Consider the following 57671-nt stretch of genomic DNA (forward strand, 5'->3'; position numbering starts at 1 on the left):
CTGACCCTAAAGTGCCAGGTGTTCTTTACATAAATCCTGGCGCAGCGGGAAAACATGGTTTTCATAAAGAAAGAACTTTGATCAGGTTCTCTCTTGATGCGGGTAAAATCAAGGATTTAGAAGTAGTAAAGCTGGGAGCTCGTGCTGCGCTGAAATAACATCTATCTATTGTCCTTTACATTCTCTAAGCGCTTTGCTGAGTTCTATTATTTGTCTTTCACACTCATTGGCTTCCATACGGGCAATTTGTTGGCTTCGACTTTCTTCTGCCTTCATTTGAACGAAACGTTTTTCGGCCTCTTCGGTAGCTTGACGGTAAGAATCAGTGGATCTTTTAAGTTTTACGATTTGGTTGGCATAATAAAAAGCTAGACCACTAAATAGTAAACAAAAGCCAGATAGAATCAATATGATTATCCTGTTATTCATGGTGGGGGTTGAAATAGGTTTATTAAAGGCTTACAACGAATTCTGTTTGCTAAGGTTAATCTCTCATGCAAACAATCTTTAAGTGCTAGATCGAATAACTAGACTATGGGCAAAGCTTATTTTCCTTGACACTCTATTAGAAGTTGAGCTTTTTTTTCAGCTTCCATTTTAGCTAACCTTGCCTCGGCAGCAGCTTCTTCAGCCAGTAATTTAGCCTTCTCTGCCAACTTCTTATGCTTAATGGAATTCATATAGATTCCTTCCGACTGTGCTTTTAAGATTTCTGTCTCCTTAGCAAGTGAGATTGATTTGAATGCAAAGTATGCGTTCCCAGCGATCAGTATTCCAATAGCTATGTTCTTATACATTGTTAATATTATTTACAGTTTTCAAAGCCTCCTCGGCCTCTCTTTGAGATTTAATAGCTTTCGCTGCCAATTCAACTGCTTTCATTTCAGCTTCTTCTGCAGCATTTCTATGCTCTTCTGCCATTTTTGCATCATTCTCTGCTTTTAATTTAAATATTTGAGTTTCTAAATTATTTACAGCAGCTTCTTTAGCCTTGATATAGGCATAAAAGCCGAAGAACAAATTACCGAAGAGTAATACTGCTATGATAATATTCTTTTTCATAAGTTGGTTGGTTTCATTGTTATCATAGTGTAAGATAATTACTCATTGACTTGAATAGTGTAAGATGCATAATGCGTATTACCTGGAGTCAATTTTATATTTCCAGCTTTGTTTTTGAAGTGCCCATCTGCACTTTCGAAATCAGGAAGCCCATTCCAAGGTTCAATACACACAAAATCTCCATTAGGTTTAGCCCATACTGCTAGAAATGGAAAATCATCATAATTGATAGAGATACTTGCTTTATTGGTCTTGGATTTGATTTTTACATCTGTAGATTTTAGCTCTGTGAAGATCTTAGCATCATCCTCAAATAGCTCATGAGCTAGGGGTAGCTGTTTCGCTTTTTTTATTAATGGTTTTTCTTTCTCTCCGAGCAGTCCTGATGGTTTTAGATCAAAGACTGTTGCTTCTTCCTCGTATTCGAATTCTAAATAATAGTCATCATAGTTTTCACCTTTTTTCCAAGGTATGTTGAAAGCTGGATGTGCTCCTACTGAAAAAAGCATTGGTTCTCTATTGAGATTAACTATCTCATGAAAGATCTGAAGTTTATTCTCAAAGAGAAAGAAGCTTATTTTGAAGTCAAACTTGTAGGGATATAACTCGATTGATTCCTCATCACTCGACAGTAAGAAAGAAAGTCTTGTTTTAGTTTTATTAATCAGTTTAACTTTTGAATTATTTCTTACCAGACCGTGTCTGGGAATTTTATAAGACTCTTTATCGATTTTAGTTTTTCCTTCTTTTAGGTTTCCTATGATAGGAAATAATACGGGGGCAGAACTTCCCCAGATATCGGGATTTGCCTGCCAGATATATTCGATGTTGGTGGATTTCGACTTGATGCTACAAAGCTCAGCGCCTTTTTCCTGTACCGCCACCGAGAATAATTCATTCTCAATATGATACTTCACTGCATACTTTTTAAACTACGGAATAATGTGCAAAGTAAACAATAAGACTAATACCTACAGTAACTAGTGATGTCTAAAAACTGATAGAAATTGAAACTGAGTAGATTAACTAACTTCTCGTAATCGGAGAAGCGCAATACTTATGAACAAGATTCAGCAGTTCGTTTGGATTGAAGGGTTTGGACAGAAAGTCATTCATGCCTGCTTCTAATATTTTATCTTGAACATTATCAAAAGTATCTGCTGATACGGCAATAATTGGAATGTTATTGATGTCAGGGCTATCTAATGATCGAATAGTCTCGGTGACTTCATAGCCATCCATTTCGGGCATCTGTAAGTCCATAAGAATCAGATCATAGTTGTCATTGAAAATGGCATTGAGAGCTAGCTTTCCTGACTCCACAGTTTCACAATTCATTCCCCATTTATTGACAAATTTTTTGGCCATCATCAAATTGATAGTGTTGTCATCGACGATAAGAACATTTCTATTCTTGATACTTAATATTTTTTCAGACTGATCTTCCTCCATACTGTATATACCTCCCGTAGCTTCTTCTAGTAACATGGTAAAACTAAACTTGGAACCTTCTCCTGGTTTGCTTTCTACCACTATATAACTATCAAATAGAGCTATGAGTTTCTTAGTGATCGCTAACCCTAGTCCTGTCCCTCCATACTTTCTAGTGGTATTGGCATGAGCTTGAGTGAAGCTTTCAAAGATTAACTCTTGCTTCTCTTTTGATATTCCTATTCCCGTATCCTGAACTAAAAACTCAACCTTGACTTTGCTTCCTGTCTTTTTAATCATATTGATCAAAAGCTTGACTTCTCCTTTTGGAGTGAACTTGATCGCGTTACTGATTAGGTTATTTAGAATTTGAGTCAGTCTGGCGGGGTCGCTCTTTAGGGTAGAAGGAATATTTTGGTCAATCAATATGTTGAATTGGATCCCATTTTCGGCAGCATGAGTTTCATATGTACTCCCAATGCTTTTGGTCAATTCTCGAAGGTCGAAAGGTATATGCTCAAGCTTAATGTTACCTGATTCTACTTTGCTATAGTCAAGTATGTCATTGATTAATACTAAAAGATTTTCAGCTGAAAACTTCAGAGTCTTGAGGTTGTCCATCTGAGATTTCTTGGGGTTTTCGCTCAGTAAAAGATGCACTATACCTATTACTGCATTCATTGGGGTGCGGATCTCGTGACTCATTACTGATAAGAAATCCGACTTGACTCTTGCGGCTTCATTAGCCTTGGCGATTGCTCGTTTGAGATCTTTGTTTTTGCTTTTGATTTTTTGTGTTCGATTGTCAATGATCTTCTCCAGCTCTTCTTTTTGCCATTGAGCTAGACTCTCATTTAACTTCAATTGATTGATTTGCCTATCGAGAGCTTTCTTCTTTTCCCCCTCGATAATCTTCTTCTTTTTATTCAGCCCAATTGAAAAGATGATAATTTCTACTACAAAGCCAAGTTGCATTATTTCAGCTGTGGAGTTTTCTGGGTCCCAAGTGAGGAGTTCAAATATCCCTAACAATACTACTAATGTAGTCCCACCTATATAGTACTTAGCCATAGCATGCTTGGCTTGGGATATTTGATATAAGAACCACAGTACATAAGCGAAATTACCCGCAGTAATGATCTGAATTACGATAGTAGTGGACTCGAAATTTTGAATAAAAAATAGCGAAACCACACACAGTACTATGACTATACTGTTCACTATGAGTATGTTCCTAATATTTCTTTCAATTGTGGGTAGTTTTTTCTTTAGGTCCAGAAGACTGATGACTAATAACCAATAGCCACTAAATGTCACCAAGGGCATAGGTATAAAGTAGATGGTCAGCTGGGGGATAGATTTTAGGATGAACTCCCGTAGCATTCCGGTGAAGTAGAGAAAGATCAGCGATACGGTAAATAGGTAAATACTATAGAATAAGTACTCACGAATATTGGAGGCTCCGTATTGGAATATAGAGTAGAATATCATCAACCATAGGAATATCTGAAATGTGATATCTACGGCATAGTGCCCAAACATATGATTGGCCCAGTTGTTTCCAGAGTATAACTGTAACTTAAATTCTGGAGAATTATGAATACCTTCTTCTATTCTGATGTAGACATCGATCTTTGACTTAGCACTGAGCATCATGGGTATATAATAGCTACCAACTTCGATCTCTTTTTCTGAGGAGGTATATAGATAACCACTTTTAGAATGATGGATTACTTCATTGTTACTTACATAGAAGGCGTCGATATAGTCATTTTTACCTACATAGAGGAAGTAGGACATTACTCGAGGCAGGTTGTTTTCAAAGGTCAACTTGGCCCAGTAGATGTGGTCTGGCTTTAGTTTTTGCCCATCATATGCTTCCCAGTGAATTTCGGGAGCAGATAAGGCATCTTTTATATGAATAGAATAAGATGAATCTGTCAGGATTTCAATGTAAGCGTTGAGATTGGACTTGTCGGATAGTGCTTTTTCTGGGTTGACCGTCGCTGCCGAAAGTTGAAAACTACCCAGCAGTGCAAGAATCCCCATGAAAACAATGTGTCTATGACTTCCGATCATACATTAAAATAATCAATTACTGTACAATTTAAAGAATTCGGCAAAGGGCAAAAAGTAACCATCCTTTAATCTTGGTTGATCATTCGAATAGCATGGCGGATTGTCATAAATTGCAGCGACATTCATTGTATAATCTTAGGGGATAGAGTCAACTTGTAATATCCATACTTAAAAGAGTTTGTCTGATGATCTCCTTATAACCTTGGCTAGCGATGAAGCAAATCTTTGCTTATCTACAGAAGTATTGGAAGGCTCATTATCATTTGGGTTTCTATCTGACAACTGCCATTTTCTTGGCTGTTAGTATCTATTTCAATTACAAGTACAACTTTGAAAACGGATACATCGATTCATTTTATAGACAGTGGACTAAGCTACCTCTGATGTCTATTACTACTATGCTGCCTTTTCTGGTGATCTGTGGCTTCATGTATGTTTTTAACATCAATCGTACTTGGGTTAAATCAAAGGAGTTTTGGATACTATTTTTATTAGCATTTGTTCTCATTGGATTCCAACGATCCTTCTTTCTACACTACTATTTGATAGACGATCTACCACACGCAGATAGGCTATATGGCAGAAAGATTCTGTGGTATTTGAGGCCTTACCTGACCACATTGATTCCTATATTAATATTCTACAATATGTATGAAAAGAAGCGTGATGAGGACAATGCGTGGTATGGTCTGAAAGTAAAGGATACGGACTTTACTCCATACTTCATATTAGTGGGTGTTGTATTTATCGGTGTCGGGCTAGGGTCATTTATTGGGGATCTTACTAGCTACTATCCTCGATTCAATAAATCTGGTGCGATAGGTTTTGCTAATGCTCACAACCTTCCTAAGTGGATGACTATTGCATTCTATGAATTGCTATATGGAGCTAATTTTCTCAATGTCGAGTTTTTCTTTCGAGGATTTCTAGTGATTGGGTTTATGAGGGTCTTAGGTGGTCATGCGGTAATGGCTATGGTCGGGTCGTATGTGTTTTTGCATTTTGGCAAGCCTATGACTGAGTGTATATCATCAGCTTTTGGTGGCTACATTATTGGCGTTTTTGCCTATTACTCCAAGCGTATATGGGGTGGAGTTGTCTTACATATAGCCTTAGCATGGAGCATGGAATTATTTGCTTGGCTGCAAAAGATATTTGGAAGTTAAAGCTGGACTGAGATAAAACACTTTGGCTGTACGTCATTTAACCGCAGGGCAATAACTCATTGAGTTTAATTCCCAGCACTTTGGGTTGTGCTAAAATAACCTCTTACTTAAATCAAGGAACTTAACTTGTCTCATCTAATCCATTTAATTTTGTGCTATGGACGGGAAGATCAAGAGCTTAACTAAAAAGCTGAGAAGGGAAACGTGGAATGCTATGGAGGAATATGGCATGATTGGGCATGGTGACAAGATCATGGCATGTCTATCTGGTGGCAAGGATAGCTATACTATGCTGGATATGCTGCTGCATTTCAGAGACCAGTCTGATATTGATTTTCAAGTCATCGCTGTGAATCTCGACCAAAAACAACCCGGATTTCCTGAACATATTTTGCCAGAGTACTTGTCTACTCTAGAGGTAGAGTACCATATCATAGAAAAGGATACTTACAGTATCGTCAAGGAAAAAACTCCTGAGGGTAAGACTACTTGTAGTCTTTGCTCCAGACTTCGAAGAGGTACATTGTATGAATGGGCTAAGAAACTTGGCGCCAATAAATTGGCTCTTGGTCATCACAGAGATGATATTATAGAGACATTTTTAATGAATATGTTTTTCAGTGGCAAGCTAGAAGCGATGCCTCCTAAATATGTCACTGATGATGAAGAACTGGTTGTGTTGAGGCCTTTGGCTTTTTGCAAGGAACAGGATATAGCTACCTATGCTGATCATCGACAGTTTCCTATTATTCCTTGTAACCTATGTGGGTCGCAGCCCAATATGCAACGGCAATTGACTAAGCAGATGCTAAGAACCTGGGAAGAAAAGTATCCTGACCGGTCTTCTATTATTTTTAATAGCCTCAAGAATGTGTCTCCAACGCATTTGCTGGATAGCAAACTCAATGATTTCAAATCCTTGACTAGTATTTTACCTGATACGATAAGATGATTTGTGCAGGCTATTGAGCTAGCTATGCAATCCGTGGAGATAGGTATGCTGTCTTGGTAGACATCTGTGCATAGATTCAAGCATTGTGTGCAGTCTATAGAGTGGTGCATGTATAGCATCTATCAATGTGTGCAATCGATTCAGGTATCTGTGCAGATATTTGAGCATTGTGTGCAGATAGTCAAGGTACTTGTGCAGTGTATTGAGACCTATATGAATGACTTTCAGTGTAACATGCAATGTTTTAAGAGGCTTTTGCAATGCAAAGTGAAGGAGTGCTTTTGAACTTCTACAAATACTCTATAATGCTTTATGGTGCCGAGTTACTAAGCACGACCCAAGTAATCTTGAGTCGTACTTACTATTAATTGATAAACTTATGAATCGCTTCGTCTGCATTGATTTGGTATTGTTCATTACCCAAGTCTGAGAATATTTGTCTCTGCTCTACCAATGGCCCCGTCAGAACATTCTCTTTACTGGCGTAGAAATTGCCGCTTTTATATTCAGTATTTCCTATTCCGTCTACGAATCTCTGAGCGCCTTTGGTCAGACTATGCGACAAGCCCATCAATGGCATCAAAATTGGCATACCTACATATTTGAACATGATCTTTTGGAAAAGCGGGAGGTCGTCAAAGCCTTGTGTGCCTCTCGTACCTCCCGGACTCATTGACACGAACCTAATTTCTGGATTTTTTCTAGCCATTGATGACATCCATAATGTCCCACCATATTTCACTACTCCATATACTTGCATTGGGTCAAAATCTTTTCCAAAGAATGATCCATCAAATACAGTTGCAAATTCTTCCGCTGAGGATGTTTTAAGGTCTGGTCTTTGCATTCCAGTTTTCTTGACACCTCTTGCGGCTTCTGAACTAGCAAAGAGCGCTACTTTCTTTAGTTTCTTAACGGCTAATAGTTCATCTACTAATACCACATGCCCCAGTAGATTAGTCGCAGTAATATTCGTAACACCGTCTTTGGTTAGTTGTCTTGGTTTCTTTCCACCAGTACCTCCAGCATTCATTATCAATGCATCCACAGGTTCATTGAGCTGATTGACTGCCTGTTTTACAGATTCAGGGTTAGAAACATCCATGATGACAATCTCAAAAATTTGTCTTCCTGTTTTTTCTTCTAATTCCTTCTTAGCTATTTCAGCTTTGGAAATATTTCTACAGGCTAGGTAGATTTTTTCTGTTTCTGGTTTTAACGCAAGTAATCTGGCGGTTTCCTTACCAATGCCTGCATTTGCACCTGTAATCAATATTGTCTTGTTCATGTCTTTAAGTTTTATACCGTGGTTTGTATTTATTTTTTAGATCTGGTGAAAAGTATCACTCCTATTAGTCCAAGTACTAACTCTAGTCCTGTTGCTTTCAATAATCCATCTACTGGCATTCCGTCGAGCGCAATACTTGTCAATCGACCGATACCTATAGAGACAAAGAGTAATGCTGAAATGATACTAGATGTGTAAGTGAGCTTTTGGTTGAAGGCTCCTATAATCGTAATAAGAGCTATACCTAGGATAAGTGCTCCTGTCCCTCGAACATCATTGATCACACTGATATTACCAGCTATATCAATACCTGCACTTGCTTTCATATCCACCGGAATGGCCAAAGTAGCTCCTCCAATGACTGTCAATAATATTCCTGAAACGATCAGGTACGTTTTTAAGGCTTTAGATTTTTGCATGACTTTATTCTTTTATTGTTTGTAGAACAAAGTACGCGAGGTGGAAAGGGTTTAATTGAACAGATTAGCCCAAAGACTTCTCATTTTAGTTCAACCGATATTCACTTGGTGATTTCCCATAGATAGAGGAGAAATTTCTATTGAATGTAGCCAAAGAATCGAAGCCTACTTGGTAGGCAATATCAGATATTCGTTGATCACCAGCCTTGAGAAGGGACGCTGCCTTCTCTACTTTTTTCTTGGCTACATATTTCTTTGGGCTTTCGCCAAACACCTCATTGAATTTGCGCTTGAAAGAAGATAGACTAAGGTGACAAAGTGTTGCCAATTCCTCCAATGAAAGATTAGCATATAGATTATGCTGAATGATTGATTTGAATTCGACTTCGGTTGGTTTAAATAAAGCTGCTAAAAAATCGAGCTGAGAAGGTGCTTGTACCGACTTGGATATGAGTTGGACGAACTCTTTCAATTTAGTTTTGATGATGCCTTCATCTGCCAATTCTGGATTGTCCAATAATATGCTAATACTTTGTTTGTAATTTTCCAGTAGCAGGTCTATCTGAACCTGTTTTAGATTAAATGGTACTGTGTGATTTGATTCTGATACTTCGAATTCGAAAAGGTCCTCGATCAAAGAAGGGTATAAAAATATACCTATGGACTCTATCCCTTCGTTACACACATCCTTATTATCTGATGGCTCAAAAAAGTAGTTGAGACACTTGGCAAGCATTCCTACATCTTTATTGAGTTTGAGATAGTCTTCTTGAGACCGAACACCTACCTCACCTTTATTCACGAACATGAAACAAGCTTCATCCTCCACGTACTGCTTAAGCGTGCGATCAAAAGACGGCATCGAGAGTCTAATGAAGACTATTTTGTCTTTGTATTTTATGACTTGTTCTTTGAATTCCATTCGCCTTAAACAGTAAGGTAGTTTCTCTCCAAAACTACAAAACTAAATTTTGGTTGAAATACACATTACAACTCATTTCTATGATACTTCCTTACGCCAGCCTGAATAGTATATTTCCGCTAATACGAATTTTTCATACCCATAGATAGGGGAAAATAAATCCAATGGACTTTGGTCCTGTGAATAAAACTTCGAATTGCTCCTCAGTATAAAAATGAAATCAATGATTCTTACGCATTGTATTAGCTTTATGCACCAATACAACCTAAGCAGGATGATCGTAGTCTTCTACAAAAAATTAAATGAATATGATATTAGATCGGTTTAAAAATAAATTCGAAGAATCTGTACAGAAGGCATTGATGTCATTAGACTTAGATACCATTGATGATATTTTGGATTCAAGAGACTCTGATGTTTTTTCTAACCCTTGGACAAAGGCCTGGGAAAATGTAGAGGATAAAAATCTTGATATAGATAGTGATAGGGAACGACTCTTTAAGATGATATATGATAAAACTGAATCATCTGATCTTGCAGCATATGTGACTGAAGATTTTGAGTTAATTGCTAAGCATATCGACGAAGAAGAAAACAATTGGGTTAATACTGTCTGTAAAGCATACTTTAGTTTTGTAATTCCTCATGGCGAACTATCAGGTGAAGCTACAAAACTGACCGAGTTAATTGTAAGGTGATTTCCTTGGGTCAGCTAAAAGTATAATTCCGAAGATACTCCGTACCCTTTGGGGAACTTCAATAAGTTAATAATTAATATAACATGTTAGATAAGTAATGAGTAAACGAGACAGCATATATGATCAGGCATCTGAGTACCTTGAAAATGGAAGCTTACCTACTGATGACCCAGAGTTTATTACTAGGTTTTTTGGTGCAAAACTAGTTGGAGCTATGGATTCCAATTTGGAAAATGCTTTCAAAACGTTGGATGGAGAGGATAATGTAAACCATGACTTGAAGACCCAATTATCTACACTAGACCATGACCAAAAAGCTGCAGTAAAAGAATTGCTTGAAGAAAATGCTAAAGGGTTCTTTTACTCGATGATGCTAAAGCTAAGAGACTTTAACTATCCTGTCGAAGTCAACTTCTTAGATCCTGATTCGAATAAAAAATTGTGTGGGTTAGAAGATGAACAAGAGTTTCATTTTCACTATCATGACTGGATCGAAGAGTTTAGTGACTACGTCGAGGAGTCTTAATGAAATTTCGATTTGTAGTTGTCTTAAACCTCTATAAGACTAAATGAGGTAAGCTGATACTAAATTTCTATCTCATTGATTTTCATCCATTGATCTACAGTATGAATCCAATACTTTAAAAATTCCTCACTCAAAAAGTGATTGGAGAAGTCATCAAATCGCTGAACATGAATTCCTGAATAGTGAAGCCAAATGGCCAATCCACCATACGGGACAAGACGTTTTTCTTCGTCTGTTACCTTTATGATTGATTCATAGCCTTCATAGAACCTTGCCTTTTTCTTATCAAAAGACTCTTTGATGGGTTCATTCCTGTAGATAAGCATAAGACAATACGCGATATCCAAAAATTGCCAGCCATTGCCACAATTGTCAAAATCAAAAAATGCTATATGCTTATCATCTTTGATTTTCATATTCTCGTACCAGAGATCTAGATGCACTACACCTTGTCTCAGATCATCGCGCTTAGCATTGTTAAATTCTTCTGAAATAATGTTTTTAGCTCGACCGAAATATTTCATTTCGTAAGAAGACGTTCCGAACTTGCTCTTTGCGAGTTTATACGCCCATGTGGACAATGTGGTATCAGTATAGTTCTGTCGCTGAATCGATTTGTTTATCGTCACCTTGTGCATTTTGGATATTTCTACACCTAAGTGATAACAATGATCTGCAGTAGGTTTTCTGATGGTTTCGCCTTCCACATAGGAAAACAAAACCACATAACGTTCGCCTTCTGGCGCCTCTATTTTTTGAATGTACTGGCCTTCGGAGTTTTCTATTGGGTATGCCACCGTCAGTCTGTTCTTCTTCAGGTAGTCCAATAACGCCAGCTCCTCTTCTATTTCATCTTCAGTTCGCCAGTCCTTGAAATATACTCTAATTACAAACTTCTCCCCTGATATTGTTGTCAGTAGATAATGATGGTTGACTCCTGTTTTGAGTATCGTACAAGATTTAGATTGATATCCGTACTTAATTTCGCAGAATTGAGACAAATAGTCTGGGGATATTATTGTACTCAATACGGGTACCATAGACATGACAAAGTAGTAATTGTAAAAGCGAATCTACTCTATGAAAAACAGTCAACAAATTAAATCCAATACATGATAATTTTGAAGAAAATAAAAACGACCCAATTGACTTCGGGCCGTTTTATATCGAGAAAATGTTTTTCTGATCTTATTATGATAATGACATAGGTACGTCCATCAGAAGTACCCGTGCATCTTCTGAAGCTTTCACTTCAATGGATTCCGCATCCCAGATTCCCATACCATCTCTTTTGGATAGTTGCTCGCCTGCGATCTCTACTTCCCCTTCTAACACGAACGCATATACTCCATTACCACTTTTCTTAATTTGGTACTTATCAGCCGTTCCATTTTCAAACTTACCTAAGCTAAACCATGCATCTTGATGTACCCATACACCATCATCATCGGCATTTGGTGACAATACTTGATAGAACTGGTTTTGTTTCTCTATCTCTCGTATGGAGATTTGATCATATCTAGGTTCTACATTTTTCTTATTTGGGAAGACCCAAATCTGAAGAAACTTTACATCCCGGTCTTTGCTCTTGTTGTATTCGCTATGAAATATTCCAGTTCCAGCACTCATTACCTGTACATCTCCTTCCTTGATGATCGTTGTATTTCCCATGCTGTCTTTGTGCTCTAGGTCACCTTCCAATGGAATAGATATGATCTCCATGTTATCATGTGGGTGTTTCCCAAATCCCATCCCCGGATCGACTTTATCGTCGTTAAGTACTCTCAATACTCCGAAATTCATCCGCTCTGGATTGTGATAGTTAGCGAAACTAAATGAGTGATGAGAATCCAACCATCCGTGGTTAGCATGTCCTCTTGTATTGGCTTTGTGTATTACCTTGTTCATCTTCTTTATCTCTTTGTTGGGTAAATGATTGAAACCTACTTGATCGATGAGTCTATTGTAAGTTGATTCTTTGCCATTGAGTAAGCTTGGTACCGTAGCTCCTGCTGCTGTAGCGATTAAACTCTTCTTGATAAAATCTTTTCGTCGCATAGGTGTCTTTGTTTGATTACAATACAATAAACGGTAACCTCTATTGCAAGGTGATTGTGAAAATCCGTGGATGAATTATGATTTTCCGACATGGGTTATCAGGTTAGGAAATGTAGAAGTAAATCTATTATCCAATGGGCTATTGCACTACGAATAAAGTCTTCCTGGAGAAGGGAGGATCTATTTGTAAAAGTTAGAGCGTCAAAGATTCTAGTACCTTAATCTCCAAAAGCTCTCGTTTAATAATGGGGCAACACTCAACCGAGACGGTGTTCGGTTTGCTATTAGGATTTTCTTCAGGATATAGACCTGATATAGTGTGGGGCGTTTGAAAAGGGACAGAGAAATGACATTATGCCACACCTAAGTCTGATTGTAGAAGCTGCCCATTCAAAGAAGACTGCGTAGGTAAAGGGATATAAAAGCGATTTAATGTAGTCGAATAGTGAACAAACCAGAGTAAAAAGTAGGAAAGAAAAGTATTACAAACGTCAAGGTAATCAACATTCGAACCAGCAATAGGCGTATTGGCTAGATATTTAGTTTGTCTGAAGTCAGGTGATTTATTATAACAAAAGCCTCTCTATTGAGAAGCTTTAACTGTAAAATATTTTCCTTTTACCTATAATGTAATGACGGAAAGTGTGTAGGGAGCATCGGGACTTTTATTAACCATATTCGGAACGTCAAAAGTAGCGTCAAAATTGAGAACAATAATCTCGTTACCTCTAATAACTACTTCGCTAGGGGCATCAAGTAAACCATCATCCCCATTGGTGTTCCCATTTTTAACTAACAAGTCTAAATCTCCATTCATATCAATGCTGTATACCGCATTGGCAAATAAATCTGTAATGTACAATTTATTAGTTCTAGCATCCCATTTCATACCATCCGTTGCAACCATTCCTTTTGCAAAAGGTGTGGTTATTACATTATTGTTTGTATCTACGGTTGTTTTTAATACGGTTCCTTCTTCCATTATACCTGTGTAGATATTGCCTTCTCCATCAATTGCTAATCCGTTAGCACCAAATTTTAAACTTCCGTTAGAAATAAAAGTCTCAAATAAATGAGGGTTCTCATCTCCTAAAGAAGTACTTATTTTTACTGGGTTTTTAGCATTAAGTTCAGAAATATTTACCTTGTAAATACCGCTAACATGTTTACCATCTTCAGTTTCGCCTAAAACAGTATCAGAGATGTATAAATCATTCCCTTTCCAAACTAAAGCGTTAGGAAAGGACATTCCAACAGCCACAACATCTATACTAGTAGCTTTTCCTTCTTCAACATTAATTCTTAATATCCTAGATTGCCCATTAAACCATAATTGCATGTCTGCTAAGTAGGCATTACCATCTGGTCCAAAAGCAAGACCAAAAGGAGCAATTTTCCCACTTGTTTTTTCCATATCCTCTGGTTTAAAAGTATACCAAGTAGTTAATTGATTGTTTTGGTCTACTTTTCCAATAGTTGGAGTCGCAGGAGTTTTCATATCACCAGATTTAATCAAAGCATCATTATGAAAATTTGGTGAGGTAAAATAAATATTTCCTTCGCTGTCAATATCACCACTTGCAGGAGAATTGAATGTTTCTGGTAAATTCAAAAATAATTTTGACTCTAAAACAACAGGCTTTTTTGCTGTTACTTCCTTTACTTCAGATTTTTTTTGATTCTCTGATTTTACTTTATCACAGGAATAAGTAAATACAAGGGATACTATTAATGCTAAATATATAGATACTCTTTTCATCTTTTCTTTTTTAAAACTTGATTAAATCTGGTGTTAAAATCTATCTAGCAAACCCACCAAAAGGTTTTAATAATTTAGGAGCTAAAGCAGCATGTCTACTCGTTAATTCCTCAGGCAAATTACCTAAATGTACCATACGTGTTCCTGGGGCAGCTTCTAACCAACGTTCTGCAAAATTATCCCAGTTTGTAATGTGAATATGAGCTGATTCTATGTTTGCAAAGCGTTCATAAACTAATACATCTCCATCATCAGACACAAAATATTGATAGTTTAAAGTACCACCCTCTTTTCTAGTCTCTGCGACTATTTCTTCAACAATAACTTTAAAATCTTCTCTTCTTCCTTCTTTAATTTTTGCTTCTACTATCCACCCAATATTCTCAAATGGTAAGTTGCTGTCTTGTATATTCATTTTTAATGATCTTAATACTTTAGTTCAATCTGTTATGCTAAATCGTCTTTTGCTTCAATAAGAAAATGATGACTTACAGAACCTTCGGTACGCGCTTTTAAATGGGGAAGATATTCTGGGTCTTTCATAAAGTTTAAAGCGTGTTCTTTAGAAGGCCATTCTAAAATAATTCTCAATGCTGTTGGTTGGTCATCGCCTTCAATTTGCTCATGACTTGCCGTTCTAGCTAAGTATTTACCGCCATGCTTAGCAACTATTTTTCCTGATTCTGCCACATAAGCATTTACCCATGTGTCTGTTGATGGATTTACGTCCAATACTGAATAGTACATAACTCTTAAATATGTTTTTATTTGTTAATAATTTGATATCACAAACATATCGTAAGCATGTACCTGAGATTGAGTAAAAATTTAAGCTCTTTAGGTAAAAAATATAGTTAAGGGTGATTTCTTGTGATTTGAGCTTTATAATCACCAATTGAAATGCCTTTGTAGGTCAAAAAAGTTTTGTTTAAATGGCTCGCATCTGTAAAACCAAGATCTAATGCAATTTCAGAATAGCTTAAATCAGTATACTTAAGTTTCGTCTCTACTATCTTTAGTTTATAATTAAGGATGTATTTCTTCAAACTCATGGACATATTTTTTTTAAAATACTGACTCACATAATTCTCCGATAAATTAAACACATCTGCTAAATGAGTACTCGTTAATAAGTAAGGCTCATAAATATTTGAGTGAATGAAATTTATTATATCCTGTATTTTAGAATTGCGACTAATGTTTGTTTTTTCATTCAGACCATATTCCATATTACGGGCGATTAGGTGCAAAATTATGGTTAATACATTTTCAATAATTATTATATCGTAGGATTGCTTTTTTTGATATTCTTGAATTAGCATTTTTATTAGAGGGGCGAAATCATCAATTTCGGTTTCTATTTTAAACTTTACAACAGGTAATTGAAAGCTGTTGCTATGAAGAATTCCTTCCATCTTACGAAACCAATCATTTGCTGAGGTAACAGGTATTTTTGATAATGAATTGTTGAAGAAGTTCTTTAAGAATTTAATAGTCGTAACTGTAGTCACACTTTCAGCCTGTACAATATAGACATCATCGGGTATAAATATAAAAACACTTTTAGGTGTATAGGGCACAACCTTCTTGTTAACTCTAATTGTTCCTGTCCCCGAATGAAAATATACAATTTCAAAAAAACGTATACTCGTATATTGGCAAAATTCAAAGTTGCTTGCCTCTTCGTAATGTTGAATAACTATATTTTCAATTATAGTTCGTGGCATTTTTCAAAAATATGGCTAAAGTAATGGTAGGCTACGTACCTCACCACGATAAGTTTTAACACCTCGAATCTAGCCGATCAGTCTAAATTTTCAGTGTTTTCGCACTTAGACTTATCACAAAGTTTGTCTCAACATAATTATGCATACCATATTGGGTGTGCATATATGCATAGGGTGTTGGGTATGCATAATTTAAAAAGGTCAAGTTTAAAATTATGCACAGGGTCTAGGGTGTGCATATATGCAAGGGGTATGAGGTGTGCATATATGCATGGGTACTTAGGTATGCATATATTTTAAAAACACTTCTAGCATTCTTAAAACAATTCATTCTTTTCAATTAGAAGTCATTTATTGTGCGACGCACATTCCTTAGGGGACCCTTCCTTCGTGGTCGATAATTTGGATAAAAAATAATTGATTGTTCTAGTCTAGAACAAAGCCTTTGACGCTCGTTTTCTAAACTCTGATGGTGGAATGCCTGTGCACTTTTTGAAGAATGCTGTGAAATTGGCTGGTTCTGTGAATCCTAGGTCGTAGGCTAGTTCCTTATTAGTGAGTTCGGAGAAATAGATCATTCGTTTCGCTGCTAATATGATTCTACTTTGGATATGCTCTTTGGCTGTTTTGCCTGTTAGATTCTTTACGACACGGTTGAGATAGTCGGGCGTTACATTTAGTTGATCTGCATATTCGTTGACCGTATGCCAAGATTTGAAATTTTCGTTGAGAAGGTTTTTATATTGTAGGAGTAATGACTGACTTGTATCTGCCGAAATATCTGTTTTATCAATTTGACAGAGGTTATTACTTTCTATCAACATTAGCTTAAGCAATGCTCCCAATGCATCATACTTGAAAGGCTGATCCGAACCATATATATTGATTAGTTGCTCTGCATAAGAACATATCTGCTGCAATTCATCGTTATCAGCTTCTAGTGGAGGTGCGCTTCCGAAATCTTGAAACACATTGAGGTTATCTATAAAGTCTATCGAAATGTAATTGTGTGCCAAAAACTCATTAGAAAATGTAATGGCATAGCCAATAGACCTTTGTTCTTCGATTAACTGGTGAACTTGTCCTGGATTGATAAAGTAAATTTGATTGCCTTTGAGTTCATAGGACTTGAAATCTATGACATGTTGACCTTTAGCTGATTTGGTTATGATCACGGTGAAAAAGTCATGACGGTGTGGCTCGTCTTGTTGACCTTTTCTCCGATCATAGATATCATCCATTCGTGATACGCTAAAGCTAATGCTTTCATCTATAGCATTGACCTGATGATATGTTTTAAGTGGTTGCAACTAACTTTTATAATACTTTTTCTGAAACCGCGATTGCTTCTTGTTCAAGCTGCTGTTTCGTTTTGCCCTGAGCTTTCGCTTTATCCGTGCTGAAAAAATTGCTAAACATAAACTTTGACCATTTTACTTTGCCTAATGGTTCGGCAGGAGATGGGTATAGGCTTAGAAAGTTGTTAGCATCTACAGCTATGATATACATCCCCATTCTACTAAAATAGATATCCATACCTGCTTTAGCAGATTCGGCTTCCATTTTACTATAGATCATAGGATTGGCCTTTTCACCCTCAGATACGATGAAAATCGCTTGACCGCTCATTTCTCCAAGTTGGAAATATTTTTCTGATGTAGTACTTCCAGGCTTTAGTTGAGATCGCTCAGGTTCCATGAGGTAGATCTTAGCTGGATCAGATGTAGTTTTTAGATTTTGTCCTTGAGTGGTATATATCAAGGTCAACATGAGTAATGATAATAGAGTTAGTTTCATTGTTTATAGTTATTGTGTACTATGTAAGATAAGACCTTTTTACTGTTTCGTTTTTTCTAACAGCTTGTTTAGTCTTTTTTTCTTCGAATCAGCTATTAACTGTTTAATAAGAATAATTAAGCACTTTGTTAGCCGAAAACAAAAGAGGCCGCTCCGACTACATGGAAGCGACCTCTATTATAATATTCGATTTCAACATAGAGATAAAACCCTATCAGTTTTATTCAATTGTCACCAATTGGATCTTCTAGAAGAGTTTCACAACTAGTTTAGAAACAACTTCCAAGAGTTGGTAAGTCTGAAGCTGATAGGCTAGAACTAACTGAAAAATTTCTACACTGTAATACTTTGGAAGTATTCCATCCACTCAAATCTTGATCAAAGATGGTTGCCATATGGAACATAAACAGCATATTGGTAACATTAGATACATCCCACGCACTCAAGTTTTGATTGAATGCTGCGGCTTGGTTAAACATAAAACTCATACTTGTAGATTTAGAAACATCCCATCCACTCAGGTCTTGATTAAATACAATCGCTCCATTGAACATTGCCTCCATATTACTAACATTTGACACATCCCAACTGCTTAAATCTTGGTTGAATGATCTTGCTTTCAAAAATATTCCTCTCATGTTGGTAACGTTTGATACATCCCATCCATTCAAAGGTTGATTGAATGCTCTGGCATCAGAGAACATAAAGCTCATATCATTCACTTCACTCAAATCAGGTGCATCAGTAGCAAAGACTTCTACATTGAAACAGCCGTAAAAAGCATTTCGCATTGATTTCCAATCGATATCTCCCCAACTGTTTACCTCAGTTATTAAAAGTCTTGAACCACTGTTATTGAAATAAATAGCTGGGAATTCTCCACTAATCATGATCGTATAAGTTCCAGCAGTGGCATAAGTGTGTGAAGCATCTCCTGTAAAACTCTCTCTACCACTATCGTCTCCCCAGTCTACAGTGTAGTTATAGGTATAGCTGGAATTGGTAGGAATGGTAATCGTTTGTGAGTCTACTGTAGTCTCCCAAGTAGTAATAAACGGCTCTACGATATCTGTGACATTGATGATAACCTTAGCTTGTGACTGTAGTTCTCCGTCTGATACTTCTACAGTGATCTCATGGCTAGTTGTAGATTCATAATCAAACATCTTACCTGTAGCTAAGCTCAACTTACCATCACTTGACAGTTCAAATAAGTTATTAGTATCCTGTACAATGGTAAAAGTTAATGCTTCGTCGTCGGTAGCTAATATGGCTCCTATTTCTACATCATCAGCTATATCTTCTGCAACTGTGAATGTTTGATCCGTTATTTTTGGCGCTTTATTGTCTGGTACTTTTGTGACAAGTATAGTGATCCTAGCTGATGCTTGATTTTTACCATCTGATACTTCTACTATGATCTCATAGCTGGCTATTACATCATGGTCTAGAGACTTACCTGCTATCTAACTTATTTCGCCTGTAGCAGTGATCTCAAACAAACTGTCTGTATCCTGTAGAATAGAAAAAGACAATTTATCATTATCAGGATCAATGGCTATTACCGTTCCAATGACTACATCTTCATCCGAATCCTCTGAGATAGAAAATGACTGATTTGTTATCTCTGGAGCAATATTTTGAAACCATAAATCATCCTCTGTACAGGCTAAGTTTATAGCGGCTACGATGATTGATAAGATTAGTAATTTTAGATTTTTCATTTTTTGTGAAGTTTAAGTAGCATGGGCTATGTATGTATTTATCTCCACCATGCTTGATTAAAATTTGATTGTTTGACTACCTACTATGAGGCATATGTGGCATTAGAATAAACGTGATTGAAACTCACAGCAGGAGACCTCAGAAGCATTGTATAACACTATACTTAAGGCGTGCCCGCGGTTTAGTTTCCGTTTACCTAATCGACTAACTCTTCTACATTCAGAAGCATTTACTGGGGCTACCTTCCTCTTTGACAGATGTAAATAACGGGACTGTCGAAACCAACATCACCGTTGAATGGACTCTTAACTCTTTCTTCATTTCTGATTGATTTTTATTCTACTTAATTCAGTTTTTAGTAATTCCTATCCTATCTCTGATCAGGCCAAAATCAGTTTAACTGAGTCTTTGAAACCTTCATAATGAGGTGACTGATTAGGATGACTTGTACAAAAGAGTTGTAGAGATTAGTCGAAACAAACCTTGAATCTATATCCGTAGGGGTTGAATAAATATTCGCTGTGAAGAGAGACGGATAGCTACTGAATGTGCATCAAGTAAGTAAGATCCCAGATAGCTTTTCTCTACTATCATGAGAAAAACTTCTGGGATTACGATTACTTTTTTCGACATTAAGAGTCTTGCTATTGCCAGAGACTTAAGAACATTATACGAGTTATTGGAGACCCCGTAGCTATGCCAGATTTGTGGTCAAGCGGATGTGTTAATGGCTTTATGAGGTTATAGGCATTACTTCTTAGGAGTATCCTACTTATCATTGAAGTAGTCCCAAGTCAGCTTAGTAATATCGGCTAATAATTTCCGATTGACTTCAGACTCTTCTGATGAGTCACTGACTAGGATGCTGATATAGAAATAGTCGCCATTTGGAAGCCAAATAATTCCTATCTCATTCTGTGCGGCTGTAAGGCCTTCTTCGTTTTTACCAGAGTGACCTGTCTTGTGAGCGATGACTGTAGTTTCTGGCAGATAAGTCTTCATGGAGAGCTTACCAACCCACGAAGATTTCATTACGTCCCACAAAAACTGATGACTTGCTGTTGAGAGCAAATTGTCTTTATTCTCATAAAGTGTTTTTAATACTTTAGTTGCCGATTTTGCTGTAGTCCAATTCAGATATTGAATACTCCACTCGCTTTGCATAGTTTCTTCATTGTGAAGTATGGCTATATCAGTAATACCGATTTTATTCATGTATTCCTGTGCTACCGATGGCCCTCCGATCATTTCGAATAGCAAGTCACAGCCTACATTATCACTAACAGCGACGGTATACTTTATCACTTGTCCTAGTGAAAGCTTGCCTCCGTTTGGGTAATCTTTTCTAATGACGCTCCATAGCGGGTTGTCCAATTGCTCTTTGGTAATCTCAATAGTATCGCTCAAATTCAGTTCTCCTTGATCTACTCGATGTAAAACAGCGGCTGCAAGATGAAACTTATAGACGCTCTGCATAGGCAAGTGCAAATCTCCATTGATCGATAATGTATCTAGTGATGATGGACCTATGATGGAAACACCTACCGTGGCGTCTTTGTCTTTTAGAGTATTCTGAATTTCCTTTTTGAGAGGGTCCATTTTAGAAAGTGGAGCTTGACTACATGCAAAAGCAAATAGCAGTAAAATGATGGGGAGGTTTTTCATTTTAAAGAAAGTGACTTTATTGAAATTTAATAATATGAGAGATAATGGTCATAAAGATTGACTGGCTTACTCTTCTAGTTTGAATTTAACAGAGACGGCGGCTTGTACCTTTATTTTCTTGAACTCTATGTCTGCTGGTTTAAATTCATTTCTATTCATTGACGAATAGCCTCTTATCATGATTTGCTGACTTCTATCTTGATATTGATTCACAAATGAGTTGTTCGGGTCATCAGAAATCAAGATTGCAGTTCCTACTTTTTGGCCAAGTGGGTGAGCCAAATATTCTGCCTGTCTTTTGGCTTTTAGTATTGCTTTCGACTTTAGTTGAAGTTTTAACGCTTTGATTTTTGAGTATTCGGTTCGTTCCAGTGTGACATTTGATATTTCATTCTTTTCCAGTTCTAGTATTACCTTACCGGCTGTGATGGCATCAAATACCTTCAGGGTATAGACTTTTACTTTTAGTATGTCTTGATTCTTTAAAAAGTACTTTTTGAAGTTACTTGACAGGTCGTTTAGAGTTAAGTTTTCTTTGGTCTTAATCCCCATCTTCTTCAGTACGGTCACCATTTTGGATTCCAACTCTTCTACAGATACTTTGCCTTTGGTATCCTTCTCTGTTATGGAGATCGTCAAGTAAATTTCGTCGGGTGTGACTAATGTATCGACCATAGCGGATGTCTCTATGAATGGCTGATCTATGAAATTCTTAGTTTGTGCAAATGAGATTTGACATAAGAGAATAAAACTTGATAGAATGAATAGTTTTTTCATAGCTAGAAAAGGAGTTAATGCGATTATAAATAAAAAGACAGTTGTCAAGGTAACTAAGATACTCAAGTACTCTATAGATTCAACTCTGAAAAAACATTTGTCAATCAAATTCAATGATTAAGTCTCTGAGGGTTTCTCTTGTAATCGATTAGTGTTTTTAAGCATAAGATTATTGGAGTGTATCCAGTCGTCATCCTGAAAATCTATTCTGCGACAGTAAGAATTGATTATTCAGGATCTCAAGGCCAACTACAAGCAGAGTCTATCAGATCCCTGATAGCTTTTCTCTACTATCGTGAGAAAACCTTCTGGGATGACGATTAACTAACATGAAACATTCCATACCGACTGCTGTGGCGAGCTTAGCGAACCTCGATTTTTTCTCTTAGGCATCCCCTCTCAAAATATCAAAGGGACAACAATTCATCATGCTCTGGGGTGAAACTCTTGCATGACTTGCTTGAGATAGTCTCTATCTAGGTGCGTATATATCTCGGTGGTGGTGATCGATTCATGCCCTAGCATGTCTTGAACGGCTCTTAAGTCTGCTCCGCCTTCGATCAGGTGTGTGGCAAATGAGTGCCTAAATGTATGGGGGCTAATTCGCTTCTTCAATCCAATAGCCTCTCCTAGCCGCTTGATGATCGTGAATATCATGACTCTGGTCAACTGCGCTCCACGACGATTGAGAAAAACAATATGTTCATGTCCTGGCTTGATATCTAAATGACAACGAACTTCTTCTACATAGATTTTCATGTGCTTCAGTGCGTCTCGTCCGATGGGAACTAAGCGTTCTTTGTTGCCTTTCCCAAATACCCGGAGAAAGCCTATGTCTTGCATGACACTACTTAGCTGCAAATTGACTAACTCAGAGACACGCAATCCAGAGCTATATAGCACTTCTAGTATCGCTCTATTTCGTTGTCCCTCCGGCTTGGACATATCGATGGCATCTAGTAGTTGTTCGATTTCATGAAAGTTAAGCGTATCGGGAAGCTTTCTTCCTAGCTTGGGTGCTTCGATTAAGACTGATGGATCTTTATCTAGCGTTCCCTCATATTCTAAATATTTATAAAAGGCTTTGATTCCTGATACTATACGAGCCTGAGAATATGCAGACATTTCCAGTTCTTGAATGTACTCTAATAGGTCTCTAATATCTACATCCGTGACTTCGAGGGGAGTTTTATCTCTCTTCATCAATTGTAGAAACTGCTCCAGTTTCTGAACATCTCGAACGTAGGCTTCTACGGAGTTGATAGATAGCGACCGCTCTAGCTGAAGGTATGCGGTGAAGTTTTTGATGTAGAGATTCCAAGACATGATTCATTTCTGAAATGAAAGATAAAATAAGCAAGACCAATTGCCTCGTCTCAATTTATCTTTGCGCAAACCTAAACACAACCAGATTAGAAATTGAAATGTATTGATTTATGAAAATCCTTATTCTCAACGGACCCAATCTTAACCTTCTGGGAAAACGTGAACCTGAGATCTATGGTACGCAGACATTTGAAGATTACTTTCAGGAGATGTTGGCCAAGTTTGCTAATGTGGAGCTGGAGTACTTTCAGAGCAATCATGAGGGGGCTTTGATTGACAAGATTCATGAAGTAGGTTTTAGCTACGACGGGATAGTATTCAATGCGGGTGGATATACGCACACTTCGGTGGCTATAGCTGACGCGATCAGTGGTGTAAAGACTCCAGTAGTGGAGGTACATATTTCAGACATCTCAAAACGCGAGAAGTTCAGACATTTTTCTTTTTTGACTGCTGTTTGTGTTAGTCACTATATAGGTCAAGGTCTGAAAGGGTATGATATGGGTGTTGAATATTTAATTGAAAAGAAGGATGTTTAGTTTTAAAGAAATTATCTCTGTCACTCTAATTCTATTTTCGATAATAGATATCGTGGGTAGTTTACCGATCGTGATTGATCTCCGAAAGAGATCTGGAAAAATCGAAAGTGCTAAGGCTACAATAGTGGCGGGAGTAATCATGATTGCATTCCTGCTTTTGGGTACTAAGATTTTACACCTTTTTGGATTGGATATCGTGTCATTTGCCATAGCTGGGGCGTTGATTATGTTTTTGATAGGGCTGGAATTGACGCTGGGTATAGTCTTGTTTCAACCAGATCCTGAGGCTGAAACCAGTTCTTCGATTGTCCCTTTGGCTTTCCCTCTCTTGGCAGGACCCGGTACGATGACGGCTTTGCTTTCCTTAAGGGCAGAATACGAACTACCTAATATTTTAGTAGGGATCGTAATCAATCTTCTCTTGGTATTTATAGTATTGAAATCTTCAAGCTGGCTAGAGGCCAAAATCGGAGTGGCGGGTTTCAATATTCTAAGAAAGGTTTTTGGTATAATTTTGTTAGCTATCGCAATCAAATTGTTCAAAAACGCTCTTTTGATGTGGTAAAATAGATTTCCCTGATTCGTGAGATCGGGGAATCATACTAAATGGGCTGTTGTCCTCGAAATCAATGCATCTATGATTACAATATATACTGATGGAGCCTCTAGAGGCAATCCTGGGCCAGGCGGCTATGGTACGGTTTTACTGGCTAAAGGACATAGAAAGGAACTTTCTGAGGGTTTTCGCAAGACTACTAACAATAGAATGGAGTTGCTGGCTGTGATCAAAGGTTTAGAGGCTTTGAAGGTGATCAATGCTGATGTTTTGATTTACTCTGATTCTAAGTATGTAGTAGATGCTGTAGAAAAAGGCTGGCTATGGGGCTGGGTCAAAAAGAACTTCAAAGACAAAAAGAACAGTGATCTCTGGAAACGCTTCATTCCGGTTTATAAACGAAATAAAGTCAAGTTCAAATGGGTCAAAGGTCATGCTGGTATTCCAGAAAACGAGCGCTGTGATGAACTGGCGGTAGAGGCTGCTTTAGCTCCTAACCTTCCTGCTGATGTGGGATTCGAGTCTGGAGTAAATGGTTAATTGATCTCGGATGCCCAACTCTTATTTTCAATTCAAACAGTTTAAAATCAATCAAGGTCAATGTGCGATGAAGGTCAGCACGGAGGCTTGTTTATTTGGTGCTTGGGTTCAGGCAAATTCTGCTGAGAGAATTCTGGATATAGGGGCTGGAACTGGTCTATTGTCACTTATGCTGGCTCAAAGATTCGATGCTGTTATTGACTCTGTAGAGATTGACGAAGGGGCTGCTCATCAGGCATCGGAAAACTTCAAAGAGTCTCCTTGGTCAGATAGGTTGAATATCCATCATAAGGATATTCAGTCTTTTGCTGAATCATCAAGCATCAAGTATGATTTAATTATCTCTAATCCTCCGTTTTTTAAGTCTTCTTTAAAGTCTCTATCCTCTACTCGAAATCTTGCCCTTCATCAATCTGAAGGTTTAAGCGCCAGTACATTATCCGTAGTGATTGATAAAGTGCTTTCTAATGAAGGAAAAGCTTTCGTTCTATACCCCGAGTATGAAAGTCAATTGTTTTCATTGGAAGCTAAGGCTAAAAATCTATTTGCTAAACCTGCACTCATAGTAAAAAACCAGCCCAACAAAGGAGTGTTTAGAATAATATCTGAAGTCCAACGTAATGATTTTGATGCAATTCCCGAACAAATAAGCATTCGGGATGGCAAGGAGTATACCAATGAGTTTGTAGGGTTATTGAAGGATTACTATCTACATCTCTAATCTACTTTCTTCATCTTAAGAATTTCTTCTCCTGCTTCATTGTATAGCATCAATCTTAGGTCTTTGACTTTGTAAGTTTTAGTCTCTTTTAGTAATTCTCTGAATTGATTTCCCAATTCCATTTTGGGACAATTTTTCATGGTGTGTGCTACAGATCCAAACTCAATACGATCTGTCCCTACTCCTTCTATTTCACCTTGTATAAAATTGCACCCATCAAACCCTAAGAATTTCATATCTCGAATTTTCAGCTCCAGTTGGGGTAACCCTTGCCCTCCTGACAAATCAATTGACTCTCCCTTTACTTTTTCCAGTACCCAGATATCGTTTAGAACCAGTTTCTGATCTTTGATTTTATTGACTTGCTCAGTCATAGTGTAGACTACTGAATCATCCGTTATATACTTACTGGTCACAGCTAGTCTGTATATATAGCCTTCTTCATACTCAAACCCTATTGGTAATGCCTTTGAGCTTTCCCATTCGTTCATATTTGGATTTTCACCAAGTTTTATTTTATAACATAGCTCGGTAGATGATTTGTCGCATTCTGTTCTAAGGCTATACACCCAGAGATATTTTTCTCCTTCTTTTAGTTCGTATTTAGTTTGACACCCGAAAAGTATCGTGATCAGAAGTGCTGCAATATATAGTCTCATCAATCGTCTTGTTTTTTGCTACCAAATGTAAACGAATTGTAAAGCCCTCCTGTATCAATAGTCTACTTTTGATCATTTTTTATTCTCTTGCCTTGACTGTGTCTGTCCCTTACGCAGGACAGGTTCGTTCCCTTATGCTGGACAGATGTTGTCCTGCATAGGGGACAACTATTGTCCAATAGATGATGTTGTTTAAGAATGTTTGATGTGACAGGTTATAACAATTAAATGGCATTGATTTCTCTACTCAATACAGGTTTTTCTGAGCCTTACTGGAACAGACATTGTGCTCACTACTGAGCAGATACTGTGCTAAGTACTGAGCACACATCGTGTCCTTATGTAAGCATGAAGAATGTTTAAAACAATGCAGTCACCTGCATTCTCCCCATATGAATCATATTAGACCCTGATGACTTTCGCCCTTCATATCCCAAAGTCATTTGTAGACCAGAGAATAGTTTCTGATTATAGTTTAGCCTCCATGCTGTATTGACTCCAGGACGAAGAGCATTGAGGAGTTCATAGGCGGCTGCGGTGTTTTCATCTCCTTCAAAGCTGATATTGGAGTAGGTAAAATTAGCAGTGAGTGAATTTTTAATTCCATTGGCCCATCTCGTTTCGAATGTAACTTCATCTGTTTGAGATTCTTCAGGGACTTCAGCATCTGTATTTATTTTCTGAATCAAGCTATAAACTGTGGAAAACCTAAGGTTATTATTCGGTTGCCAGATAATACCAGGAGCGATTCTATTAGTCTGTATCTCGAAATTCTGGTCCTGCTGATATTGTGATGCATTTTTCTTGTACTGTATCATGTATCCTGTCGTCAGCGTTATTTCATCACCAATATGATAGCGAAGGTTAGTGCTATATTCCTGAGTAGATCGAGAGTCTACACCTCTGGATATAGCTTGCTTGGATCGATTGACTAAATAGGTAATATCTCCTCCAAGTCCTCGCCCAGTACGATTATAAAACATGGTGGAGCGTATACCATCTCGCGTAAATATTAGGTTTTGATCATCGATTTGAAGTGCGAAAGGGTTGAACCTAGAATTGAAATCATCATCTGTATTTTTCTTATTGATATTGATATTAGTTCTATTACTCCATTTACCAAGAAACCCTAAAAAGCCATCAGCTTTGCTCCATGACCGAGGAGCGTTAGCATTCAATGTATAAATAAAAAGTGTATTAAATGCATCTACAGATTCTGTAGTAGGTACAAAGACCCTGATGTAGTTCTTTTCGTCAAAGTTGACTGCTAAGAAAAACTCTGATATGTCTTGTACTCCATCTTCATTCAAGTCCCGCCAAGTATGGGTTCCCTCTCCAGTTGGTACTTGTACATATGCGAATTCACGCAGTATCTCTCGGCTACTAGATGTAGAATACATTAGATCAGTGTCCAAATGCCTTTTGAAATAAACACTTCTCCAGTTAACTCTTCCTAAAATCAAGTTCTCATCATCTAGTTCGCTAAACTCTTCTAGATATTGTAGCTGGCGATAGGTGGCTGTCAGTTCTACCACCTGACTAGCTCGTTTGGGAGTGGAAACCTGAGCTGTAGTGGTCTGTGACTGTGTAAATGGTAACAAATTACCTTCTGTTATACTCTTATCCTCTCTGAATATCTGTTCTAGTCGAAAACTCATTCGTAGAGAATCATGGTTTCTGATATAAAATTGCTGCGATGTATAATTCATAGCAGTACTCACAAGGGAGTCTGTCCCTGTAGCTTTGACTTCATTTTGATCTGCCATGATTTTATAGCCTGGCACAGCAAAGAAACGGTCGTAAAACACTTCTCCATGCCAGCGCTGCCATGACGATTCTTGGTAGAGGTTGTCATTGTTCATGTCGAACCATGCTCCTGAAAACTTTATCGCATCAAAGCTTTTTTGAAGTGAATAATCCTGTTGATATCCATCAATCGCAAATTCCTTTTGGCGAGTACTGTATCTTGCGTTGATCTGATTATATAGATCTTTCTTTATTGAGGCGACTATATTGAAAATGTTGTCACTGGTTCGAAATGTATCCTCTTTCGCTCTATAACTCCAGTTGCGATCGTACTCTATTGGACGATATCTATCGATTATTTGAAAGTCTTTACCGTCATACTCGTAATTAATATCTGCTGATAAGAAATAGCCTTTTGAGAGTGGCTTTTTAACAATTCGAGCACCTATCAATGTGGCCAGATCTCTGTTATCTTCATTACCTATAGGAGAATACAAATTAAGGTCTTCGTTCGAAAAAGCTACTTCCGAATAAGCTTCCAAGGATTTGCCTATTCTCAACTTTGCTTCAACTGTAACCATTTGCCTCATATTCGGAGCAGGAACAAACCGAACAGGGGCATATCTTCCCATCGACTGCCCGAGCTGAGGGCTTACCCATTCATACACTCTGCCATTGACATCATTTTGAACCAATTCATAATCTCCATTTCCAAACCCCACCTCAGCAAAAGAAACCTGATATAATTCGGCTATAGAATCTCTTGAATATTGAAATATTTCTACGGGATTATTATCTAAATCAACTGTATCGATCTTTTCGTACAAAACCCTATCTGCTAAATATGGGACTTGTAATTCACTCCCTATGGGTACTGGGATATCATCATCTCCAGCCTCAGCCATCTTGATTTGGTCTTCTTGAGACAAGGTAAAAGCCAATGGGCGATTGAGATCATCTTTCTCTCGATAATAGTTAAAAGTAAAATCTACTTTACCCGAGTTTACTTTTTGTCTCGCAGTAATAATCGAACGACTATAGCTCTGGTCAGAATATTCAAAGGTCACCCTGATTCTCGTGAACTGTGTAATCAATACATTGGGTGTAAACGTAATCTCACCTAGATTGTAATCAATAACATAGTCATAATTGAAGCCACGAGTCATCAACTGCCCGTCAATATAAACCTGCTCTGAGTTGGCCATTACTACTAAAAATTGTCGCCCATTTGCATCACGCAATTGATAGGGTCCTTGTAGCCCTTCTTCTGCATCTAATGTCAAATCAACGAACTGACCTTTTGCCGCTGCGATAGCAAACATACTTTGACCATAAGTCTTATTTTGATCACCATACTTCACATCAATTTTCCCTCCTAATACATTCTTATTGTACTTTAGGAAATAGGAATTGTCATTCTTGAGTAAAACATCTCCAGCTTGAATGGACAAATCATCATTATAAACTTCAAAGGTTACATTGTCAAACTCTCGCAACTGTTGGGTATTTCCTTCGGGCTGAAAGGGAACATTTTGGTCTGTTATGTCTGCTCGGATGTTTAATTTATCGGTCAGTTGCCCTTCCATTTGAAAGTTGAAACTAGAGTTTACATTGACACTTTGAGAATTTCCAAAACTCACACCTCTCGTTAAACTTCCGGTCTTATAAATTTTTGGTGTTTCAAATAGCTCTTCCTTTTCGTATTGGTAGACCTCTTGGGTAAAAGCAGAAAAAGTAGCGGTAGAGTCGTAAGCATCCGCTGATTGATGAGCATATACCTTCTCAACATTAATAGGAAAAACTCTGTAACAAACCTCTATAGAAGTGGCTATAGGAACTTTGAGAGAAATCTCTTTGGTCGATTGATCATATTCAAAAGCAAGGTTTGGAGTCAACTCAATACTCTGGGGGTCAATTAGCAAGCTATCTCTTAATGCTATCGTAGAAGAAACTGGAAGGGTAGTAAGGCAGCGTCTGCCGTACTGTGCCCATGCGATCTGCACCAAAAACACTATCCCGAAAGTTAAAACTATTCTTCGCATCTAACCTATAACACCAATCCGCTAAAATTAGTGAGTATTAGGCGTTATTTTGTACGGTTTCGTCTTTCCAAAGTGGCATACTGATCATAAAGGTCGTATGACCAGGTTCAGACTCAAACCAGATATTACCTCCAGCATGTTCGATACCTCGCTTGGCTACTGCCAGTCCAATGCCTGACCCAGTTTCTTTGGTACTGAAATTGGGAATAAATACTTTATCACGATTCTCCTCATCTATACCTTCTCCTTCATCTTGGAAATGGGCAACGATATTGTCCCCGTGGATAAAGAGTCTCACCATCATCATAGGGTTCTCTACGTCTTTCATAGCTTGAAAACCATTTAAAATGAGGTTATTAAAGATTCTTCCGAATAGCTTTTTGTCCCCGGACACTATACATGCTTCCATTGGGATTTCAAGATCGATTCTCTTATCTACATGTAGATCTACAGATCTTTGCAAAACTTCTCCAAAATTAAACGGTTCATTCAGTGGTGTTGGCATTTTAGCGAAGTGACTAAATGAAGTTACTATCTCATCTAAGGTATCTACTTGTGCAAGTAGGTTATCCAAAGTCTTCCTTTTGTTTGGTTGATCTGCAAAAACTCTATTAAGGTGCTGAATAGAAAGCTTCATCGGTGTCAGAGGATTCTTAATCTCATGAGCTACCTGTTTGGCCATCTCGCGCCATGCTGCTTCCTTCTCGTTTCTCGCTAGTTCTACTTTGGTCTCTTCTAGCTTAGCTAACATGTTGTTATACTCATTGACCAGAATACCTATTTCATCATCAGACTCCCATTCTATTGGTTGATTATCATTCACAAAGCCCGTATCATGAAGTTTATCTGCTACATCCACTATAGGCTGTGTCAATCGGGCAATTACCCAATAAGCGACTCCAATTGATAAAATAAATACTAGCGTAAAAATGTTGATAATGTCACCAAACACTTGAAGTTGTTGACGTTTCACATAGTTTTTGATCCCAAAATAGGGTGAAGCTAATACACCCAGAACTTCTCCAGTAACTGGCGAATTGATTCGTACATACGATGTCTTATACTGAAACTTACCGATAGACTCAGACATGGTAAAGTAGTCCTTATCAGACTTAAACAACTCAGATACCGCAGCAGGGTTTAGATATTTAGATAATATTCCTTTATTAAAAATTTCAGGTGTACTCGATGCAAGTAGGACTCCACTTTTACCATATAAGCTGATATCCATCCCTGAATAAGCAGCCAACTGATTGATTTGATCTTCTAAACGTACCTTACCGATTCTCTTCTTTGCATATGCACTCAAAGGATCATCAAGATTCTCTGTCAAAAGAGCCGTTCGTTTAAGATTCGACTTTTCAATTTCCTTCTTATTAGTCCTATCTGTTGTGGTTAAAACAGCACTTGCTACGAGTATCAAGGGTACTATAAATGACACCGCAGAATACAGCATAATCTTCGTAGAAAAGCTCAGGTAAATCCCTTCATTTCTTTCACTCTTTACCATAATTACACTCACTAGACCAAGAACGAAGAATAGTAGAATGAAATAAAAAGAGAAGTTAGATATCACACTAGCAGACTGATATACCTTTTGGCTGACTACAGTAATCTTCCCTCCGAACTCAGCCCCTAAATGATGATACCCTTCACGTTCAATACCTACGTTATACAACGGCACCTCTCCAAGCCATTTCATATCAAAATCCGAAGCATACTCGAAACTTCCTGAGGTATAATTAAGCCCGCCATCTGCAATGAAAGCGTAACTGTAGCCACTCTTCTCTAGCATTCTTCTACTAGCCAAGAGTAAAGGAAGTACACGTTTAGAAGAGAATTTTTTCATCGTCATCTCGATACGCATAAAACCTTGCCTATTGCCTAATTCTACGAATGAGATGTATCGTTTTCGTTTGTTATGAGTAATCTTCCCATCGTAAAAAATATTTGGATATGCCGTCTTATAATCTGGAAAATCAAACTTCTTTTTTGATTCCTCAAAATTATTAGCCAAACTATTCAAGAAGTAATTACCAGTGCTATCATAAAGCTGTACGACAACTTCAAAATTCGAGAAATAGGTATTTAAATAATATTTTTCTAGCCGATGCTTAGCCAGCTTCTCAGCGCGAAGCTCATTTGTATAGTATTGTAAAAATTTCGTATCATTCGATACACCTTCCAGTATGTCTGATAAAATAAACTCTCCTTCTATATCCCTATCAACTTGCAAATAACTGATAAACCTCTGCATCTGATATAGCTCCTTACGCTCAGCAGCTTTATAAACGGATAATGCCGAGAGTCCCGCTAAAACAATTCCTGTAAACATTAAATAGTTGACGCTCTGAAATTTTAAAGAACTCAGGGTTTCTGGCATTTTTAGTTTATAAGTACTAAAGATGTAAAGAGCATTAATTACCAGCACGAAACCACCCATAGTCTCTGAAACAAGCAGTAAAGTGGCGCCTCCTAAAGAAATCAGGTGTAGCATAAGTACGAATCGATCCTTTACCCAAACACTCTTTACCAGTCTAAATGATAAACTATGAATCAAAAAGAACATGATCGCAAGCAACCCAACCAAGAGATAGCCGGCTATACGATCAGAAGTAAACTCAAGTGATGTGCTAATATCTAAGCTAACATTGGAATTGACCCCAATCGCATATATCGAACTAGCAAACGCGTATAATGCTAAATAAGTGCCTAATACTGAGCTGATCACGAACACTATCTTTAACCATTTTCTCTTCGGAGCGAAACCATCCAAATTGAATAAAATAAAAATCAAGAAAGTGCTTATAGAGATTACGTTTAAAATTCCATCACCAAGGGAAGGATAAAAGCTTCTGAAATGAAAAACACTTGGATCGAAAAGGCTGAACTCATCCAAAAAAGGCAGATGCCCGTAGGTATGAGCAATGAGTCGCAACACTAATAGTATCAAACACAACAATAATACTGCAAACTGGACACCAATTTTATATATGATCCTTGATGCTATTTGATACACTAATGTGAATAGAGAAATGATTAGAAGCAAATACAAAAACTTAATCAGCATAGTCTGACTAGAGGATAAAAAGTTTTCACTTCCAATACTTACATAAAACAACACATCCTCATTATACTGAATTCTCACTCCTGTCCCATTGGAAACCATGCTTACTCCATGAGGAATAATGTTATGATTGATCTTGACTCGATCATACTCACTTGACAGGTTATACAATCGACGCAATGGACTAAAAACAGCATGCGTAGAATTTCCTGTTATCTTATAGGAATAAAGGTACTCGCCATATTCAGTACTCAGTAATTTTGAATTAGGACTATTTAATATCAGATCAAGAGTGGGAATATAATCGTTATCTGACCACATTACAGGACGAGCAAGAGAATCATAGCGAACTGTAATTATGTCTCCAGCTACTCTTCTCTTTCCGTCCAAAATGGATTCAAACTCCTCAAAACGTAAAGATACTTGCTCTTCAATCCATCTAACCGTATTTTCCTCTGATCGTCGACCAGATAAAAAAATCACCGTCAATGCTGTTAGACACAGTATTGCAGTAATAAGAGAATAATACACTTTCATAGAGACAATTTCTAGGTTAAAGAAGGTACCTTGAAATTAGATAAATTAATAAGAGTCTTATAAAAGAATTCTACAAAACCTCTTTTATTGAAAAACCTGGCTTCTTCAGCCGTTTATTTTGAAAGCATCTCAGTTATCCTTTACTGGATTTCATGACTGACGGATCGTAATCTACTCCTCCAAACACATTAAAGAAAATCGACCTTGACAAACGGTATTGAATTGGCCAAAGTATTGCAACTGTTGCAATAACCGTAGTCATATATACCCACATATCGGGATCTCCAAAAAAATTATATAAAATAACGCCAACCGTGATCATTGTAGCTACTGAAAAACCATAACTCACATACATGGCGCCAAAAAAGAAACCCGGCTCTGGCCTATAAGTCTGACCACACTTTGGACACTCTTTTGGCATTTTTACATTAAAATAATTTCGGAACATTGAAGTCTCGAACATATCACCCTCTCTGCACTTTGGGCATTTACATTTTATTATTGCCTCTCCTTGACTTGGCATGTTGTTTAAATTTAAAAATGACTACTCCTGCTATCACAGCAAAAGCCAAATATGGTGAGCTAAACAAATAGATAATTCCAAAATTAAGTCCTTCAGCTAAAGCTAGTTCTCCGTTACTCACATTATTAACTATTGTGGTTTTACACATTGCACACTGCGCATTAGTGTAATAAGAAGTAGTTAACACACAGATTATTGTGATTAAATAACGCATGTTAAGTGTTGATTATTGATAATAAGGACTAGCAAGCACATACACCATCACACCCGTAACAGAAACATATAGCCAAATAGGCCAAGTGTATTTGACGGTTTTAACATGTTTTTTAAAATCCCCAGCTAAAGCAAAATAAAAAGCTCTTAGTACAAAAGGTACTACAACTATAGAAAGGGCTATATGTGACAATAAAATAATCAAATAAACTATTCTTAGACTACCTATCGCCGCTTGCTCTAAATCATCTACTACGTAATCTCCATTGACATCTCCAAATCTAACAGACTGAACAGACCCATGATAAGTAACATAAGACAACAAAAACAAAGTACCCAGTAGCAAAGACAAAGACATCATTAACTTATGAAGACTAATGTTTCCAGTTTTCGCAAACCAACCTCCCAATATTAATAGAATTGCCGTAGTTCCGTTTAATATCGCATTTACTTTGGGAAGGCTTCTAATCCACTCGTAGTCAGTTTCTAACTTAAAAGGAGTAAAAAGTAGTATCGCTACTAACGCAGGTACTACTATAGATAATATAGTAATTATAATACCTGCCTTTCTAGTGTCTGTCATTTCTATTCTTCTAGTAAAATTCGTGTCTCAATTACTAATCTATCTAGCTCCTCCAAGTCCGAAATATCATAATAACCTCGTACTCTTCGCTCAGTATCACATAATACAAAAGTAGAATCGCCTTTTTTATCTGATAATACCAACGCACACCTTGCAACAGAGTTCAAAGAATCATTTAACCAATAAGTACTTTCAACGACATTTTGTTCTATTACAGTACTATCTGTATACAGTAATAAAATATGAACCCTATCCTTCCAAGATTGAGTAAGGAAAGACTGAATATTCATCATCAATGTTTGTGAAACTCTATTCTCTAACATTCCATAAACCAAAACCCCTGAATCAAGTTGATTTAAAAAATTTGGGACTTTATACTGAGTTTGATTCGGATATTCACAAGGTTCATTTTCACCTTCTATTGTTCCTTGATAATAAACAGGAATCGCAAATTTGTTCTCTCCAAACATTTGAAGAAACAAATAAATCCCAACTGGTAAGCCAATTAGAATGATTAATAATGGCCATTTTAATTTCATGAATAAAAAAAGCCGTTCAAAAATTAAGAACGGCTGTTAGTATTTTAAATCTAGAATCGATTATTGACCTAATAAAGCTTGAAAAACAGCCTCACCTTGAATCAGTAATGCTATTAACAACCACACAATAAAAATGCATGGATATACAATACTGTTAATCAAACTCCTCTTCTCATGCCCTAGATGCATGAACTCAGAAACAATATAGTAAGCTTTATATATCGTCAATAAAATAAAGATCGACGTTTTTATTGAGTAGGATAAATCCGTACCTAATGCGATAATAAACTCAACAGTAGTCGCAGCTGCGAGATAACCTGTAACCTTCCAAATCTTAGTAATCTTAGCTTTATCAGCTGGTATTACCTCTAACGTGCTTTTTTCCTGCTCCATTTTATATAAATATTTTTATATCAAACCAAATAAAAGAATGTGAAAACAAATACCCAGACTAAATCTACAAAATGCCAATAAAGTCCGACTTTTTCCACCATCTCATAAGTTCCTCTTCTTTCTAATTTACCTACAGTAGCTTGAAAGAAAATAATGAAATTTAAAACTACTCCGGAGAATACATGAAAACCGTGAAAACCCGTAATAAAGAAGAAAAGTGCCGCAAAATTGGGTGGTCCATACTGATTCTGAGACAGATTAGCTCCGTAAAAAATTGAACCATCTAGTAACTTTCCTCCGGCATCGGTTCCATGAATAAAATGACTCCATTCCCAAGCTTGACAGCCTAAAAAGGTTATTCCACCCAACAGTGTCCATAACATCCACTTCTCTACAGCAGCTCTATCATTTCTCTGCCCAGCCTCTACAGCCAAGACCATTGTTACCGAACTAAGTATCAAAATAAAAGTCATTATACCTACAAAAACCAATGGTAGATCAACTCCATGTAGGAAAGGAACTGCATTAAATACCTTATCTGGTATTGGCCAGTATTCCTGAGAAAATACAAATTCTTCTATAGCCCCCTCGAAAGCCGGGTGACTAAATCTCACCATACCATAAGCGATCAATAATGCAGAAAAAGTGAACACATCTGACAAAAGGAAAAACCACATCATCAGCTTTCCATAACTTGCATTCATCGGTTCATTACCGCCACCCCAAAGATTTTTGGAATCATCTACAACTACTGCAGTTCCAGCCATTTTTATTCGTTTTAATTAATGATTAAGAGTCAAAAATAAATATAAATACATCCAAAGTCCACCTAAGAAATGCCAATACGTGGTACACATTTCAATTCGAACCATACTTTTCGAATGCACTCTATATCTAAACGCAGCGTTCACTACGATTACTAAAAAAATTATTGCACTAACAAGATGTACACCATGAGCGCCCGCTAATACATAAACAAAAGAGCTCATAGGATGACCTACCCAATATCCACCAGCATTAGTAAATTCAACTGCAGCCATACACTGCATTACTAAAAAAGTCACTCCTAATAAAGCCGTAGCTAACAAAGAAATCTTAATATTTAATATTTGATTTCTTTTACTAAAAATATATGCCATATGCATAGTAACACTACTCAAGACTACTACTATTGTAGAATAGTCAAACATTAACGGTATTTCCAAATCTGGGATAGTACCATCAGACTGTTTAACCACATAAGCACTAGTCCATGCTGCAAAAAGCATAAACACGGAAACCAAGAACAACCAAAGAGCAACCTTCTGAGGGTGCAATTTGAATGATGTTCCTTTATCTTTTCTTTTTAATGGGAAAGCTGTATCCATCTCAAATTTTATCTAATAAATAAGCGATCTGTACAATAGGTAAATACAAAAAAGATCCAAACATGATCTTCAAAGCAGCTTTATCAGAATAATTTCTCATTAAGCTGAACGTCTGCGCTAAAAAAGCTACACCACAAAAAGTAGCTATTATTGCCGAATTTAGGCCAGTAAGCCCAAAATAGGCTGGTAATAAGCCCAATGGAATTAAAAACAATGTATACATCATTATATTAATAGCAGTATTCAAATCTTTTCTACCTCCATTCGGTAGCAATTTGAATCCAGCTTTTCTGTAATCCTCATCAGCAACCCAAGCAATCGCCCAAAAATGAGGGAACTGCCAAATAAATTGAATTCCAAAAATTATCAAAGCCTCATACGTCACCATTCCTGTGGCAGCTGTCCAACCCAATAAAGGTGGTAAGGCTCCTGGAATAGCACCTACAAAAACCGCTATAGGTCCCACTCTTTTAAGTGGAGTATAAATGAAACTATATAATACTAGAGAAACAAAAGACAATAATACAGTTAGGAGATTTGTCGTGAACCAAAGTATTCCCAAACCAAGTATCCCTAAAACAACAGAAAAAATAATGGCTTCATTTCCAGAAATTCTTCTTGTTGGAAGAGGTCTAAACTTTGTTCTCTTCATTAATGCATCGTAAGGAATCTCCAATACTTGATTGATAGTAACTGAAGCTCCAGAAACTAAAATTCCTCCAATAGAAAGACAAACTAACGTCCAGAAACTCAATTCTCCCTTTGTACCAAGTACGTAACCAAAACCAGAAGAAAAAGCAACGAGAGAAGAAAGGCGTAATTTCATTAATTCAACATACGCCCTTGCTTTATCTGCAATACCAATCGATATATTCTCTACTTTATCCATTTACCAATACAGGATTATCCGAGGATCGTTCTTTTATCATTAAATACAAATAATACTGGGCACCAAAAACACCTACTCCAACAAGTAAATGTATAGGTTGAGCAAATCGAGGTAAACCAAAATATGCCATTACTATACCAGTTAGTATCTCCAGCACAATCATCGAAACAAGACTAGCAACTAGTATTTTAGACTCCTTGAAATTACTTACACTTTTCAATAAAATGTAACCTAAATACACATGTAACAATAGCAATAGCAAACTATAAGATCGATGGATATAAAACGTCAGTCCTAAGTTCTCAATCCAACTCTCTCTTAACCCTTCTCCTAACTTAAGTGCTATTTGATCTATTGCTTCTCTTATTTGCGTCCCTAAAAGAATTTGAATCAAAAATAACACCATACAGACCTCCAATATCCTTCTCAACCTCTTAGGCCTGAAATTAACAATACCTTTCAAATCGCTTTTAACTACTTTAAACCTAGCTAATTGTAATAAAGCAATTAAACCTATAGCTAGCACCATATGAAATGTTATCATCCCTGGTAATAAATTTGTACTAACTACAATTGAGCCTATCCAACCTTGAAAAACAACCAATATGAGTGAAGTAATTGATAGATACACTACAGCATTATTTAAGCCTAAATAACTCAAAGAGGATAAAACTGTTGCTATTATCAATAGTCCTATTATCACTCCAATTAACCTATTAATATATTCAATCCAAGTTCTTGTAAAGTTGAATTCTTGTTCAACAAATATTGATTCTTCTTCACGAATCTTCTTGGACAATCTCTTCATACCAATAAATGAAAACATCTTTGCGAGCCTTTCATTTTTTTCTAGTCTTTTATTAAGATACAGATCTTGATAATCACTAGGTAAATCTGAAACATCAGTTGGAGGTACGAATTTCCCAAAACACTTTGGCCAATCTGGACACCCCATTCCAGATCCTGTACTACGAACAATGCCGCCTACTAATATTAAAAAGTAAACGGCAATGATCGTAATAAAATTAATTCTTCTAAATAAACCTTTATATGGTCTAGGCATTAGCCTATTTATCTACTTGTTCAGTTTTAGCACTCTCCTCTTCATGAGCAAGATTAGATTCTGGTGTAGATGACAATGGTATAGTCTGTGGTATAAAATCAGATTCTGAACCTGGTTTACTATAATCATAAGGCCATCTATAAACAGTTGGAATTTCTCCTGGCCAGTTTCCATGTCCCGGTACTCTTGGAGTCGTCCATTCTAATGTATTAGACTCCCAAGGATTTTCAGGAGCTTTCCTTCCTCGAATCATACTATAGAAAAAGTTGAACAAAAAGATGAACTGTGCACCGAACGTGATAATCGCAGCTGCACTTACAAACATATTCAAATCACCAAAAGAACTGAAGGCGTCAAAATTCGTGAAAGAGTAATATCTTCTAGGAAAACCAGCGATCCCGATATAATGCATTGGGAAAAACACTAAGTAAACACCAACGAATGTTAGCCAAAAATGAATGTACCCTAGTTTATCGTCCATCATTCGTCCAAACATTTTTGGATACCAATGATATATACCAGCTACCATCCCAAAGAATGCAGAACTTCCCATTACTAAGTGAAAATGGGCAACTACAAAATAAGTGTCATGCAAGAAAATATCTAAAGCTGAATTACCAAGGAAAATACCCGTAACACCACCTGAAATAAATAATGACACTAAACCTATAGAGAACAACATGGCCGGTGTAAACCTAATGTTACCTCGCCACAACGTTGTAATATAATTAAAACCCTTAATAGCTGAAGGTACCGCTATAATGAGAGTTAAAATCATGAATATAGACCCTAAAAACGGACTCATACCAGTAACAAACATATGGTGCGCCCAAACTACGAAAGACAAAACACCTATACCCATCATAGACCCAATCATTGCTCTGTATCCAAAAATTGGCTTTCTCGCATTTGTCGATATAATTTCTGATGTAATACCTAATGCTGGTAAAATAATAATATAAACTTCTGGGTGCCCTAGAAACCAAAACAAATGCTGGAATAAAATTGGACTACCGCCAGTATTTGGAAGTGCTTCTCCTCCTATATAGATATCAGAAAGATAAAAAGACGTACCAAAAGATCTATCAAATACTAATAATAAAGCACAGGCAAAAAGTACTGGAAATGATAATAGACCTAAAATTGCTGTTAAAAAGAATGCCCAAATAGTCAGTGGCATTCTTGTAAAAGACATACCTTCAGTTCTAAGGTTAATGATAGTTGAGATATAATTAATCCCTCCTAAAAGCGATGAGGCTATAAAAAACACCATCGCTACTAACCAAAGTGTCATACCTAATCCTGATCCTGAAATTGCTTGAGGTAAAGCACTTAAAGGTGGATATATTGTCCATCCTCCACCAGCAGGCCCTGTTTCTATGAATAAAGAGATAAACATGATTACACTTGACAAAAAGAATAACCAATATGACAACATGTTCATAAAACCAGATGCCATGTCCCTAGCTCCTATTTGAAGCGGTATTAAAAAGTTACTAAAAGTACCACTTAAGCCAGCAGTCAATACGAAGAAAACCATTATCGTACCGTGCATAGTCACTAAAGCCAGATAAAACTCAGTGTCTAATTTACCAGTATCAGTTATCCATTTTCCCAAAAGAGGTCTTAGCCACTCAAGATCCATATCTGGAAAACCTAGTTGTAATCTAAAGATGATAGAAAGTCCACCACCAATTATCGCCCAGAATATACCGGTTAGTAAGAATTGCTTACCAATTACTTTATGATCTAGAGAGAAAATATAATTTGTTACGAAGTTCCCATGGTGCTCATGATCATCATGATGCTCATTCGCGCCACTATGCTCTAATACTTGTGCTTCTGAAACTGCCATATCTTATTTAGTTATAGTGAAGCTTGTGCTTCTAACTCGTTTTCTTTTTCACTTGAAGCCACAGTCATTGCTGGGCTGGTTTTCAAACTTGATAAATAATCAGGGTTCTTAGACAACCATGACTTTTGCTTAGCTTTCCAAGCCTCGTATTCGTCAGCTTCATCTACAATGATGATAGCCTTCATACCAAAATGCGCTTTACCACAAATTTTATTACATACCAACTCATATTGAAAATCTGGGTTTCCTGTTTCTGCAGCCATGTCCGCAGTAGACTTTGTTGGAACAAACCAAAACTGAGTAGGCATGCCTGGAACGGCATTCATCTGTAATCTAAAATGAGGTACGTAGACACTATGAATTACATCTCTAGCTCTTATCTTAAACAATACCGGCTTACCCTTAGGTATATGAATTTCCCTAGGAATTACATCATCAACAGAGTATTGACTAGTAAAATCTAACCCTAGTTTATTATCATCATCTATCAACTTATAATCGTACGGTCCTAATTTCCCATCGGCACCAGGATATCTTGCTGCCCAACCGAATTGAAATCCAAAAATTTCAATAACCTCTGCATTTTCTGGAGCCTGATCTGTGATATTGTTCCATGCTCTAAAACCACTAAATACCAATAGAGCTAGTACGATAGCTGGTATAATAGTCCAAACTGTCTCTAGTTTGTGGTTCTCAGGATAAAAATGAGCTTTAGCCCCTTCCTTATGCTGATAGCGGAATGAAAACCAAAATAATAGAAGATTTGTGAGGATGAAAGCAGTACAAGTGACTGCCATAGTGATCCAAAACAATTTATATGTGATCTCACCATGTTCAGAAGCTACTGGCACAGTGTATCTGTCAAATTGACTAAAAGAATACCAAAAGAAAGCAATCAATGCAATTACTGCAAAAGCTACAAATAAAGCTCCATTTACTTTGTTACTTGTGCCCAATGACTCACCATCTTTCTTCCCTCTTACTACTTGTACCAAAGTATGAGCTCTGAATATTGTCACCAATATGGCCAGAACTAGAAATACTGATATTACAATTACGAAGTTCAGCATAATTTATACTATATATATTTATTCTTTAATCTGTTATATATGATGGTGCAATGTTTCTCCCATCATTGGATGATTCTTAGCGATCAATGGATGTTTAGCCAATGCTCTTAACATTACAAATAAGAAAGCAGCAGCAAATACCATAAATAATCCAACTTCTAACAAACCAAATCCACCATTCTCTTTCAAAGTCCCAGGAGTAACCATTAAATAAAAATCAATCCAGTGACCAATCAAAACTATAGGACAAACCACCTTCAGAATTCTTGTATGTCTTTTAGCATCCCTTGTCATCAGTAGTAAAAACGGAAGAATAAAATTGATGATTAAATTTAAGAAGAAGAATGGAGCGTATTTGTCGCTTTGCAATCTCTCTACAAAGTAAATTGTCTCCTCTGGGATATTTGCATAATAAATAAGCAGAAATTGTGAGAACCAGATATAAGTCCAGAAAATACTAAATCCCCAAACAAACTTACCTATGTCATGAAAATGATTGGCGTTAACTATTTTCAAATATCCAGCATCCTTCAATAAAGCGGCAGTAAATGCAATAAAAGCAAGCCCTGTTACCCACCAACTAGCGAATACATACCATCCAAACATTGTAGAGAACCAGTGAGGATCAATAGACATTACCCAATCCCATGCAGCTATAGATGAAGAGTAACCGAAAAAGACTAAAAATGCAGCTGAAACTACTTTAGACTGCCACCAGTTTTTAGTTCCACCTTCTATATCTTCAGTCAGCATGTGCTTTCTAATTTTTATAAAAAACCAATACCAAGCTCCTATGAAAATGATCATTCTAGCAAAATAGAAGAGAGGAAAACCACCATTTTCTAAAGGCCAGAAAAAATACCCTGCCTTACCTTTCAGGATTTCATCACCTCCCACTTCTGCATAAAGACTTGAATGTGTCCAATGAAATAAATCATGACTTGTAAAAAAGAAAAGAACAACCATCAAACCGCCAGCAATTGGCAACCAACTTGCCATCGCCATTGGAATTCTTTTAAGACCCACAGACCATCCTGCCTGTGCCACATATTGGATAGCAATAAAAAATACTCCTATCGCAGCAAGCCCCAAAAAGTACAAATTGTTTATCCAAAGATCTGCTTTAAGTCTAGTGATCCAACTGAAAGCTCCATGACCACCACCATGCTCATCATGACTAACATTTGCATGAGCATCATGTCCCTCATGAGCCACAGCCTCAACAGCGTGACCAACGTCTTCATGACCATGTCCTCCACTGTTAATCATTATTACTCCTAAAATCGCTAATACAATACCAGCAGCCAGTACTATAGCAAGTGTCTTCTTGGCTCCTCCTGTGAAAATGAATTTTTCGTCACTCATAACTATTATGCTCTTTTAAGAATTATTGTTTTTGAAGTGTTTGAACAAACCTTACAATCTTCCATCTATCTTCCACACTTACCTGAGACGCATGAGACCCCATTCTTCCCTTACCATGTGTAATCACATGGAATATGTGTCCCTCAGGCTTATCCTTTACAGCCCTTGAGTTGTACGGAGTCACACCTTTGAATACCTTTCCTACAAGACCGTCTCCAAGTCCTTGTTCTCCATGACAATGCTGACAATATCTTGAGAATAAAACTTTTCCTTCAGCAACTACAGACTCTGTGCTGTCTAATGGATTTTTAAGTACTCTTCCAGCCAATGCGATTGAATCTTTTGGTATTCTGTAAGGTAAGTAATCTCCTCTTCTAACAGTATTAGCAACTGGTTCACGCATATTCATGCTATGAGGGTTATTTGGGTTTGAAGTGTAAAATTCAGCAGCTCCTTCATCTGTAGAAGTCAACCATCTACCCGCTTCATAATCCGTCACCTGTACCAATCCCTCATACGGTACAGAGTGGTACATCTGAGGTGCATACTCCACACCAGTTCTGTCACCTCGTGCCGAGCACGCAGCCGCCATTACTCCAGCAGCTAGGATGGCAAAAACGTTGATATATCTATTAAAATTCATCTATTATACTAGTTAGAATTTCTTAATCAAATTGTTTGTTATTGATCTCCTCGGCTCCTGCTTTTTCGAAAACAGACTTTATTTCAGCCTCGCTCATCTTTTGTTTATCGATGTCAACTACTACAACATGCTTGTCATCAGTAATTCTTTCATCAAAAATCCTTGGTTTTGCCCAAGGCCTCAAATTACTCGCTACGAAGAAAGTACCACACATACCGAAAGCTGCCAATAATACAGTCAACTCAAAAGTTACTGGGATAAAAGTAGGAAAAGGAAGGTGATCCTTACCACCAACAATCATTGGCCAATCAACAGCCATCATACCGATCTGCATCGTCAATGCTAGCGTAGTACCTAACAATCCAAACAAGAATGCAGCGATAGATAAGTTTGATCTTTTATATCCTAATACGTCATCAATACCATGCACTGGAAATGGAGAAAAGACTTCGTGAATCTTCACACCACTTTCTCTTACTTGAGGAATAGCTTTGAGTAATTCATCCTCATCGCTATATACACCTAAAACAAAATTCTTATTACCGCTCATTATTATTTATCAGTTTTTTCGCCTGTTGTTTTGACAATACTCTTCACTTCTGCCATATTGATAACAGGGAAGAATTTTGCAAACAAGAAGAACAATGTGAAGAACAAACCAAATGTAAAAATGTAGACTCCAACGTCAACCCATGTAGGGTAGAACATTGCCCATGAAGAAGGTAAAAAGTCTCTGTGTAGCGAGGTAACAATAATTACAAATCTCTCAAACCACATACCTATGTTTACGATAATCGAAATGATAAAAGTAGCAGCGATATTAGTTCTGATTCTTTTGAACCAAAATAACTGAGGAGAAATTACATTACAAGTCATCATTGACCAATATGCCCAAGCATATGGACCTAAAGCTCTGTTGTAAAAAGCGTATTGTTCACCTTCAACACCAGAATACCAAGCTATAAAAAGTTCAGTGATATAGGCAATACCTACAATAGACCCCGTCACCATGATAATAATATTCATCACGGACATGTGTTCCATCGTGATGTAATCCTCAAGGTTAAACACCCTTCTTGTAACAAGCAAAAGAGTCAATACCATCGCAAATCCAGAAAATATAGCACCAGCCACAAAATAAGGAGGAAAGATAGTCGTGTGCCAACCAGGAATCACAGAAGTTGCAAAGTCAAAAGATACGATTGTGTGTACTGAGAGTACTAACGGAGTAGCCAAACCAGCTAAAACAAGCGCTACAGTTTCATATCTTGACCAATCCTTTGCACCACCGGTCCATCCTAATGAAAGTGCTCCATATACGGCTTTCGAAATACCTGTCGCTCTATCTCTAATAGTAGCAAAATCAGGAACCAAACCTATATACCAAAAAACAAGTGATACAGAGAAATAAGTACTAATCGCAAATACGTCCCAAAGAAGTGGTGAGTTGAAGTTCACCCAAAGAGAACCGTAAGTATTTGGTAATGGTAACGCCCAAATAGCTCCAATCCATGGTCTACCCATGTGAAGAAGTGGAAACTGCAGTGCACATATTACCGCAAAAATTGTCATGGCCTCTGCCGCTCTGTTGATCGACATTCTCCATCTCTGTCTGAAAAGGAGAAGAATCGCAGAAATCAAAGTACCCGCGTGACCGATACCTACCCACCATACGAAGTTGGTGATATCCCAGGCCCAGCCTACTGTTTTATTAAGACCCCAGCTACCGATACCTTCCCAAACCAGGGTAAATACCGCATAAGCTCCGAAGCCAAGCAAAGCAAGAGACACCGCCATTGCAGCCATCCATGACTTCACTGGTTTCTCCTCTACTCTTTTGCAAATGTCTTCAGTTACGTCGTGTACAGTTTTGCCCCCTGTTACGAGTGGCTTACGAACTACTGCTTCTGAATGCATATTCTTTTGATTTATTATTAAGCTTAAGCTTCGTTTTCTTCTTTATTTCTAATCTTAGTGAAATACCACACATTTGGATCCACCCTTAACTCCTCTAACATATGATACGCTCTAGGTTCAGTCACTTCAAGATCCTTCTTACCTTTCTCGTTTTCAACTTCCTTGATTTTCAACATTTGAGAAATTTTAGAATTTGGATCCTTTAAGTCTCCAAATACAAGAGCCTCCGATGGACAAGCCGATGCACATGCAGAAGTAATTTCACCATCAACTGGTCTTCTTCCTTCCTGTTTAGCATTCAACTTACCAGCTTGTATTCTCTGAACACAGAATGAACACTTCTCCATTACTCCTCTAGCTCTTACAGTTACGTCTGGGTTCAATACCATCTTACCCAAGTCATTGTTCATAGAGGTGTTATCAGCAAACTGATCATTATCGTGGTATTTAAACCAGTTGAATCTTCTTACTTTATAAGGACAGTTATTCGCACAATATCTCGTACCAATACATCTATTGTAAGCCATTTGGTTAAGACCTTCCGAAGAGTGGTTAGTCGCAGCTACAGGACAAACTGTCTCACAAGGAGCATTGTTACACTGCTGGCACATCATTGGCTGAAAAGTCACCTCAGGATTTTCTGCAGCAATTTCCATTGCCGTCAAATCTCCTTCTGGTGCATCACTACTGTAGTATCTATCAATTCTCAACCACGTCATCTCACGTCTGTTAAGAACCTCTTCTTTACCTACAACTGGCACGTTGTTTTCCGCCTGACAAGAAACCGTACAAGCTCCACAGCCAGTACAAGAATTCAAGTCAATGGTCATTCCCCAGTGATGATTCGGATACTCATGACCTTTCCATAAAGATATCGTACCAGGTTTTTTAGCTCCACTATATGTAGAAATCATCGGGTGATATCTACCCGCGCTTTCGTCCTTCTTATATTTTGATAAAATAGACTCCTGAACAACATTTTCTCTACCCATGTAAGTCTCATGAGTCTGAGTTTGTGCCACTCTATACTTCTCTCCGCTAAGCTCTAACTTAACCCCTGAAGTAACAGATTTGTTCTGAAACCCTTTAGTATTATCAATAAATGGATATGCGTTCACACCTACCTTATTGGCTACTTTACCTCCATTAGTTCTACCATATCCGAGGGCCAAACCAATAGTCCCAGCAGCTTGTCCAGGCTGAACTAAAGCCGGGGCCTTAATAGTTTGATTTCCTACAGTTAAAGAAACCAACTGCGTTTCCATATCTCCAAGAACCAATCCTAGTTCTTCTGCCATCTTAGGAGCTACAGTAATGTAATTGTCCCAAACAGATTTAGTGATTGGATCAGGCATCTCTTGTAACCAAGGATTGTTGGCTTGAATACCCGTACCTACAGAATAGTTTTCATAAATAACTAACTCTAATCCTGAAGCAGGAGTAGAAACTTTTTGTGCAGCCGATGAAACATCGCCTACAAAAGTGATTTCTGTAGTCTCTATAGTCTTCTCAACAACTCCATCTTGAAGTAACTTATCCCAACCTGCTTGAATGTCACCTGTCAAACTAGCAGACCAAGAAGATTTCAACATATCAAAATAAGAAGCTGTATCTCCAGCCCAAGCCAAGAAAGACTCTTGTGCCTGTCTCGTATCAAACAATGGAGAAATGGTAGGCTGAGAGAAACTGAACTTACCTGCTACCGGTTCGAAATCATTCCATGACTCTAGGTAGTGATTATCAGGAGCAATTACAGTTGCTAATGCTGCAGTTTCATCTTTTCTATCTGAAGTAGAAATCGAGAATTTTGCTTTCTTCAATCCAGTGGCGATCTGTGCACCTTGAGCATGATCATAAACTGGATTGGCATTATAAAAAATAACTCCATCATAGCTACCAGCATTCAGGCCTTTGATGAAGTTAATCATTTCTTTATCGTCACCTTTCTTAGTGTAGACAGCTGAATTCAAATTAATGGTTGCCCCATAAGAAGCCAACATTGAATTAATACCGTTTACTAATACTTGAACATTTTCGTTATTCGATCCAGAAACTACTAATGACCTTCCTTTAGTTTTCAACAGATCAGCAGCTGCTTTCATCAATATCGCAGAATCAGCGATTTTTGGAGCCGAAACTTTAGACATACCAACTTTAGATGCTATTGCGTTGTAAAGGTTAGCAACAAACACCCCTTGTTCAGACGCTTTAATAGCAGTTCTGTAATCAGCATTAGCACCAGTTAATGATAAGTTTGACTCAAAAGAATAGAGTCTTGACATTGACTTCTTACCATTACTTAATTTCCTTGTCTGAGCAAATTGCTTACTAAAAAGCGTTGGGTTAATCCAACTCCCTAAGAAATCCGCGTCGAAAGACACAATTGTGTCTGCCTTACTAAAATCATAGGATGGAAGTGCCTTTATTCCAAAGCTACTTTCATTCGCTGAAAGAATACCACTTGCAGATACCTGATCGTATTGAACATGTACTAAGCTTGGATATTTATTTTGAAGACCTTCTATACTCTTTAAAGTAGATGGGCTATATACCGAGTTACTAACTAATGCTACTTTTTTAGCAGAAGATAATTGCTTAATAACTTCTTTATCTAAATCTTCCCAAGAAACCTTCTTTCCTCCAAGCTCAGGAGCGGTCAATCTTTCTTTATCGTACAAAGAAAGAACCGAAGCCTGTGCTTGAGATGAAGTACCTCCCCCTGACACGGAAGAAAGTTTGTTTCCATCAATTTTAATAGGACGACCTTCTCTCGTTTTAACTACTACTGAACAGTACTCACTTCCATTTACATAAGTAGAAGCATAATAGTTAGGAACACCTGGGTCTACATCCGCGGGTTTGTTCAAGTAAGGGATAGCCTTTCTAACTGGGGTTTCACAAGCTGCAAGAGATGCTGCTGCTACTCCAAATCCCATCAATTTCAAGAAATCCCTTCTAGATGCACCTGTTCCACCTTCAGCTTCTTCGCCTACTGGCAGGTACTCAGGAAATTCTTTGTCAGCATATTTTTCGTACTCAGGGTTTTTGGTCAACTCCTCTAACCCTTTCCAATATTGCTTTTTGGTATTCTCCATTTTATGATTGATTCCCAATTAAAATCTTAATTAATAGTGACACTTAGAGCATTCCAATCCTCCAATGTCCTCTACTTTCATTGGCTCTTTACTCTTTTCTGCGTGGAGCTCGACTAGGTTGTCGTAGTATTCATTCCCTTTGGTATTGACATCAGTCTCTCTGTGACAGTTGATACACCATCCCATAGTTAATGGAGCATATTGATATACAACATCCATTTCTTCAATAGGGCCGTGACAAGTTTGACATTCTATTTCCGCCACATCTACATGTTGAGAGTGATTGAAGTAAGCCAAATCAGGCAAGTTATGAATTCTAACCCACTGGATAGGCTCGTTATTCTCAACCGCTGCATATATTTTTTGGATCTCTGGTGATTCAGTCTTAATAGATGAATGACAATTCATACAAATGTTTGGAGAAGGAATATTAGCATTCTTACTCTTTCTTACACCTGTATGACAATAGTTACAATCAATCTCATATTGACCCGCATGAATCTGATGAGAGAATGCTATTGGCTGCGTAGGCTGATAGCCTTGCTGCACTCCAATCGTGAACAACCCATCAATTACCGACTTCAAAACTATCGCGGTAAAGATAAAAGCAACTAAACCCAGAAATGCGTTGCTTTTAACAAGTGCTCCAAAATCTGTAGTCTGTGAAGCAATTTCTTGATCCTCTACGCTTAATCCATCTTTCTGAGAAATATACTTCTTCAATAAACCTATGATCATGGCCAAAACAACCAAAATCAATACTAGAATTACTGTCAATACAATAAGAATAACATTGACAAAGGGAGAAGGACCTTGATTCGTCGTAACAGCTGCGACATCGCCACTCTCAGCAGCGGCAGGTGCAGCAGCAGCTGGGTTCTTTGATGATTCTTGCTTGATGTAAGATATAATAGAAAGAATCTCTTCATTCTCGAAATCAAATGAAGTCATTTCCGTTTTGTTGTATTCGTTATACAACTTGACTGCATATGGATCTCCAGACTTTATTACTTTTTGAGAGTTCTTAACAAAAGCAGTTATCCACGCAACATCTCGTCTTTGATGCACGTTTTTCAACGCCGGCCCGACAACTTTGTCATGAATAGCGTGACAAACTGTACAGTTTGCTTTGAATAGTTTCTCGCCACTAGCAATGACCGCTTCATCTGTAGGAATTCCATCATCCTGAGCAGAGACTTGAGCTGGTGTCAATACTATAATAAGTATAAAGGAGAGAAGAAGGGCATACACACGATTGAGTGCTCCGCCGATTGAATTGAAACTTGTATTCTTAAACATCAGTTTTAGCTTTCCTTTTTTAAGTGGTTGCAAATGTAGTAGCGGGTATAATGATTTCAAAAGCACCTTATGCCCTACAATGTCCCTTTTTAACATCGCTACGTAAAACACGTACATTTATAACTGAAAATCAATTAGTTAACAGTTTTGACTAAAGCTGATATTTACTCTATTTAGAATAATTACAAATTGAATGATTTATATCATTTAACCTCATGTAATTAATCACTTTTCATATACATAAAGGTACAAGGCATGGGTTTTACCTTTGAGCATTACATCTTAATTATACATGGTTGATAAAGAATTATTAAAAGGTACTCTCAAAACAATAATATTAAGACTATTAAGCTCGTATGGAAGAATGCATGGCTACGAAATAGCAAAGAAAGCTAAGCAACTCACTCAGGGAAAAGTATTAATAACGGAAGGTGCTTTGTACCCCGCGTTAAAAAAACTTACTGATGCTAAACTCATAAGCTGCGAGACTGGATTATATAACGGTCGTAAACGTAAATACTATACAGTATCAGAGATTGGAAAAGACTGTGGTATTACAGATTATCAGAATTTTCTCGAATATACTCAGCACATGTTAGTTTTACTCAACCCTGAATAACCCTCTCATAGCCCAAACTAGAAATCACTATCATCTGACTTTATTTTCATCAAAACGGTAAAGGCATCATTTATATCCTTTGACTCGACTACAATAGTAAACTCATTCGAAGTCGAAATTACCTCTATAATAGTAATACCATACCAAGCGATCATTTTAAATATATAGTAATACAGCCCATAAGCCTTTACATTTGAAGCTTTCAACTTTACTGTAGCTGAACTAAGCTGTCGGTGACCTGTAATCAATTGTTCATTTCTGAAAATACGCTTTACCCTATCCGTGAGGTTTTCACTAACAATCAAAGTTCGCTCATACATACCTTGAGTAAAAGAACAATATGTATCTGATAAGTTCTGAATTTCATGAAGTAACTGAGTTTGATTTTCTGTTAAGGTTTTAGAGTTCGAATAAGTGTAGGTAGACAATCCCGATCGAACAAAAATATCACCTATATGGTCATGATAGTTTTTAGGGTTTAGATTTAATGCATTGTCTCCCATGGTTGATCTTCGTTTAAGCGCCATAAGAATAGAAGCCTCCGTAGCATCTTTCATTAACTCCTTTGAAACGAACGGCTTTAACATACGAGCCAATGACGAGTAATTAATCAACCCAGCCCTCATAGCTTCTTCAACAAAAGGCATTTTACGAATGCCTTCATCAACTATATCAGATATTTTCTTCACTTTGTTAAATATTTAACACGATGCAAATTTTATGAAAATAATTCACATTTCTTTTATGGTGGAATTACTGACAAATACTTTTGGAGGATTAATTCAATGAAAAATTCAGAAAATGAGAGTGAAAACGCCTTTTTACCATTATGATATGGAGTTGTTGGAAAACACCCTCCAAGCGCTTAACAATGCGATACCTAGTCCAAATTTCAAGGTACATTACGCAATTAAGGCTAATGCTGAAAAACGTGTTCTTGAATTAATTCAAAAATATGGTTTTGGTGCCGACTGTGTTAGTGGCAATGAAGTACAAACTGCTATCGATACTGGCTTTAACCCTAACGAGGTTGTACTTGCAGGTGTTGGTAAATCAGATGATGAACTCATTACTGCTATTTCTAACAATATTCACAGCATTAATTGTGAATCCATTGAAGAACTGGAAGTAATTAATGAAATCGCTGGAAACCTTAACAAAACTGCTGACATTTCATTCCGAATTAATCCGAATGTGGATGCCAAAACACATGCTAAAATCACTACTGGCCTTAGTGAAAATAAATTTGGCATTCCAATTAGTGAAGTAGGAAGAGCTGTAGAAGAAATCAACAAAATGCAGCACCTTCATTTGAAAGGCATTCATTTTCATATTGGATCTCAAATCTTATCTATGGATCCATTTGTTAAGTTGTGTAAGCAAGTAAACACTTTGTTGGAAGATCTAGAGGCTTCGGGCGTGGAACTAGAACATATTAATGTTGGTGGCGGATTGGGCATCGATTATTTAAATCCTGAAGAAAATCCGATTCCGGATTTCGAAGGGTATTTCAAAACCTTTCATCAGCACTTAAAAGTACGAGATGGACAAACAGTTCATTTTGAACTAGGAAGATCCGTGGTAGGACAATGTGGTTCATTGATCTCTAAAGTACTTTATATAAAGAAAGGAGCAACCAAGAATTTCGCAATCATAGATGCCGGAATGACAGAGCTAATAAGACCTGCACTTTATGATTCTTACCATAAAATTGAAAATATTACCGCCGACAGTGCGTTAGGAATAGATAATTACTCTGTTGTAGGACCGATTTGTGAGAGTTCTGATGTTTTTGGTGAGTTGGAAATGCCAATTACCAAAAGAGGTGACTACCTTTGCATCAAATCCGCAGGAGCTTATGGGCAAGTTTTAAGTTCTAATTATAACTTGCGAGACAAAGCAGCTACGGTTTATTCAGATGAAATGTCATTAGACGAATGTCTAGATCAGCAAAATGCTGAATTGGCATAAAGATCTACTTCTATATTAATTACTTAAAGCAAGTCCCTTGATTGTGGCTTGCTTTTCTTTTTTCTAAGTCTTTATCCAATTCATTGATTAGTCACAACCTGAATATGAATAAAGCAATGAACGCTAATCCCATATTGCTTGGAATATACAATACAATGATATATTTGCTGGCAGTTCAAAAAGACACTATAGTCTCATCATCCAAATTCCTATGATCCAGATTCAAAAAGTCGACAGCAAAAAGGACTTAAAACGCTTCATAGATTTCCCTCACGATCTATACAAAAATGATGATAATTATGTCCCCGAGTTATTTGTCGCTCAGAAAGATTTAATGGACAAAAAAAATCATCCATTCTTCAAGCACTCAACGGTAGATTTTTTCTTAGCTCTTAAAAATAACGAAGTCGTAGGTCGAATCGCAGCGATTCAAAACAACAACTTCAATGCATACACAGATCGTAAGGTAGGACACTTTGGTTTTTTTGAATCAATCGATGACTATGAGGTAGCTGAAAAGCTACTTGATACTGCGTCAAAATGGATTAAAGAAAAAGATCTTACAGATATCTTAGGACCAACAAACTATTCTACTAATGAAACTTGTGGTACTCTAGTGGAAGGACATAACATGTCTCCTACTCTCATGATGCCCTATAATCCTCCTTACTATGATACACTCCTGAAAAAGTATGGAATGGAAAAAGACATGGATTTAGTATCATATTGGATCAAAACTGAAGATGTACCCGATAAACTAATTAATTTATCATCAAAAATTCTTGAAAGGCTTAATTCGAAAGGAATTACAATTCGAAAGCCTAACATGAAGAATTTCAATGACGAAGTAGACAGGGTTTTCAAGATTTACAACCAAGCTTGGGAGAAAAATTGGGGGTTTGTTCCATTTACGGAAGAAGAGTTTAAGCATAATGCCAAGGATATGAAATTGGCTTTGGATCCTGATTTCTTACTTATCGCTGAGCATAATGGCGAAGCAATAGGTTTTTCCTTGAGTCTTCCAGATATGAATATGGCCTTTAAACGAGTTAAAAGAGGTCGTTTACTCCCATTTGGGATTTTTAAACTACTTTATTTCAAAAGAAAGATAAATAAAGTGAGGGTATTGACGTTGGGAATTGTCGAAGAGTATAGGAAGCTTGGCATCGATGCGTATTTCTATATGAAAGCTTTTGAGGAAGCTAAAAAGAAAGGATACGTCGGAGGAGAGGCTTCATGGGTTTTAGAGAACAATGAAATGATGAATAAAGCTCTACAAAACATCAATGGAGAGATTTATAAAAAGCATCGAATGTATAAAAAATCCCTTAGCTAAATTGACTAAACGAGAGTCTTAGACATAGATATATTGAGAATCCAACTAACTTTGTAGATTCGTATCAATCCGAGACTAGGAAAAATAATTATTAATGAGTGTATTAAAAGAGCGCCTTTCACAATATACATACGCTGACGAGGTAAGGAGTGCTGGTCTGTATCCATATTTCAGAGAAATTGGAACGAATCAGGACACAGAGGTTTTGATCAATGGTGAAAAAGTTCTGATGTTTGGCTCTAATAGTTACTTGGGACTGACCAATCACCCAAAAGTAAAGGAAGCAGCTAAAGACGCCGTAGATAAATATGGAACTGGCTGTGCTGGTTCTAGGTTCTTGAACGGAACCCTTGACCTTCACACTCAATTAGAAAATTCACTTGCTGAGTATTTCGAAAAAGAAGCAGCATTAATCTTCAGTACTGGTTTCCAAACCAATTTAGGCGTAATATCAACTTTAACTGGCAGGAAAGATTACATCATCATAGATGAATTAGACCATGCTTGTATAATCGATGGTGCTAGACTTTCATTTTCTCAAGTAGTTAAATACAAGCACAATGACATGGAGTCATTGGAAAGTAAGCTGAAAAGATGTGAACCAGATTCTGTAAAACTTATCGTAGTTGACGGAATCTTTAGTATGGAAGGAGATATCGCTAAACTTCCTCAAATTGTAGAACTTTCTAAGAAATATGGTGCCGAAATCGTAGTCGACGATGCTCACGCTGTCGGCGTAATTGGCAAAAATGGCTCTGGAACCGCTTCTCATTTTGGATTAACAAAAGAGGTGGGGTATATAGTAGGTACATTTAGTAAATCGTTAGCTTCTCTAGGTGGATTTGTTGCTGCAGACAGAACTTCTATCAACTTCTTAAAACACCACGCTAGATCTTTAATTTTCAGCGCAAGTATTCCTCCTGCATCAGCAGCTAGTGCCTTGGCAGCTTTGGAAATTATGAAAAGTGAGCCTGAAAGAATTGATAAACTTTGGGAGAATACGAACTATGCGCTCAAAGTCTTAAAAGAAAATGGGTTTGAAATTGGCGAGACTGAATCCCCAATTATTCCTGTATATGTTAGAGACAACGAGAAGACTTTTCAGGTAACTCAGTTCTTAATCGAAAATGGTGTATTTGTAAACCCTGTTATCTCACCTGCTGTGAAGAGTGATTCTTCTCTAATTCGATTTTCTCTCATGGCAACACACACCCATGAACAAATTGATATTGCTGTTGATAAATTAATCCAAGCAAGAAAGTTCGTTGGTTTTGGTCAAGTAAATGGTGTAGAAAAAAGCATCGAGACCAAGCAAGCAGTTTAAGACACTTATAAAAAAAATTGAAAAGGCGTCCTTCTTTGAGGGTCGCCTTTTTTTGTAGTCTCTTTCTAAATGAAAACTATACGCCCATGAGTGTGGAGACTTTTATTACCTATCAAACTCAAAAAGCTATTTCCCATCAATAAAAATTCATAGTTACGGAATTATTTCAATGTAATTGGAGTTAGTAGATTACGGTTTAATGAAATTCCCAAGGCTATTGAAACCAAGTAAGTTTCTTCAGTATTTTGTCTAGACCTGAAATATTAAAGCATAGGTTAATCAAAATGTGCTATTAGCCATTGGCGAAAACCTTAAATCTCAAATATGGATAATTCATACTACGACCCTAAAGACCTTAAGAAATTCGGAAATATTACAGAATGGCAACCCAAATTAGGAGAGAAGTTTTTCGACTATTACGGTGAAGTTTTTAAAGAAGGAGCTCTTACCGCAAGAGAAAAATCACTCATAGCTTTAGCAGTATCCCATGCTGTCCATTGTCCTTACTGTATTGATGCTTACACCTCAGATTCTCTAAAAAAAGGAGCGGATGAGGAGCAGATGATGGAGGCTATTCACGTGGCTGCTGCTATCAAAAGCGGAGCGGTACTAGTACACGGGGTACAAATGATGAATAAAGCTGATGATATCACCATGTAAGTTTTAGATGAAAAGCGAAGTAAATACAGTGAATAATAATATTTCCTCTTTGGCTCAAGCTAAACCTTTAGCATCTCCTGCGGTACAAATTGACTTTTTAAATTCAGACGATTTGATCAAGTTTGAGACAAAACTTGAGTCCTCAGCTCTCTATCCTCTTGTTTCCTCTGATATTGACATATTCCAAGTCAACCTCGGTAAAATGTGCAATCAGGTTTGTAAGCATTGTCATGTAGATGCTGGACCAGATAGAAAGGAAATTATGACTAAAGAGACGATGCAACTTTGTCTCGATGCGTTAGATTCTTGTAACATATCTACAGTTGATTTAACAGGTGGAGCACCTGAGATGAATCCTAATTTTAGATGGTTTATTGAAGAACTTAGTCAAAGAGGTAAGCACATTATTGTTCGGTGTAATTTGACCATCATTTTAGCTAATAACAAGTATCACGATCTACCCGATTTCTTTGCAAAACACAAGGTAGAGGTAGTATCCTCATTACCACATTTTTCTGCAAAGAGGACAGATTCTCAACGTGGTAAGGGAGTATTTGAAAAGTCGATAGAAGCATTACAGATGTTAAACGCTATTGGCTATGGAAAAGCTGATTCTGAATTAAGGCTCAATTTGGTCTACAATCCTAGTGGGGCTTTCTTACCTGATGATCAAAAAGGACTCGAAAACGAATTTAAGCGAAGACTTAAAAATAATTTCGATATCGACTTTAATGAATTGTTCGCAATTACCAATTTACCAATCTCTCGATTTTTAGAGTACCTAGTAGATACAGAAAAGTATGAAGATTATATGCAAGAACTAATAGATGCTTATAATCCTGAAGCGGCTAAAGGTGTCATGTGCCGTAACACTATTTCTATAGGCTGGGATGGCTTTTTATATGACTGCGACTTCAATCAAATGTTAGATTTGAAGGTCAACACAGCCTCTCAACACATCAGAGACTTTAATGCTGAAGACCTTCACTCGAGAGAGATTATTGTCAACCAGCATTGTTTTGGATGTACTGCTGGCTCAGGCTCATCTTGTGGTGGAACGACTACGTAGTTATTCTTTCCCCCAATTTTTCAAAAACATTATTGTAAACATTAATATCAATGAGCAACTACCTTCAAACTACAAAAGAGCTATATAAAGATGC

The 57671-nt window shown here is 37.2% G+C and carries 57 protein-coding genes (2 of these 57 only partly in view); 16 read left to right on the forward strand and 41 right to left on the reverse strand.

Annotation, left to right across the window (positions count from 1 at the left end):
- Positions 1-158 carry the 3' end of a metallophosphoesterase family protein gene (locus tag DKG80_RS15425; protein WP_109832262.1) on the forward strand. Its footprint begins 352 nt before the window's first position, so the window shows 158 of its 510 coding nt (coding positions 353-510); its start codon lies off the left edge, out of view; it ends in the stop codon at positions 156-158.
- Between the two features lie 7 nt (positions 159-165).
- Here DKG80_RS15425 and DKG80_RS15430 read toward each other — a convergent pair whose 3' ends face one another.
- The 5 genes from DKG80_RS15430 to DKG80_RS15450 form a co-directional block, all read right to left on the reverse strand.
- Positions 166-429 (reverse strand): hypothetical protein, encoded by a 264-nt coding sequence (locus DKG80_RS15430; RefSeq protein ID WP_109832263.1) that lies wholly within the window; start codon positions 427-429, stop codon positions 166-168.
- 116 nt (positions 430-545) lie between these two features.
- The gene (locus tag DKG80_RS15435) at positions 546-797 is read right to left on the reverse strand and encodes a hypothetical protein (protein ID WP_109832264.1); all 252 of its coding nucleotides are present in this window, start codon (positions 795-797) and stop codon (positions 546-548) included.
- Entirely contained in the window at positions 790-1062 is a 273-nt protein-coding gene (locus tag DKG80_RS15440; RefSeq protein ID WP_109832265.1) for a hypothetical protein, read from the reverse strand. The genes DKG80_RS15435 and DKG80_RS15440 overlap by 8 nt, the downstream gene beginning before the upstream one ends.
- 38 nt (positions 1063-1100) lie before the next feature.
- Complete coding sequence (locus tag DKG80_RS15445) at positions 1101-1979, reverse strand: aldose 1-epimerase family protein (RefSeq protein ID WP_109832266.1); 879 nt, start codon at positions 1977-1979, stop codon at positions 1101-1103.
- A 109-nt stretch (positions 1980-2088) separates the two neighbouring features.
- On the reverse strand, positions 2089-4572 hold the full coding sequence (locus tag DKG80_RS15450; protein WP_109832267.1) for a hybrid sensor histidine kinase/response regulator: 2484 nt from the start codon (positions 4570-4572) through the stop codon (positions 2089-2091).
- Between the two features lie 212 nt (positions 4573-4784).
- On the opposite strand from DKG80_RS15450, the gene DKG80_RS15455 reads away from it, so the two are divergent.
- Together DKG80_RS15455 and ttcA are read left to right on the forward strand one after the other, a co-directional pair.
- On the forward strand, positions 4785-5738 hold the full coding sequence (locus tag DKG80_RS15455; protein ID WP_109832268.1) for a CPBP family intramembrane metalloprotease: 954 nt from the start codon (positions 4785-4787) through the stop codon (positions 5736-5738).
- A gap of 157 nt (positions 5739-5895) precedes the next feature.
- Positions 5896-6690, forward strand: a complete 795-nt coding sequence (gene ttcA, locus DKG80_RS15460) for a tRNA 2-thiocytidine(32) synthetase TtcA (RefSeq protein WP_109832269.1) — start codon at positions 5896-5898, stop codon at positions 6688-6690.
- 364 nt (positions 6691-7054) lie between these two features.
- Here the strand turns inward: ttcA and DKG80_RS15465 are convergent, their stop codons facing one another.
- The 3 genes from DKG80_RS15465 to DKG80_RS15475 form a co-directional block, all read right to left on the reverse strand.
- Positions 7055-7978, reverse strand: a complete 924-nt coding sequence (locus DKG80_RS15465; protein ID WP_109832270.1) for an SDR family NAD(P)-dependent oxidoreductase — start codon at positions 7976-7978, stop codon at positions 7055-7057.
- A gap of 29 nt (positions 7979-8007) precedes the next feature.
- Positions 8008-8397 carry a DUF4345 domain-containing protein gene (locus tag DKG80_RS15470; protein ID WP_109832271.1) on the reverse strand — a complete coding sequence of 130 codons (390 nt, stop codon included), beginning with the start codon at positions 8395-8397 and terminating at the stop codon, positions 8008-8010.
- 85 nt (positions 8398-8482) lie between these two features.
- Positions 8483-9319 carry a helix-turn-helix domain-containing protein gene (locus DKG80_RS15475; RefSeq protein WP_221409143.1) on the reverse strand — a complete coding sequence of 279 codons (837 nt, stop codon included), beginning with the start codon at positions 9317-9319 and terminating at the stop codon, positions 8483-8485.
- A gap of 302 nt (positions 9320-9621) precedes the next feature.
- Between DKG80_RS15475 and DKG80_RS15480 the strand changes: the two genes are divergently transcribed.
- A complete protein-coding gene (locus DKG80_RS15480) occupies positions 9622-10017 on the forward strand; it encodes a hypothetical protein (RefSeq protein WP_109832272.1) in 396 nt (131 codons plus the stop codon).
- A gap of 97 nt (positions 10018-10114) precedes the next feature.
- A complete protein-coding gene (locus DKG80_RS15485; RefSeq protein WP_109832273.1) occupies positions 10115-10543 on the forward strand; it encodes a hypothetical protein in 429 nt (142 codons plus the stop codon).
- A 59-nt stretch (positions 10544-10602) separates the two neighbouring features.
- Here the strand turns inward: DKG80_RS15485 and DKG80_RS15490 are convergent, their stop codons facing one another.
- From DKG80_RS15490 to xerD, 13 genes are all read right to left on the reverse strand, one after another.
- Entirely contained in the window at positions 10603-11589 is a 987-nt protein-coding gene (locus DKG80_RS15490) for a phosphotransferase (protein ID WP_109832274.1), read from the reverse strand.
- A 145-nt stretch (positions 11590-11734) separates the two neighbouring features.
- A complete protein-coding gene (locus DKG80_RS15495) occupies positions 11735-12601 on the reverse strand; it encodes a pirin family protein (protein ID WP_185140174.1) in 867 nt (288 codons plus the stop codon).
- Between the two features lie 622 nt (positions 12602-13223).
- Positions 13224-14360, reverse strand: coding sequence for an NHL repeat-containing protein (locus DKG80_RS15500; protein WP_109832275.1), 1137 nt, complete (start codon positions 14358-14360; stop codon positions 13224-13226).
- Positions 14361-14400: 40 nt separating this feature from the next.
- Complete coding sequence (locus tag DKG80_RS15505) at positions 14401-14775, reverse strand: putative quinol monooxygenase (RefSeq protein ID WP_109832276.1); 375 nt, start codon at positions 14773-14775, stop codon at positions 14401-14403.
- A gap of 32 nt (positions 14776-14807) precedes the next feature.
- Complete coding sequence (locus DKG80_RS15510) at positions 14808-15107, reverse strand: DUF1330 domain-containing protein (protein ID WP_109832277.1); 300 nt, start codon at positions 15105-15107, stop codon at positions 14808-14810.
- 107 nt (positions 15108-15214) lie between these two features.
- Positions 15215-16087 (reverse strand): helix-turn-helix domain-containing protein, encoded by an 873-nt coding sequence (locus tag DKG80_RS15515; protein WP_109832278.1) that lies wholly within the window; start codon positions 16085-16087, stop codon positions 15215-15217.
- 431 nt (positions 16088-16518) lie between these two features.
- Positions 16519-17397 (reverse strand): AraC family transcriptional regulator, encoded by an 879-nt coding sequence (locus tag DKG80_RS15520; protein WP_162555917.1) that lies wholly within the window; start codon positions 17395-17397, stop codon positions 16519-16521.
- Between the two features lie 7 nt (positions 17398-17404).
- Positions 17405-17884 carry a hypothetical protein gene (locus DKG80_RS15525; RefSeq protein ID WP_162555918.1) on the reverse strand — a complete coding sequence of 160 codons (480 nt, stop codon included), beginning with the start codon at positions 17882-17884 and terminating at the stop codon, positions 17405-17407.
- Between the two features lie 269 nt (positions 17885-18153).
- On the reverse strand, positions 18154-19071 hold the full coding sequence (locus tag DKG80_RS15530; protein ID WP_109832281.1) for a BspA family leucine-rich repeat surface protein: 918 nt from the start codon (positions 19069-19071) through the stop codon (positions 18154-18156).
- 279 nt (positions 19072-19350) lie between these two features.
- Positions 19351-19608, reverse strand: a complete 258-nt coding sequence (locus DKG80_RS15535) for a cadherin repeat domain-containing protein (protein WP_109832282.1) — start codon at positions 19606-19608, stop codon at positions 19351-19353.
- A 769-nt stretch (positions 19609-20377) separates the two neighbouring features.
- A complete protein-coding gene (gene bla, locus DKG80_RS15540; protein ID WP_109832283.1) occupies positions 20378-21274 on the reverse strand; it encodes a class A beta-lactamase, subclass A2 in 897 nt (298 codons plus the stop codon).
- 66 nt (positions 21275-21340) lie between these two features.
- Positions 21341-22051, reverse strand: coding sequence for an SIMPL domain-containing protein (locus tag DKG80_RS15545; RefSeq protein WP_109832284.1), 711 nt, complete (start codon positions 22049-22051; stop codon positions 21341-21343).
- A 426-nt stretch (positions 22052-22477) separates the two neighbouring features.
- Positions 22478-23377, reverse strand: coding sequence for a site-specific tyrosine recombinase XerD (gene xerD, locus DKG80_RS15550; protein WP_109832285.1), 900 nt, complete (start codon positions 23375-23377; stop codon positions 22478-22480).
- 110 nt (positions 23378-23487) lie between these two features.
- On the opposite strand from xerD, the gene aroQ reads away from it, so the two are divergent.
- The 4 genes from aroQ to DKG80_RS15570 all read left to right on the forward strand — a co-directional run bounded on the left by aroQ (position 23488) and on the right by DKG80_RS15570 (position 25733).
- Positions 23488-23916 carry a type II 3-dehydroquinate dehydratase gene (gene aroQ / locus DKG80_RS15555; RefSeq protein WP_109832286.1) on the forward strand — a complete coding sequence of 143 codons (429 nt, stop codon included), beginning with the start codon at positions 23488-23490 and terminating at the stop codon, positions 23914-23916.
- The gene (locus DKG80_RS15560) at positions 23909-24481 is read left to right on the forward strand and encodes a MarC family protein (RefSeq protein ID WP_109832287.1); all 573 of its coding nucleotides are present in this window, start codon (positions 23909-23911) and stop codon (positions 24479-24481) included. Before aroQ ends, DKG80_RS15560 begins: the two co-directional genes overlap by 8 nt.
- Positions 24482-24553: 72 nt before the next feature.
- Complete coding sequence (gene rnhA / locus DKG80_RS15565) at positions 24554-25012, forward strand: ribonuclease HI (protein ID WP_109832394.1); 459 nt, start codon at positions 24554-24556, stop codon at positions 25010-25012.
- A gap of 10 nt (positions 25013-25022) precedes the next feature.
- On the forward strand, positions 25023-25733 hold the full coding sequence (locus tag DKG80_RS15570; RefSeq protein ID WP_109832288.1) for a tRNA1(Val) (adenine(37)-N6)-methyltransferase: 711 nt from the start codon (positions 25023-25025) through the stop codon (positions 25731-25733).
- Here the strand turns inward: DKG80_RS15570 and DKG80_RS15575 are convergent.
- The 19 genes from DKG80_RS15575 to DKG80_RS15670 form a co-directional block, all read right to left on the reverse strand.
- The gene (locus DKG80_RS15575) at positions 25730-26392 is read right to left on the reverse strand and encodes an META domain-containing protein (RefSeq protein WP_109832289.1); all 663 of its coding nucleotides are present in this window, start codon (positions 26390-26392) and stop codon (positions 25730-25732) included. The two genes, DKG80_RS15570 and DKG80_RS15575, sit on opposite strands and share 4 nt — an antisense overlap.
- A 359-nt stretch (positions 26393-26751) precedes the next feature.
- The gene (locus DKG80_RS15580; RefSeq protein WP_109832290.1) at positions 26752-30180 is read right to left on the reverse strand and encodes a hypothetical protein; all 3429 of its coding nucleotides are present in this window, start codon (positions 30178-30180) and stop codon (positions 26752-26754) included.
- Positions 30181-30217: 37 nt separating this feature from the next.
- On the reverse strand, positions 30218-33784 hold the full coding sequence (locus DKG80_RS15585) for a sensor histidine kinase (RefSeq protein WP_109832291.1): 3567 nt from the start codon (positions 33782-33784) through the stop codon (positions 30218-30220).
- Positions 33785-33917: 133 nt separating this feature from the next.
- Positions 33918-34307, reverse strand: coding sequence for a DUF983 domain-containing protein (locus tag DKG80_RS15590; protein ID WP_109832292.1), 390 nt, complete (start codon positions 34305-34307; stop codon positions 33918-33920).
- Positions 34308-34533: 226 nt separating this feature from the next.
- Positions 34534-35103, reverse strand: coding sequence for a DUF420 domain-containing protein (locus DKG80_RS15600; RefSeq protein WP_109832294.1), 570 nt, complete (start codon positions 35101-35103; stop codon positions 34534-34536).
- 2 nt (positions 35104-35105) lie between these two features.
- Positions 35106-35642 (reverse strand): hypothetical protein, encoded by a 537-nt coding sequence (locus DKG80_RS15605; RefSeq protein WP_109832295.1) that lies wholly within the window; start codon positions 35640-35642, stop codon positions 35106-35108.
- A 60-nt stretch (positions 35643-35702) separates the two neighbouring features.
- A complete protein-coding gene (locus DKG80_RS15610; RefSeq protein WP_109832296.1) occupies positions 35703-36035 on the reverse strand; it encodes a cytochrome C oxidase subunit IV family protein in 333 nt (110 codons plus the stop codon).
- A gap of 20 nt (positions 36036-36055) precedes the next feature.
- Positions 36056-36802: a cytochrome c oxidase subunit 3 gene (locus tag DKG80_RS15615; RefSeq protein WP_109832297.1), complete on the reverse strand. Its 747-nt coding sequence runs from the start codon at positions 36800-36802 to the stop codon at positions 36056-36058.
- 15 nt (positions 36803-36817) lie between these two features.
- Positions 36818-37402 carry a cytochrome c oxidase subunit 3 gene (locus tag DKG80_RS15620; RefSeq protein ID WP_109832298.1) on the reverse strand — a complete coding sequence of 195 codons (585 nt, stop codon included), beginning with the start codon at positions 37400-37402 and terminating at the stop codon, positions 36818-36820.
- A gap of 1 nt (position 37403) precedes the next feature.
- Positions 37404-38291: a heme o synthase gene (gene cyoE, locus DKG80_RS15625; protein WP_109832299.1), complete on the reverse strand. Its 888-nt coding sequence runs from the start codon at positions 38289-38291 to the stop codon at positions 37404-37406.
- Entirely contained in the window at positions 38284-39354 is a 1071-nt protein-coding gene (locus DKG80_RS15630; protein ID WP_109832300.1) for a COX15/CtaA family protein, read from the reverse strand. The genes cyoE and DKG80_RS15630 overlap by 8 nt, the downstream gene beginning before the upstream one ends.
- 4 nt (positions 39355-39358) lie before the next feature.
- Positions 39359-41209, reverse strand: a complete 1851-nt coding sequence (locus DKG80_RS15635) for a cytochrome c oxidase subunit I (RefSeq protein ID WP_109832301.1) — start codon at positions 41207-41209, stop codon at positions 39359-39361.
- 11 nt (positions 41210-41220) lie between these two features.
- Positions 41221-42279 carry a cytochrome c oxidase subunit II gene (locus DKG80_RS15640; protein ID WP_109832302.1) on the reverse strand — a complete coding sequence of 353 codons (1059 nt, stop codon included), beginning with the start codon at positions 42277-42279 and terminating at the stop codon, positions 41221-41223.
- 33 nt (positions 42280-42312) lie between these two features.
- Positions 42313-43644 (reverse strand): quinol:cytochrome C oxidoreductase, encoded by a 1332-nt coding sequence (locus tag DKG80_RS15645; RefSeq protein WP_109832303.1) that lies wholly within the window; start codon positions 43642-43644, stop codon positions 42313-42315.
- A 22-nt stretch (positions 43645-43666) separates the two neighbouring features.
- Positions 43667-44287: a c-type cytochrome gene (locus DKG80_RS15650; protein ID WP_109832304.1), complete on the reverse strand. Its 621-nt coding sequence runs from the start codon at positions 44285-44287 to the stop codon at positions 43667-43669.
- A 22-nt stretch (positions 44288-44309) separates the two neighbouring features.
- Positions 44310-44837, reverse strand: a complete 528-nt coding sequence (locus DKG80_RS15655; RefSeq protein WP_109832305.1) for a DUF3341 domain-containing protein — start codon at positions 44835-44837, stop codon at positions 44310-44312.
- 2 nt (positions 44838-44839) lie between these two features.
- Positions 44840-46204, reverse strand: a complete 1365-nt coding sequence (nrfD, locus tag DKG80_RS15660) for an NrfD/PsrC family molybdoenzyme membrane anchor subunit (protein ID WP_109832306.1) — start codon at positions 46202-46204, stop codon at positions 44840-44842.
- A 23-nt stretch (positions 46205-46227) separates the two neighbouring features.
- Complete coding sequence (locus DKG80_RS15665; RefSeq protein ID WP_109832307.1) at positions 46228-49299, reverse strand: TAT-variant-translocated molybdopterin oxidoreductase; 3072 nt, start codon at positions 49297-49299, stop codon at positions 46228-46230.
- 30 nt (positions 49300-49329) lie between these two features.
- A complete protein-coding gene (locus tag DKG80_RS15670; RefSeq protein WP_109832395.1) occupies positions 49330-50598 on the reverse strand; it encodes a c-type cytochrome in 1269 nt (422 codons plus the stop codon).
- Between the two features lie 292 nt (positions 50599-50890).
- Between DKG80_RS15670 and DKG80_RS15675 the strand changes: the two genes are divergently transcribed.
- Positions 50891-51217, forward strand: coding sequence for a PadR family transcriptional regulator (locus tag DKG80_RS15675; RefSeq protein WP_109832308.1), 327 nt, complete (start codon positions 50891-50893; stop codon positions 51215-51217).
- Between the two features lie 17 nt (positions 51218-51234).
- Here DKG80_RS15675 and DKG80_RS15680 read toward each other — a convergent pair whose 3' ends face one another.
- Positions 51235-51906 carry an aspartate kinase gene (locus DKG80_RS15680; protein WP_109832309.1) on the reverse strand — a complete coding sequence of 224 codons (672 nt, stop codon included), beginning with the start codon at positions 51904-51906 and terminating at the stop codon, positions 51235-51237.
- Positions 51907-52018: 112 nt separating this feature from the next.
- On the opposite strand from DKG80_RS15680, the gene lysA reads away from it, so the two are divergent.
- The 6 genes from lysA to arsM form a co-directional block, all read left to right on the forward strand.
- On the forward strand, positions 52019-53188 hold the full coding sequence (gene lysA / locus DKG80_RS15685; RefSeq protein WP_109832310.1) for a diaminopimelate decarboxylase: 1170 nt from the start codon (positions 52019-52021) through the stop codon (positions 53186-53188).
- 211 nt (positions 53189-53399) lie between these two features.
- Positions 53400-54524: a hypothetical protein gene (locus tag DKG80_RS15690; protein WP_109832311.1), complete on the forward strand. Its 1125-nt coding sequence runs from the start codon at positions 53400-53402 to the stop codon at positions 54522-54524.
- A 94-nt stretch (positions 54525-54618) separates the two neighbouring features.
- Positions 54619-55848 carry a serine palmitoyltransferase gene (gene spt / locus DKG80_RS15695; RefSeq protein WP_109832312.1) on the forward strand — a complete coding sequence of 410 codons (1230 nt, stop codon included), beginning with the start codon at positions 54619-54621 and terminating at the stop codon, positions 55846-55848.
- Between the two features lie 324 nt (positions 55849-56172).
- Positions 56173-56508: an arsenosugar biosynthesis-associated peroxidase-like protein gene (locus tag DKG80_RS15700; RefSeq protein WP_109832313.1), complete on the forward strand. Its 336-nt coding sequence runs from the start codon at positions 56173-56175 to the stop codon at positions 56506-56508.
- 40 nt (positions 56509-56548) lie between these two features.
- Complete coding sequence (arsS, locus tag DKG80_RS15705) at positions 56549-57577, forward strand: arsenosugar biosynthesis radical SAM (seleno)protein ArsS (RefSeq protein ID WP_394342254.1); 1029 nt, start codon at positions 56549-56551, stop codon at positions 57575-57577.
- A 50-nt stretch (positions 57578-57627) separates the two neighbouring features.
- On the forward strand, positions 57628-57671 hold the 5' end (the start) of the coding sequence (gene arsM / locus DKG80_RS15710) for an arsenosugar biosynthesis arsenite methyltransferase ArsM (RefSeq protein ID WP_109832315.1). It continues 928 nt past the right edge of the window; 44 of the gene's 972 nt are visible here — the first part of the coding sequence; the start codon lies at positions 57628-57630; its stop codon lies beyond the right edge, outside the window.

The sequence above is a fragment of the Reichenbachiella versicolor genome (assembly GCF_003171675.1).
Classification (GTDB): Bacteria; Bacteroidota; Bacteroidia; order Cytophagales; family Cyclobacteriaceae; genus Reichenbachiella; species Reichenbachiella versicolor.

What these genes read in the sequence shown, in the direction of transcription:
- DKG80_RS15430 (WP_109832263.1), bottom strand. Translation starts at nt 429, where the DNA reads ATGAATAACAGGATAATCATATTGATTCTATCTGGCTTTTGTTTACTA.
- DKG80_RS15435 (WP_109832264.1), bottom strand. Translation starts at nt 797, where the DNA reads ATGTATAAGAACATAGCTATTGGAATACTGATCGCTGGGAACGCATAC.
- DKG80_RS15440 (WP_109832265.1), bottom strand. Translation starts at nt 1,062, where the DNA reads ATGAAAAAGAATATTATCATAGCAGTATTACTCTTCGGTAATTTGTTC.
- DKG80_RS15450 (WP_109832267.1), bottom strand. Translation starts at nt 4,572, where the DNA reads ATGATCGGAAGTCATAGACACATTGTTTTCATGGGGATTCTTGCACTG.
- DKG80_RS15455 (WP_109832268.1), top strand. Translation starts at nt 4,785, where the DNA reads ATGAAGCAAATCTTTGCTTATCTACAGAAGTATTGGAAGGCTCATTAT.
- ttcA (WP_109832269.1), top strand. Translation starts at nt 5,896, where the DNA reads ATGGACGGGAAGATCAAGAGCTTAACTAAAAAGCTGAGAAGGGAAACG.
- DKG80_RS15465 (WP_109832270.1), bottom strand. Translation starts at nt 7,978, where the DNA reads ATGAACAAGACAATATTGATTACAGGTGCAAATGCAGGCATTGGTAAG.
- DKG80_RS15470 (WP_109832271.1), bottom strand. Translation starts at nt 8,397, where the DNA reads ATGCAAAAATCTAAAGCCTTAAAAACGTACCTGATCGTTTCAGGAATA.
- DKG80_RS15475 (WP_221409143.1), bottom strand. Translation starts at nt 9,319, where the DNA reads ATGGAATTCAAAGAACAAGTCATAAAATACAAAGACAAAATAGTCTTC.
- DKG80_RS15480 (WP_109832272.1), top strand. Translation starts at nt 9,622, where the DNA reads ATGAATATGATATTAGATCGGTTTAAAAATAAATTCGAAGAATCTGTA.
- DKG80_RS15485 (WP_109832273.1), top strand. Translation starts at nt 10,115, where the DNA reads ATGAGTAAACGAGACAGCATATATGATCAGGCATCTGAGTACCTTGAA.
- DKG80_RS15490 (WP_109832274.1), bottom strand. Translation starts at nt 11,589, where the DNA reads ATGTCTATGGTACCCGTATTGAGTACAATAATATCCCCAGACTATTTG.
- DKG80_RS15495 (WP_185140174.1), bottom strand. Translation starts at nt 12,601, where the DNA reads ATGCGACGAAAAGATTTTATCAAGAAGAGTTTAATCGCTACAGCAGCA.
- DKG80_RS15500 (WP_109832275.1), bottom strand. Translation starts at nt 14,360, where the DNA reads ATGAAAAGAGTATCTATATATTTAGCATTAATAGTATCCCTTGTATTT.
- DKG80_RS15505 (WP_109832276.1), bottom strand. Translation starts at nt 14,775, where the DNA reads ATGAATATACAAGACAGCAACTTACCATTTGAGAATATTGGGTGGATA.
- DKG80_RS15510 (WP_109832277.1), bottom strand. Translation starts at nt 15,107, where the DNA reads ATGTACTATTCAGTATTGGACGTAAATCCATCAACAGACACATGGGTA.
- DKG80_RS15515 (WP_109832278.1), bottom strand. Translation starts at nt 16,087, where the DNA reads ATGCCACGAACTATAATTGAAAATATAGTTATTCAACATTACGAAGAG.
- DKG80_RS15525 (WP_162555918.1), bottom strand. Translation starts at nt 17,884, where the DNA reads ATGAAACTAACTCTATTATCATTACTCATGTTGACCTTGATATATACC.
- DKG80_RS15535 (WP_109832282.1), bottom strand. Translation starts at nt 19,608, where the DNA reads ATGAAAAATCTAAAATTACTAATCTTATCAATCATCGTAGCCGCTATA.
- bla (WP_109832283.1), bottom strand. Translation starts at nt 21,274, where the DNA reads ATGAAAAACCTCCCCATCATTTTACTGCTATTTGCTTTTGCATGTAGT.
- DKG80_RS15545 (WP_109832284.1), bottom strand. Translation starts at nt 22,051, where the DNA reads ATGAAAAAACTATTCATTCTATCAAGTTTTATTCTCTTATGTCAAATC.
- xerD (WP_109832285.1), bottom strand. Translation starts at nt 23,377, where the DNA reads ATGTCTTGGAATCTCTACATCAAAAACTTCACCGCATACCTTCAGCTA.
- aroQ (WP_109832286.1), top strand. Translation starts at nt 23,488, where the DNA reads ATGAAAATCCTTATTCTCAACGGACCCAATCTTAACCTTCTGGGAAAA.
- DKG80_RS15560 (WP_109832287.1), top strand. Translation starts at nt 23,909, where the DNA reads ATGTTTAGTTTTAAAGAAATTATCTCTGTCACTCTAATTCTATTTTCG.
- rnhA (WP_109832394.1), top strand. Translation starts at nt 24,554, where the DNA reads ATGATTACAATATATACTGATGGAGCCTCTAGAGGCAATCCTGGGCCA.
- DKG80_RS15570 (WP_109832288.1), top strand. Translation starts at nt 25,023, where the DNA reads ATGCCCAACTCTTATTTTCAATTCAAACAGTTTAAAATCAATCAAGGT.
- DKG80_RS15575 (WP_109832289.1), bottom strand. Translation starts at nt 26,392, where the DNA reads ATGAGACTATATATTGCAGCACTTCTGATCACGATACTTTTCGGGTGT.
- DKG80_RS15580 (WP_109832290.1), bottom strand. Translation starts at nt 30,180, where the DNA reads ATGCGAAGAATAGTTTTAACTTTCGGGATAGTGTTTTTGGTGCAGATC.
- DKG80_RS15585 (WP_109832291.1), bottom strand. Translation starts at nt 33,784, where the DNA reads ATGAAAGTGTATTATTCTCTTATTACTGCAATACTGTGTCTAACAGCA.
- DKG80_RS15590 (WP_109832292.1), bottom strand. Translation starts at nt 34,307, where the DNA reads ATGCCAAGTCAAGGAGAGGCAATAATAAAATGTAAATGCCCAAAGTGC.
- DKG80_RS15600 (WP_109832294.1), bottom strand. Translation starts at nt 35,103, where the DNA reads ATGACAGACACTAGAAAGGCAGGTATTATAATTACTATATTATCTATA.
- DKG80_RS15605 (WP_109832295.1), bottom strand. Translation starts at nt 35,642, where the DNA reads ATGAAATTAAAATGGCCATTATTAATCATTCTAATTGGCTTACCAGTT.
- DKG80_RS15610 (WP_109832296.1), bottom strand. Translation starts at nt 36,035, where the DNA reads ATGGAGCAGGAAAAAAGCACGTTAGAGGTAATACCAGCTGATAAAGCT.
- DKG80_RS15615 (WP_109832297.1), bottom strand. Translation starts at nt 36,802, where the DNA reads ATGGCTGGAACTGCAGTAGTTGTAGATGATTCCAAAAATCTTTGGGGT.
- DKG80_RS15620 (WP_109832298.1), bottom strand. Translation starts at nt 37,402, where the DNA reads ATGGATACAGCTTTCCCATTAAAAAGAAAAGATAAAGGAACATCATTC.
- cyoE (WP_109832299.1), bottom strand. Translation starts at nt 38,291, where the DNA reads ATGGATAAAGTAGAGAATATATCGATTGGTATTGCAGATAAAGCAAGG.
- DKG80_RS15630 (WP_109832300.1), bottom strand. Translation starts at nt 39,354, where the DNA reads ATGCCTAGACCATATAAAGGTTTATTTAGAAGAATTAATTTTATTACG.
- DKG80_RS15635 (WP_109832301.1), bottom strand. Translation starts at nt 41,209, where the DNA reads ATGGCAGTTTCAGAAGCACAAGTATTAGAGCATAGTGGCGCGAATGAG.
- DKG80_RS15640 (WP_109832302.1), bottom strand. Translation starts at nt 42,279, where the DNA reads ATGCTGAACTTCGTAATTGTAATATCAGTATTTCTAGTTCTGGCCATA.
- DKG80_RS15645 (WP_109832303.1), bottom strand. Translation starts at nt 43,644, where the DNA reads ATGAGTGACGAAAAATTCATTTTCACAGGAGGAGCCAAGAAGACACTT.
- DKG80_RS15650 (WP_109832304.1), bottom strand. Translation starts at nt 44,287, where the DNA reads ATGAATTTTAATAGATATATCAACGTTTTTGCCATCCTAGCTGCTGGA.
- DKG80_RS15655 (WP_109832305.1), bottom strand. Translation starts at nt 44,837, where the DNA reads ATGAGCGGTAATAAGAATTTTGTTTTAGGTGTATATAGCGATGAGGAT.
- nrfD (WP_109832306.1), bottom strand. Translation starts at nt 46,204, where the DNA reads ATGCATTCAGAAGCAGTAGTTCGTAAGCCACTCGTAACAGGGGGCAAA.
- DKG80_RS15665 (WP_109832307.1), bottom strand. Translation starts at nt 49,299, where the DNA reads ATGGAGAATACCAAAAAGCAATATTGGAAAGGGTTAGAGGAGTTGACC.
- DKG80_RS15670 (WP_109832395.1), bottom strand. Translation starts at nt 50,598, where the DNA reads ATGTTTAAGAATACAAGTTTCAATTCAATCGGCGGAGCACTCAATCGT.
- DKG80_RS15675 (WP_109832308.1), top strand. Translation starts at nt 50,891, where the DNA reads ATGGTTGATAAAGAATTATTAAAAGGTACTCTCAAAACAATAATATTA.
- lysA (WP_109832310.1), top strand. Translation starts at nt 52,019, where the DNA reads ATGAGAGTGAAAACGCCTTTTTACCATTATGATATGGAGTTGTTGGAA.
- DKG80_RS15690 (WP_109832311.1), top strand. Translation starts at nt 53,400, where the DNA reads ATGATCCAGATTCAAAAAGTCGACAGCAAAAAGGACTTAAAACGCTTC.
- spt (WP_109832312.1), top strand. Translation starts at nt 54,619, where the DNA reads ATGAGTGTATTAAAAGAGCGCCTTTCACAATATACATACGCTGACGAG.
- DKG80_RS15700 (WP_109832313.1), top strand. Translation starts at nt 56,173, where the DNA reads ATGGATAATTCATACTACGACCCTAAAGACCTTAAGAAATTCGGAAAT.